The organism is Nocardia sp. MH4 (assembly GCF_019266065.1).
GTDB lineage: Bacteria > Actinomycetota > Actinomycetes > Mycobacteriales > Mycobacteriaceae > Nocardia > Nocardia canadensis.
The window spans coordinates 1-56,603 of record NZ_LPNR01000111.1; the positions used below are offsets into that span (position 1 = coordinate 1).

The 56,603-nt window shown below is 69.1% G+C and carries 55 protein-coding genes (1 of these 55 running past the window's edge); 24 read left to right on the forward strand and 31 right to left on the reverse strand.

Annotation, left to right across the window (positions count from 1 at the left end):
* A partial coding sequence (locus ATM97_RS21390) for a DUF6542 domain-containing protein (protein ID WP_374104888.1) occupies positions 1–545 on the reverse strand: 545 nt, incomplete at its 3' end.
* 51 nt (positions 546–596) lie between these two features.
* Positions 597–1,745 carry a DNA recombination protein RmuC gene (locus ATM97_RS21395; protein WP_218719827.1) on the reverse strand — a complete coding sequence of 383 codons (1,149 nt, stop codon included), beginning with the start codon at positions 1,743–1,745 and terminating at the stop codon, positions 597–599.
* Between the two features lie 134 nt (positions 1,746–1,879).
* Here ATM97_RS21395 and ATM97_RS21400 point away from each other — a divergent pair, with 134 nt between their 5' ends.
* Both ATM97_RS21400 and ATM97_RS21405 read left to right on the forward strand, forming a co-directional pair.
* Positions 1,880–3,076, forward strand: coding sequence for an exonuclease SbcCD subunit D (locus tag ATM97_RS21400; RefSeq protein WP_218719828.1), 1,197 nt, complete (start codon positions 1,880–1,882; stop codon positions 3,074–3,076).
* A gap of 34 nt (positions 3,077–3,110) precedes the next feature.
* Entirely contained in the window at positions 3,111–6,926 is a 3,816-nt protein-coding gene (locus tag ATM97_RS21405; protein ID WP_218719829.1) for an AAA family ATPase, read from the forward strand.
* Between the two features lie 68 nt (positions 6,927–6,994).
* Here the strand turns inward: ATM97_RS21405 and ATM97_RS21410 are convergent, their stop codons facing one another.
* The 7 genes from ATM97_RS21410 to ATM97_RS21440 form a co-directional block, all read right to left on the reverse strand.
* Positions 6,995–7,636: a YitT family protein gene (locus tag ATM97_RS21410; RefSeq protein WP_218719830.1), complete on the reverse strand. Its 642-nt coding sequence runs from the start codon at positions 7,634–7,636 to the stop codon at positions 6,995–6,997.
* Positions 7,637–7,787: 151 nt separating this feature from the next.
* Complete coding sequence (locus ATM97_RS21415) at positions 7,788–8,300, reverse strand: methylated-DNA--[protein]-cysteine S-methyltransferase (protein ID WP_218719831.1); 513 nt, start codon at positions 8,298–8,300, stop codon at positions 7,788–7,790.
* The gene (locus ATM97_RS21420) at positions 8,297–9,844 is read right to left on the reverse strand and encodes an Ada metal-binding domain-containing protein (RefSeq protein ID WP_218719832.1); all 1,548 of its coding nucleotides are present in this window, start codon (positions 9,842–9,844) and stop codon (positions 8,297–8,299) included. The genes ATM97_RS21415 and ATM97_RS21420 overlap by 4 nt, the downstream gene beginning before the upstream one ends.
* A gap of 89 nt (positions 9,845–9,933) precedes the next feature.
* A complete protein-coding gene (locus ATM97_RS21425) occupies positions 9,934–10,116 on the reverse strand; it encodes a YbdD/YjiX family protein (RefSeq protein ID WP_308248579.1) in 183 nt (60 codons plus the stop codon).
* A 98-nt stretch (positions 10,117–10,214) separates the two neighbouring features.
* Positions 10,215–12,467 (reverse strand): carbon starvation CstA family protein, encoded by a 2,253-nt coding sequence (locus ATM97_RS21430; RefSeq protein WP_218719834.1) that lies wholly within the window; start codon positions 12,465–12,467, stop codon positions 10,215–10,217.
* Positions 12,468–12,698: 231 nt separating this feature from the next.
* Positions 12,699–13,109: a VOC family protein gene (locus ATM97_RS21435; protein WP_218719835.1), complete on the reverse strand. Its 411-nt coding sequence runs from the start codon at positions 13,107–13,109 to the stop codon at positions 12,699–12,701.
* Positions 13,110–13,113: 4 nt separating this feature from the next.
* Positions 13,114–13,956 carry a helix-turn-helix domain-containing protein gene (locus ATM97_RS21440; RefSeq protein ID WP_218719836.1) on the reverse strand — a complete coding sequence of 281 codons (843 nt, stop codon included), beginning with the start codon at positions 13,954–13,956 and terminating at the stop codon, positions 13,114–13,116.
* Between the two features lie 396 nt (positions 13,957–14,352).
* Here ATM97_RS21440 and ATM97_RS21445 point away from each other — a divergent pair, with 396 nt between their 5' ends.
* The 4 genes from ATM97_RS21445 to ATM97_RS21460 all read left to right on the forward strand — a co-directional run bounded on the left by ATM97_RS21445 (position 14,353) and on the right by ATM97_RS21460 (position 18,677).
* Complete coding sequence (locus ATM97_RS21445; RefSeq protein WP_218719837.1) at positions 14,353–15,264, forward strand: zinc-binding alcohol dehydrogenase family protein; 912 nt, start codon at positions 14,353–14,355, stop codon at positions 15,262–15,264.
* Between the two features lie 80 nt (positions 15,265–15,344).
* Positions 15,345–16,439, forward strand: coding sequence for a redox-regulated ATPase YchF (ychF, locus tag ATM97_RS21450; RefSeq protein ID WP_218719838.1), 1,095 nt, complete (start codon positions 15,345–15,347; stop codon positions 16,437–16,439).
* Between the two features lie 228 nt (positions 16,440–16,667).
* Positions 16,668–17,888 carry a hypothetical protein gene (locus tag ATM97_RS21455; RefSeq protein ID WP_218719839.1) on the forward strand — a complete coding sequence of 407 codons (1,221 nt, stop codon included), beginning with the start codon at positions 16,668–16,670 and terminating at the stop codon, positions 17,886–17,888.
* A 168-nt stretch (positions 17,889–18,056) separates the two neighbouring features.
* Entirely contained in the window at positions 18,057–18,677 is a 621-nt protein-coding gene (locus ATM97_RS21460; protein ID WP_218719840.1) for a hypothetical protein, read from the forward strand.
* A 74-nt stretch (positions 18,678–18,751) separates the two neighbouring features.
* Here the strand turns inward: ATM97_RS21460 and ATM97_RS21465 are convergent, their stop codons facing one another.
* The gene (locus tag ATM97_RS21465) at positions 18,752–18,934 is read right to left on the reverse strand and encodes a hypothetical protein (RefSeq protein WP_218719841.1); all 183 of its coding nucleotides are present in this window, start codon (positions 18,932–18,934) and stop codon (positions 18,752–18,754) included.
* A 625-nt stretch (positions 18,935–19,559) separates the two neighbouring features.
* Here ATM97_RS21465 and ATM97_RS21470 point away from each other — a divergent pair.
* Complete coding sequence (locus ATM97_RS21470) at positions 19,560–21,464, forward strand: hypothetical protein (protein ID WP_218719842.1); 1,905 nt, start codon at positions 19,560–19,562, stop codon at positions 21,462–21,464.
* A 398-nt stretch (positions 21,465–21,862) separates the two neighbouring features.
* Here the strand turns inward: ATM97_RS21470 and ATM97_RS21475 are convergent, their stop codons facing one another.
* From ATM97_RS21475 to ATM97_RS35070, 5 genes are all read right to left on the reverse strand, one after another.
* A complete protein-coding gene (locus ATM97_RS21475; protein ID WP_218719843.1) occupies positions 21,863–23,200 on the reverse strand; it encodes a recombinase family protein in 1,338 nt (445 codons plus the stop codon).
* A 284-nt stretch (positions 23,201–23,484) separates the two neighbouring features.
* The gene (locus ATM97_RS21480; protein ID WP_218719844.1) at positions 23,485–24,084 is read right to left on the reverse strand and encodes a hypothetical protein; all 600 of its coding nucleotides are present in this window, start codon (positions 24,082–24,084) and stop codon (positions 23,485–23,487) included.
* The gene (locus ATM97_RS21485; protein WP_218719845.1) at positions 24,077–25,060 is read right to left on the reverse strand and encodes a type IV toxin-antitoxin system AbiEi family antitoxin; all 984 of its coding nucleotides are present in this window, start codon (positions 25,058–25,060) and stop codon (positions 24,077–24,079) included. The genes ATM97_RS21480 and ATM97_RS21485 overlap by 8 nt, the downstream gene beginning before the upstream one ends.
* Before the next feature lie 80 nt (positions 25,061–25,140).
* Positions 25,141–25,470: a hypothetical protein gene (locus ATM97_RS21490; RefSeq protein WP_218719846.1), complete on the reverse strand. Its 330-nt coding sequence runs from the start codon at positions 25,468–25,470 to the stop codon at positions 25,141–25,143.
* A gap of 96 nt (positions 25,471–25,566) precedes the next feature.
* Complete coding sequence (locus tag ATM97_RS35070; protein WP_218719847.1) at positions 25,567–25,722, reverse strand: hypothetical protein; 156 nt, start codon at positions 25,720–25,722, stop codon at positions 25,567–25,569.
* Positions 25,723–25,879: 157 nt separating this feature from the next.
* Here ATM97_RS35070 and ATM97_RS21500 point away from each other — a divergent pair, with 157 nt between their 5' ends.
* Positions 25,880–26,827 carry an alpha/beta fold hydrolase gene (locus ATM97_RS21500; protein WP_218719848.1) on the forward strand — a complete coding sequence of 316 codons (948 nt, stop codon included), beginning with the start codon at positions 25,880–25,882 and terminating at the stop codon, positions 26,825–26,827.
* A gap of 13 nt (positions 26,828–26,840) precedes the next feature.
* Here the strand turns inward: ATM97_RS21500 and ATM97_RS21505 are convergent, their stop codons facing one another.
* Both ATM97_RS21505 and ATM97_RS21510 read right to left on the reverse strand, forming a co-directional pair.
* Entirely contained in the window at positions 26,841–27,974 is a 1,134-nt protein-coding gene (locus ATM97_RS21505) for a zinc-binding dehydrogenase (protein ID WP_218719849.1), read from the reverse strand.
* Positions 27,974–28,399, reverse strand: coding sequence for a tautomerase family protein (locus ATM97_RS21510; RefSeq protein WP_218719850.1), 426 nt, complete (start codon positions 28,397–28,399; stop codon positions 27,974–27,976). Before ATM97_RS21510 ends, ATM97_RS21505 begins: the two co-directional genes overlap by 1 nt.
* Positions 28,400–28,478: 79 nt before the next feature.
* Between ATM97_RS21510 and ATM97_RS21515 the strand changes: the two genes are divergently transcribed.
* Positions 28,479–29,063: a TetR/AcrR family transcriptional regulator gene (locus tag ATM97_RS21515; RefSeq protein WP_218719851.1), complete on the forward strand. Its 585-nt coding sequence runs from the start codon at positions 28,479–28,481 to the stop codon at positions 29,061–29,063.
* Positions 29,064–29,085: 22 nt separating this feature from the next.
* Here ATM97_RS21515 and ATM97_RS21520 read toward each other — a convergent pair whose 3' ends face one another.
* Entirely contained in the window at positions 29,086–29,631 is a 546-nt protein-coding gene (locus tag ATM97_RS21520; protein ID WP_218719852.1) for a MarR family winged helix-turn-helix transcriptional regulator, read from the reverse strand.
* Positions 29,632–29,878: 247 nt separating this feature from the next.
* Between ATM97_RS21520 and ATM97_RS21525 the strand changes: the two genes are divergently transcribed.
* A complete protein-coding gene (locus ATM97_RS21525; protein WP_218719853.1) occupies positions 29,879–30,805 on the forward strand; it encodes an AraC family transcriptional regulator in 927 nt (308 codons plus the stop codon).
* Here the strand turns inward: ATM97_RS21525 and ATM97_RS21530 are convergent.
* Positions 30,788–31,399: a class I SAM-dependent methyltransferase gene (locus ATM97_RS21530; protein ID WP_218719854.1), complete on the reverse strand. Its 612-nt coding sequence runs from the start codon at positions 31,397–31,399 to the stop codon at positions 30,788–30,790. The genes ATM97_RS21525 and ATM97_RS21530 overlap by 18 nt on opposite strands.
* Before the next feature lie 121 nt (positions 31,400–31,520).
* On the opposite strand from ATM97_RS21530, the gene ATM97_RS34800 reads away from it, so the two are divergent.
* Entirely contained in the window at positions 31,521–32,450 is a 930-nt protein-coding gene (locus ATM97_RS34800; protein ID WP_218719855.1) for a DoxX family protein, read from the forward strand.
* 213 nt (positions 32,451–32,663) lie between these two features.
* Positions 32,664–32,951 carry a hypothetical protein gene (locus tag ATM97_RS21540; RefSeq protein WP_218719856.1) on the forward strand — a complete coding sequence of 96 codons (288 nt, stop codon included), beginning with the start codon at positions 32,664–32,666 and terminating at the stop codon, positions 32,949–32,951.
* Between the two features lie 5 nt (positions 32,952–32,956).
* On the opposite strand, the gene ATM97_RS21545 is transcribed toward ATM97_RS21540, so the two are convergent.
* Together ATM97_RS21545 and ATM97_RS21550 are read right to left on the reverse strand one after the other, a co-directional pair.
* Positions 32,957–33,280, reverse strand: coding sequence for a hypothetical protein (locus ATM97_RS21545; protein ID WP_218719857.1), 324 nt, complete (start codon positions 33,278–33,280; stop codon positions 32,957–32,959).
* A gap of 19 nt (positions 33,281–33,299) precedes the next feature.
* Positions 33,300–33,785 (reverse strand): MarR family winged helix-turn-helix transcriptional regulator, encoded by a 486-nt coding sequence (locus ATM97_RS21550; RefSeq protein ID WP_218719858.1) that lies wholly within the window; start codon positions 33,783–33,785, stop codon positions 33,300–33,302.
* Between the two features lie 52 nt (positions 33,786–33,837).
* On the opposite strand from ATM97_RS21550, the gene ATM97_RS21555 reads away from it, so the two are divergent.
* Positions 33,838–35,283 (forward strand): MFS transporter, encoded by a 1,446-nt coding sequence (locus tag ATM97_RS21555; protein WP_374104889.1) that lies wholly within the window; start codon positions 33,838–33,840, stop codon positions 35,281–35,283.
* A gap of 4 nt (positions 35,284–35,287) precedes the next feature.
* Here ATM97_RS21555 and ATM97_RS21560 read toward each other — a convergent pair whose 3' ends face one another.
* On the reverse strand, positions 35,288–36,019 hold the full coding sequence (locus ATM97_RS21560) for a helix-turn-helix domain-containing protein (RefSeq protein ID WP_218719859.1): 732 nt from the start codon (positions 36,017–36,019) through the stop codon (positions 35,288–35,290).
* Between the two features lie 17 nt (positions 36,020–36,036).
* Positions 36,037–36,810: a helix-turn-helix domain-containing protein gene (locus ATM97_RS21565; protein WP_255588179.1), complete on the reverse strand. Its 774-nt coding sequence runs from the start codon at positions 36,808–36,810 to the stop codon at positions 36,037–36,039.
* Positions 36,811–37,198: 388 nt separating this feature from the next.
* On the opposite strand from ATM97_RS21565, the gene ATM97_RS21570 reads away from it, so the two are divergent.
* The 3 genes from ATM97_RS21570 (at position 37,199) to ATM97_RS21580 (ending at position 40,001) form a co-directional block, all read left to right on the forward strand.
* On the forward strand, positions 37,199–37,783 hold the full coding sequence (locus ATM97_RS21570) for a CHAP domain-containing protein (protein ID WP_218719860.1): 585 nt from the start codon (positions 37,199–37,201) through the stop codon (positions 37,781–37,783).
* A gap of 188 nt (positions 37,784–37,971) precedes the next feature.
* A complete protein-coding gene (locus tag ATM97_RS21575; protein ID WP_255588180.1) occupies positions 37,972–39,120 on the forward strand; it encodes a hypothetical protein in 1,149 nt (382 codons plus the stop codon).
* Between the two features lie 161 nt (positions 39,121–39,281).
* Complete coding sequence (locus ATM97_RS21580; RefSeq protein ID WP_218719861.1) at positions 39,282–40,001, forward strand: DUF1906 domain-containing protein; 720 nt, start codon at positions 39,282–39,284, stop codon at positions 39,999–40,001.
* Between the two features lies 1 nt (position 40,002).
* Here the strand turns inward: ATM97_RS21580 and ATM97_RS21585 are convergent, their stop codons facing one another.
* Complete coding sequence (locus tag ATM97_RS21585; protein ID WP_218719862.1) at positions 40,003–40,362, reverse strand: hypothetical protein; 360 nt, start codon at positions 40,360–40,362, stop codon at positions 40,003–40,005.
* A gap of 102 nt (positions 40,363–40,464) precedes the next feature.
* On the reverse strand, positions 40,465–41,184 hold the full coding sequence (locus ATM97_RS21590; protein ID WP_255588181.1) for a hypothetical protein: 720 nt from the start codon (positions 41,182–41,184) through the stop codon (positions 40,465–40,467).
* A 359-nt stretch (positions 41,185–41,543) separates the two neighbouring features.
* On the opposite strand from ATM97_RS21590, the gene ATM97_RS21595 reads away from it, so the two are divergent.
* Positions 41,544–42,767 (forward strand): mannosyltransferase, encoded by a 1,224-nt coding sequence (locus ATM97_RS21595; RefSeq protein WP_374104890.1) that lies wholly within the window; start codon positions 41,544–41,546, stop codon positions 42,765–42,767.
* Positions 42,768–42,771: 4 nt separating this feature from the next.
* Here the strand turns inward: ATM97_RS21595 and ATM97_RS21600 are convergent, their stop codons facing one another.
* On the reverse strand, positions 42,772–43,071 hold the full coding sequence (locus ATM97_RS21600) for a 4a-hydroxytetrahydrobiopterin dehydratase (protein WP_218719864.1): 300 nt from the start codon (positions 43,069–43,071) through the stop codon (positions 42,772–42,774).
* 54 nt (positions 43,072–43,125) lie between these two features.
* Complete coding sequence (locus tag ATM97_RS21605) at positions 43,126–43,302, reverse strand: hypothetical protein (protein WP_167456179.1); 177 nt, start codon at positions 43,300–43,302, stop codon at positions 43,126–43,128.
* Positions 43,303–43,426: 124 nt separating this feature from the next.
* On the opposite strand from ATM97_RS21605, the gene typA reads away from it, so the two are divergent.
* The 5 genes from typA to ATM97_RS21630 all read left to right on the forward strand — a co-directional run bounded on the left by typA (position 43,427) and on the right by ATM97_RS21630 (position 50,062).
* A complete protein-coding gene (gene typA, locus ATM97_RS21610) occupies positions 43,427–45,331 on the forward strand; it encodes a translational GTPase TypA (protein ID WP_218719865.1) in 1,905 nt (634 codons plus the stop codon).
* Between the two features lie 149 nt (positions 45,332–45,480).
* Positions 45,481–47,202 carry an ABC transporter family substrate-binding protein gene (locus ATM97_RS21615; protein ID WP_374104891.1) on the forward strand — a complete coding sequence of 574 codons (1,722 nt, stop codon included), beginning with the start codon at positions 45,481–45,483 and terminating at the stop codon, positions 47,200–47,202.
* Entirely contained in the window at positions 47,184–48,092 is a 909-nt protein-coding gene (gene mshB, locus ATM97_RS21620; protein ID WP_218719866.1) for an N-acetyl-1-D-myo-inositol-2-amino-2-deoxy-alpha-D-glucopyranoside deacetylase, read from the forward strand. Before ATM97_RS21615 ends, mshB begins: the two co-directional genes overlap by 19 nt.
* 97 nt (positions 48,093–48,189) lie before the next feature.
* Positions 48,190–49,611, forward strand: coding sequence for an amino acid permease (locus tag ATM97_RS21625; RefSeq protein WP_218719867.1), 1,422 nt, complete (start codon positions 48,190–48,192; stop codon positions 49,609–49,611).
* Between the two features lie 10 nt (positions 49,612–49,621).
* On the forward strand, positions 49,622–50,062 hold the full coding sequence (locus ATM97_RS21630; protein ID WP_218719868.1) for a hypothetical protein: 441 nt from the start codon (positions 49,622–49,624) through the stop codon (positions 50,060–50,062).
* A 4-nt stretch (positions 50,063–50,066) separates the two neighbouring features.
* Here the strand turns inward: ATM97_RS21630 and ATM97_RS21635 are convergent, their stop codons facing one another.
* On the reverse strand, positions 50,067–50,810 hold the full coding sequence (locus ATM97_RS21635; RefSeq protein WP_218719869.1) for a TetR/AcrR family transcriptional regulator: 744 nt from the start codon (positions 50,808–50,810) through the stop codon (positions 50,067–50,069).
* 175 nt (positions 50,811–50,985) lie between these two features.
* On the opposite strand from ATM97_RS21635, the gene ATM97_RS21640 reads away from it, so the two are divergent.
* Positions 50,986–52,509 carry an MFS transporter gene (locus ATM97_RS21640; RefSeq protein WP_218719870.1) on the forward strand — a complete coding sequence of 508 codons (1,524 nt, stop codon included), beginning with the start codon at positions 50,986–50,988 and terminating at the stop codon, positions 52,507–52,509.
* Here the strand turns inward: ATM97_RS21640 and ATM97_RS21645 are convergent.
* The 3 genes from ATM97_RS21645 to ATM97_RS21655 form a co-directional block, all read right to left on the reverse strand.
* Positions 52,506–52,883 carry a DUF1622 domain-containing protein gene (locus ATM97_RS21645; protein WP_218719871.1) on the reverse strand — a complete coding sequence of 126 codons (378 nt, stop codon included), beginning with the start codon at positions 52,881–52,883 and terminating at the stop codon, positions 52,506–52,508. The genes ATM97_RS21640 and ATM97_RS21645 overlap by 4 nt on opposite strands.
* A gap of 113 nt (positions 52,884–52,996) precedes the next feature.
* Positions 52,997–54,577, reverse strand: coding sequence for a PH domain-containing protein (locus ATM97_RS21650; protein ID WP_218719960.1), 1,581 nt, complete (start codon positions 54,575–54,577; stop codon positions 52,997–52,999).
* Positions 54,578–54,624: 47 nt separating this feature from the next.
* Entirely contained in the window at positions 54,625–55,125 is a 501-nt protein-coding gene (locus ATM97_RS21655) for a PH domain-containing protein (protein WP_218719872.1), read from the reverse strand.
* Positions 55,126–55,273: 148 nt separating this feature from the next.
* Here ATM97_RS21655 and ATM97_RS21660 point away from each other — a divergent pair, with 148 nt between their 5' ends.
* Positions 55,274–56,603 carry the 5' portion of a bifunctional FO biosynthesis protein CofGH gene (locus tag ATM97_RS21660; protein WP_218719873.1) on the forward strand. Its footprint extends 1,271 nt past the window's final position, so only the first 1,330 of its 2,601 coding nucleotides appear in the window; the start codon lies at positions 55,274–55,276; the stop codon falls past the right edge of the window.

Consider the following 56,603-nt stretch of genomic DNA (forward strand, 5'->3'; position numbering starts at 1 on the left):
TGGCGGCCGGTGTCGCCCGCGGTCTCGGGGCGGCGGCGCTTGGCCGGCTTGCGCTCGGCCTTGCGTTCGGTCCGGCGCTCGGCGGACAGTGGCTGGGCGGTGGCGGGGGTGCGCTTGGCGATCGCGATCCGCGCGCCGCCGACGGCCAGCACCAGCACGGTGGCCAGCATCATCGTCGGGAACCGCTCCACCAGCGGGATGATCAGGTTCATCAGCACGTCTTTGATGGAGGTGGTGGCGCGCCCACCCAGCAGCTGACAGGCCACCGGCACCGCGACGAACAGCAGCAGCGGCGGCATGACCATGGTGGAGAACAGCCCGCGGAACCGCACGGCGCACACCGCCAGCACACAGCCGAGCACATACAGCGCCGAGAAGGTGCCCGTCGGGTAGGTCTCGCCGCCGATCGCGTCGATCACGAACCCGAACATCGTCATGCCCGCGGCAAGCAGAATCGCGGCCCAGGCGGGGATGCCGGGCACCGAGGGCAGGATCGAACGTTGCGGCGCGGGCACCCGGGGTCGCGCACGTTGGGAAGCAGCCACACTATGACACTAACCGCACAACGCGCCGTCAGGCGCTGCGGCACGGGGATCTCAGCGGCGATCCTCGGCGTCGGCGAACGCCACGGCCCGCGGTCTGGCCTCGGTCAACCGGATTGCCGGGAGCTCCTGATCGCCGATGCCGAGATCGTGCATCCGGCGTGCGGTGACCAGCACCCGCGACTCGACCGAGCCGACGGTGGCGTTGAAAGCCGCTACTGCCTTACCGAGATTCACCCCGAGATTGTCCAGGTGATCGGCCACCTTGCCGACCCGGGTGTAGAGCTCCTTGCCCAATTGCTGCACCGTTGCCATATCGCGCGACAGCGCTTCCTGCCGCCAACTGAACGCGACCGTCCGCAGCAGCGCGATGAGTGTAGTGGGGGTTGCCAGGATCACGTTCCGCCCGAACGCGTACTCCAGCAGCCCCGCGTCGGTGGTGAGCGCGGCGTCGAGGAAGGGATCGCCCGGCACGAACAGCACGACGAACTCCGGCGCCGGATCGAACGCCGCCCAGTACGCCTTGTCGGCCAGCTGGTCGACGTGGGCGCGCAGGTGCTTGGCGTGCCGGGCCAGCAGCTGGTCGCGGGCCGTGGGGTCGTCGGTGGTCGCCGCGTCGAGGTAGGCGGCGAACGGGACCTTCGCGTCGACGACGATGTGCCTGCCGCCCGCCAGCCGCACCACCAGGTCCGGCCGCACCCCGCCGCGGTCGTCGGCGCCCGCTCGGTGCACCTGGGTGTCGAAATCGCAGTGCCTGGTCATGCCCGCGAGCTCGACGACCCGCTCCAGCTGGATCTCCCCCCAGCGGCCGCGGATCTGCGGCGCGCGCAGCGCCGCGACCAGCTGCCCGGTCTGGTCGGAGAGCCGGTGCGAGGTGCGCTGCATCCCGGCGACCTGCTCGCGCAGTCCCGAGTACGCGTCGATCCGGTGGTGCTCGACCTGGCGGATCTGCTGTTCGAGCGCGTCGACGGCATCCCGCAGCGGATCGACCATCGCGCCGATCGCGGCCGAATGCCTGCGCGCCGCATCCTCGTTCGCCGCGTGCAGCGATTGCTGCAGCAACCGTTGATTGTCCCCGGCCGCGGCTAGCCTGGCCTCCGCCGCGGCGGCACGCTGCCCGCCCCGGGCGGAATGCCCCAACCAGCCGAGACCGAATCCGGCGGCGAATACCAAGACGAGCGCGACGAGCATCGAGGCGGTCATAGCGGCGATAGTGCCGCAAGCCACCGACAAACTCGCAATCACCGAGCAACCCGGGCGTGGTGACGCGCCGGTGCGCGACGCCCGTGGGGTGCGTCGATTGAATTCTGTCGGGGGTGTGGCCTAAGTTTCGCGGCATGCGGATCCTGCACACCTCCGACTGGCACATCGGGCGCACCTTCCACGGTGTCGACCTGCTAGCCGACCAGGCGGCGGTGCTGGCATCGATCGCGGAGCTGGTCGCGGCGGAGTCGGTCGACGTGGTCGTCGTGCCGGGTGACGTCTACGACCGGTCCATCCCCAACGCCGACGCGATCGCGGTCTGCAACCGGGGGTTCGAGGCGATCCGGGCCGCGGGCGCGGTGATCGTCGCGACTTCGGGCAACCACGATTCGCCCGCCCGGCTCGGCGCGGGCGCCAGTTTCGCGGCGGCGGGCGGGCTGCATCTGTGCACCCGGGTCGCCGATGCCGATCGGCCGGTGCTGCTGGCCGACGACGACGGCGAGGTGGCGTTCTACGGGATCCCGTATCTGGAGCCCGAGATCACCCGCGTCGAACTCGGTGTGCCGCAGGCCCGCTCGCACGCGGAGATCCTCGACGCCGCGATGGGCCGCATCCGCGCCGATCTCGCCGGCCGTCCCGGCACGCGCACCGTCGTGCTCGCGCACGCCTTCGTCGTCGGCGGGGAGGCGACCGGTTCGGAGCGGTCGATCTCGGTCGGTGGGGTGGAGACGGTGTCGATGTCGGCGTTCGACGGTATCGACTATGTGGCGCTGGGCCACCTGCATTCGCCGCAGACCCTCTCGGAATCGGTGCGCTACAGCGGTTCTCCGCTGCCGTACTCCTTCGCCGAGAACTCCCATCGCAAGGCGGTCTGGATCGTCGACCTCGACGCCGACGGCCTGGCCGCGGTGCACCGCCACGACCTGCCGCTGGTGCGCGGGCTCAGCAAGCTCACCGGCACCCTCGACGAGCTGCTCACCGAGCCCGGATTCGCCGACGCCGAAGCGCATTACGTCTCCGCCACACTCACCGACAGCGCTCGCCCGGTCGACCCGATGCGTAAGCTGCGCGAGCGGTTTCCGCACGCGGTCCACGTGGAATGGGTACGCCCCGAGGGCAATCCGGAACTGCACTACCGCGAGCGGGTGCACGGCCGCCGCGATGTCGAAGTCGCGGCGAGTTTTCTGACCGATGTGCGTGGGGAGCCGACGGGAGGCGAGATGAGGTGGGTGGAGCGCGCGCTGGCCGCCGCCGTGCGCGAACCCGATGCCGGACGGGCTGAGACCCGGCGCGTCGCGGACGAATTCGACGCCATGGACGTGACCGCGTGAGTTCGGTGCCCGGCGGCGTGCTCGGCGGTGCCGCGTGAGACTGCATCGCCTGGAGATGGTCGCGTTCGGCCCCTTCGCCGAGTCCACCGTCGCCGATTTCGATGTGCTCGGCGCGGACGGCCTGTTCCTGCTGCACGGTCACACCGGCGCGGGCAAGACCAGCATCCTCGACGCGATCGCCTTCGCGCTGTACGGGCGGGTGCCCGGCGCGCGGGGGGAGGGCAAGCGGCTGCATTCCGATCACGCCGACCCGCAGACGCCGCCGAAGGTGATCCTCGACGCGACCCTGGGCGGTCGCCGCCTGCGCTTGACCCGCAGCCCGGCGTTCGAGCGGCCGAGCAGCCGCGACAGCACCCGGTTCACGGAGGTGCAGGCCAAGGGCACCCTGGAATGGCTCGACGGGTCGGGCGAGAATCTGTCCCGGCTCACCGATATCGGCGACGAGGTCGTGCGCCTGCTCGGCATGAGCGCCGACCAGTTCTTCCAGGTCGTGCTGCTGCCCCAGGGCGATTTCGCCAAGTTCCTGCGCGCCGAGAACGAGGACCGGGAGAAGCTGCTCGAAAAGCTCTTCGACACGCAGCGATTCGGCACCGCGGAGACCTGGCTGGCGGACCGGCGCCGGGCCGCGGAGGCCGACCTCACCGCGCGCACGCAGGGCATCGATCGGCTGATCACCAAGGTCGGCATGGCGGCGGGCTACGGCGGCGCGGAATCGGTCGGGCTGCCCGACGCGGTGGCGTGGTCCCAGGACCTGCTGGCCACCGCGCGCACCGAGCTGGCCGAGGCGAACGCGAATGCCGAACTCCGCCAGAAGGACTCGACCGAAGCGCGCGCCGAGGCCGAAGAGCAGCGTCGCGTGGCCGGGCTGCACGCCCGGATGGCGGCGGCCCGCGCGGAACTGGCCGACTACGCCGCCGACGCCGCGCGCCGGGCCGAACTGGAACGCGAACTCGAACAGGCGCGCCGGGCCGAGCCGGTGGTGCACGCCATCGACGAGGCGCGCTCGGCGGTGCGCGCGCTGCGTCGGGCGGAGGCGTCGACCCGGGCCGTCGCCGGTGAGCTCGCCGTTCAGCTGGGTGCCGAGGCGGCCGCGGATATCGCCGGACTCGACTTGCTGACGGTGGTCTTCGACGACGCCGATGACGCACCTGCCGTGGAGTCCGGTGCGAGGTCGGATTCCGCTGATGGCGTCGCGGATACGCGACCGGACGACGTTGCCGGCGCCGACAGTCGATCGTTGGAGAGCACCCGGCGACGTGGTGTGCGGCGTGCCGATCTCGGCCGTGTGCGCGATGTCGAGGGTGACCTCGACGGTGCGGTCAGTCAGTGGAACGCCCTGCTCGGTGTGCTCGGCGAAGTCCGAACCGACGCCGAGATCGCTCGTCAGCTCGCCGCCGATCTCACCGAACACGAGACCGAAGCCGCGCGGCTGACCCAGCGCGCGGGCGAATTCGCCCGGCGCCGTGCCGATCTGCCCGCCGTGATCGCCGGGGCGGGGGAGCAGTTGCGCGAGGCCACCGATGCCGCCGCCGCGCTGCCCGGGCTGCGGACCGAGCTCGGCAAGTGGCAGGAGTCCGCGGCGGCCGCCGTCGAATTGGCCGAGCAGCGACCGGCGTTGGACCGGGCACAGACCGAGTTCGACGCGGCGCGCCGGACCCATCTCGACGCCAGGGAGCGCGTGCTCGATCTGCGCACGCGCCGCTTGGCGGGCATGGCCGCCGAACTCGCTGGTGCGCTGTCGGCAGGCGCGCCGTGCGCGGTGTGCGGCTCCGCCGAGCACCCCGACCCCGCGCGCCCCACCGACGACGCGGTGTCCAAGGACGCCGAGGACGCCGCCACCGCCGCCGAGCAGGCGGCCGAGGCGGCGCGCGACCGGATCGCCGAGCGCATCGGCGTCATCGAACGCGAGATCGAGGCGCTGATCGCCCGTGGCGGCGACGCCGACCCGGTCACCCTGGCCGATGCCGTCCGCACCGCCACCCACCGCTTCGACGACGCCGCCGACAGCGCCGCCCGCGTCACCGCCCTCACCGCGCGCCTCGACACCCTGCGTGCCGAGGAAGCCGCCCTGCACGAGCAGTCCCGCGACCTCGACGCCCGCCTCGGCACCGTCACCGCGACGATCGCGGCCACCCGCACCCGCCTCGACGAACTCACCCTCCGCCTGCGCACCGCCGCGGGCGCCGACGATTCGGTCGACGCCCGCACCACCCGCCTCGAATCCCTCATTGCGGCCGCCACCGCCCTGCGCGCCGCCCGCGCCGAGGAGACCACCGCCCGCGACGCCGTCCGCCATATCGCCACCCGCGTCGAAAACCTCGCCCAGGCAGCTGGTTTCGTGCCCGAGGGCGACGAACGTACGGGCACTGGGCCGGCCACCGTGCCGCACGACGCGACGGCCGATGGCGCGGCCACCGCTGTAGTCGGTGACGGTAGTGCCACGGCTGTGACCGCCGACGGCAGCGTCACACCTGCGACTGCTGACGGCGCCGCCACCGCGGGGACTGTTGACAGCAGCGCCACAGCTGCGACTGCTGGTGGCGCCGGCACGGCCGCGACCGGCGACGGCGGCACCACAGCCGCGAGTGCCCCGGCTGCCGACGGTTCCGGTGCGAGTTCGACGGCCGTCGACACTGTGGGGCCGGCGACGAAGTCGTCGACCGCCGATGATGCTCGAGAGTTGGCATCCGACGACGGTGTGGTGGCTCCGGCACCCGCGAACGGTGCGGTCGACGGCGGTGGATCTTCGCCGGCCGACAGTGGAGGCGGGGCGGGGGAGTCGTCGGGCGACGTCGACGTGCGGGCCGATGACGAATCCGCCGACAGCGCGGACAAACCGCGATCTCGTCCCGAACGAGCCGCGCGCCCGGTGCGCGTCGAGCCCGAGATGCCCACCCTGTTCGACCTTTTCGACGACGACCCGATCGACGACGAACCCGAACCGGCGCCCGAGCCCGCACCGCAGCGCGACGACATCGCCCTGCTCACGGCGTACGCCCAGCTCGTCACCGCCCTCGCCCGCACCGCGGCGCAGCAGTCGGCGATCGAGGCCGAACTCACCGCGGCCGACCGGGCCCGCGCTCACGCCGAGGCCGTCCTCGCCGAACCGCAGATCCGGGCGGTGGCCGAGCAGGTCCCGGCCGACCTGGCCGCGTTGGAGCAGCGCTTCGCCGACGCCCAGTCCGCGCTCACCGCGGCGGTGGCGGCCCAGTCGGCGGCCGCCGAGCGGGTCGCGCAGCTCGAACAGCTGGGGACTCAGCTCTGGGGCGAGGTCGAGCGGATCGCGCCCAAGCAGCGCGATTTCGACGAGCTGGCCACACTGGCCGACGTGGTCGCGGGGCGGGGCGAGAACAATCGCCGGATGTCGTTGCGCTCCTATGTGCTCGCCGCGCGGCTCGAGGAGGTCGCGGTCGCGGGGTCGCTGCGGTTGCGCCGGATGTCGGGCGGCCGGTACGAATTCGTGCACTCCGACAAGGCGGGCCCGCGTGGCCGGCGCGGTGGTCTCGGCCTCGACGTCCGCGACGACTACACCGGCGCGGTCCGCTCCGCGAAAACGCTCTCCGGTGGTGAGACCTTCATGGCCTCACTGGCGTTGGCGCTGGGTCTGGCGGATGTCGTCGCCGCCGAGGCGGGCGGCCTGGTCCTGGACACCCTGTTCATCGACGAGGGCTTCGGCAGTCTCGACGCCGACACCCTCGACGCGGTAATGGGTGTCCTGGACGAACTGCGGGCAGGCGGTCGCGTGGTCGGCGTGGTCAGCCATGTCGACGAGATGCGCCAGCGCATTCCCAGCCGACTGCACGTCGTGCGCGGCCGGACCGGCTCGCACCTCCAAGCAACTGTTGCCTGACGCCCGGAGCGCGGCTCACCCTGGGTAGCTGCTGATCCGGCGGTGGCTCCGCCCCGGACCCGCGCCGATCAGACGGTCGGTTCGGGCACCGGATCGGCCCGGACCTGGCCACCGGCCTTCGGTGCGAACCCCGGCAACCACCCGTCGACATACGGGATCATCAGCTGGATCAGCGGCCCGATGCCGAAGGCGTAGACCAGCGTGCCGATCCCGACGCTGCCGCCGAGCAGCCACCCGGTGGTCAAGACCGTCGCCTCGATGCCGGTGCGGACCGACCAGACCGGCCACCCGGTCCGGGCGACCAGTCCAGTCATCAGTCCATCGCGGGGACCTGGACCCATTCCCGCGCCGATGTAGAGCACGGTCGCCGCGGCGTTCACGATCACGGCGAGCACCATCGCCGCCACCCGTGTCCACAGGGCGTCGGCCTCGGGGATCAGCCACAGTCCGGCGTCGACCGACACCCCGATCACGATCACGTTGCTGACCGTGCCGAGGCCGGGTCGCTGCCGGAGCGGAATCCACGCGAGCAGCACGACGACGCCCGTCACCGCGGTGACGGCACCGAAACTGAGTGGCACGTGCGCGGCGACACCCTGGTGGAAGACGTCCCACGGATCGAGCCCGAGCCCGGCCCGGATCATCACCGCCATCGACGTCCCGTACAACCACAGACCGGTGTAGAGCGCGATCAGGCGACGAGTGAGCATGGGTATCAGCATCCAGGCCAACTGGACCGCCCAAAAGAGCCAATTGCGAGGTACTGGCCTTATTCATCACCAGCCCGGCAATCCAGCGGCCTACTCGGTGTGCGCGCCCACTGTCCGTCCGGCCGCGCGCTCGGCCCGGTGCGCCCCCGCCTCAGGATTCGTGCGCGAGCAACCACCGCTTGACGTCCAGTCCCCAGCGGAACCCGCCCAGCGCGCCACCGATCCGCAGCACCCGATGGCACGGCACGAACAGCGCCGCCGCATTGCGCGCGCAGGCGTTCGCGGCCGCCCTGGTCGCGTCCGGTCGACCGGACAGCCCGGCGTACTCGGTGTAGGTGATCGGCTCGCCAGCGGGCACCTTGCGCAGGACATCCCACGCATGGGTGAGGAACTCGCCCGAGCGCTGCCGGACGGGGATCGCATCGATCGCGGTGAGCTCACCCGCGTGATAGTCGGTCACCGCCCGGGTGACCGCGCCGAGCGAATCCCGCTGTCGCAGCTCGGTGGGACGCAACGTGGGGTGGATGACGCGGGTCAGCTCGGCCGGATCAGCGGTCCAGCCCGAGGCGAGCACCGCGCCGTCGGCATCGACGACGGCGGTGAACGGGCCGATGCGGGTGGCGACGGTCGCGACGTCGGCGCGTCGAATGCTGTTGTCGGTCATGATGCTTCGCTTCCGTTGACGGGTGGGGTACGGCGGGGCGCGGCGATCACACCGCGATGTTCGAGCGCCGTCTTCCACAGGTGCATGGACAGGTAGGAGCGCCAGGGCGCCCAGCGGGTGGTGTGATCGAGATCGAGGCCGGCCAGGGTCGCGCCCTGGCGCACGACCAGGTCGGTGCCGAGCAGGATGTCGGGATCGGCGAGCAGGCGCATGGTGACGTAGTCGGCCGTCCACGGCCCGACGCCGGCCAGCGCGAGCAGGTCGCGGCGAAGCTCGGCCGCCGTGCGGCCCGCGTGCAGGGCCAGGTCGCCGTCGGCGATCGCCCGCGCGGCGGCCACGATGGCCGCCACCCGGCGGGCGGGTCCGGTCAGCACGTCCGCGCCGCGCTCGGCGACCGCCTCGGGGGTGGGGAACAGCCGGGGGGCCGGGCCGTCGATCCGTTCGCCGAGCGCGGCGACCAGTCGCGCGGTGTGCGTCGCCGCGGCTTGGACCGAGATCTGCTGACCGATCATGGTGCGCAGCAACAATTCCGGGCCGTCGAGGCAACCGGGCACGCGAATGCCGGGACCGAACCGATCGCCGGGCACCGCCGTCGCGACATCGCGCAGTCCGGTGTTCGCGGGCGGGACGGCGATGCCGAGACCCTCGTCGATGCCCTCCGGATCGGCGTCCAGGTCGAGCAGGTGTCGCACCCGCGCCACTGTCGGCGCCAGATCGCGCATGTCCCGCAGGGCCAGTTCGGCGCGCACGTGCCCGGACTGGAACGACAACCGAATGGTGGCGTGCCCGTGCGGAGTTCGCAGGCCGCGCGTGTAGACGCCGTCTTCCCACAGTTCCATGCCGGGCACGGTGTGCGCCGACAGGAACCACGACAGCCACCCGGTGTCGATCGGCTCCCGGTACGGCAGTCGCAGCGTGAGCAAACCGGGCGCGGCGGGCGCGACCACATCCGAACGCGGTGAGCGCCGCGACTCGGCGCGCATGGCCGTCGGGCTGACCGCGAACACCTCGCGGACGGTGTCGTTGAACTGGCGGATGCTGGCGAACCCCGCCGCGAAGGCGATGTCGGACATCGGCATCTCGGTGGTCTGGATCAACAGCCGGGCGGTGTGCGCGCGATGCGCCCTGGCCAGGGCCAGCGGGCCGGCGCCGAGCTCGGTGGTGAGCACCCGGGTGAGCTGTCGCTGGGAGTAGCCGAGGGTCGAGGCGAGTGCCGGAACGCCGCCGCGCTCGATCACCCCGTCCCCGATCAGCCGCATCGCCCGCGCGGCCAGATCGGCCCGGACATTCCACAGCGGCGAGCCCGGCGCCGCGTCGGGTAGACACCGGCGGCAGGCGCGATACCCGGCCTGCTGCGCCGCCGCGGCGGTGGGGAGGAACGAGACATTGGCCCGCTTGGGCGTGATCGCGGGGCAGGAGGGTCTGCAGTAGATGCCGGTCGTGCGCACCGCGGTGAAGAACTGCCCGTCGAAGCGGGAATCCCGGGTCGAGACCGCCCGGTAGCAGCGCTCGAAGTCCAAAGCCGTGATCGTCACGGATTCCACAATGCCCGCAGACCGGACGGGCTGCTAGCGGAAATCGGCCACTTATCCCGGGCCTCGGCGGTCGGAAATTCTCGCGCCGCGCGGCGGCCTCAACAGCAGCGGGTGGTGGGGTTTCGCTCGGCCTCGGCATAGCGGTCGCGCCAGTACTGGCGCTCGCTGGGGACCGGGCAGCCGGGATGGTCGCGTCGCAGGTGATCGACGTAGCGCTGGTAGTCCTGACCGCCGTTGATCGCGCTGTACCACCGGGCGACCCCGCGCGCGCCCGCCCACACCCGCGACAACAGCACTCGCACGGTCGGGCGCGGCGCCGTGGCCGCAGGGCGGGGGGCGGCCGATCCGGTGAACCGGCCGTCCCCGTCCCGCGACACACTCACGACACGTGCGCCGATCCGGGTGCGGCCACCTTGCCCTCGGCGATCAGCGCGTCCCACTCCTTCTGCACGTCCTTCTCCGCGGCGGTCGAGACGAAACCGCTGGGCGCGAAGATCTTCGACGGCTGCTCCTCGGACTCGGTGCTCGACACCGTGCCCGAGCGAACGGCCCTGGCACACACGATCGCGCCGACCACGGTGACGATCAGCACCAGCACCGCGAACACGATCGAGAGCGTGCCCTGGATGAAGGTGTTGCGGATGGCGATGTCGACCTGCTCGGGCGTCTTCGCCGTCAGGCAGCCCGTGCCCGCCTCCTTGGCGGCCTGGCACAGGCTGTGCTGCTTCCAGTAGCCGAGCTTGGGGTCGGCGGAGAAGATCTTCTGCCAGGACGCGGTCATCGTGACGAGCAGATCCCAGACCAGCGGAACGCCGGGAATCCAGGCCCATTTCAGCAGTCCGCGCTTGATGATGATGGTCAGCACCACCGTCAGGGCGATCGCGGCGAGCAGCTGGTTGGCGATGCCGAACAGCGGGTAGAGCGCGTTGATGCCGCCGAACGGATCGTTGACGCCCATCAGCAGCACGCTGCCCCAGCCCGCGACGACCAGCAGCGAGCACAGCCACGCGCCGACCCGCCACGACGGATCACGGAACTTCCTGAACCCGCCGCCGAAGTTGCCGAGCGCGTCCGAGACCAGGAACCGCGCGACCCGGGTGCCCGCGTCGATCGTGGTGAGGATGAACAGCGCCTCGAACATGATCGCGAAGTGGTACCAGAAGGCCTTCATCGATTCGCCGCCGAGGAACTTGTGGAAGACCTCGGAGATGCCGACCGCCAGCGTCGGCGCGCCACCGGTGCGCGAGATGATCGACTTCTCACCCACGTCGGCGGCCGCGTCGGCGAACAGCTCCGGCGTCGCCGGCGGGCCGGACAGGCCGAGCGTATTCGTGTACGCCGCGGCCTTTTCCGGGGTGCCGCCGGTGAGACCGAGCGGCGCGTTCATGCCGAAGTACAGGTGCTGATCGATGATCGAGGCCGTGATGATCGCCATCACCGCGACGAACGACTCCATCAGCATGCCGCCGTAGCCGATCATCCTGGCGTTGGATTCCTTGGCCAGCAGCTTGGGCGTGGTGCCCGAGGAGACCAAGGCGTGGAAGCCCGACAGCGCGCCACAGGCGATGGTGATGAACAGGAACGGGAACAGGCTGCCTGCGAACGCCGGACCCGTTCCGCTGTGCGCGAATTCGGAGACCGCGGGCGCCTTCAGCACCGGCATCGTGATCAGGATGCCCGCCGCCAGCAGCACGATGGTGCCGACCTTCATGAACGTCGACAGATAGTCGCGCGGGGCCAGCAGCAGCCACACCGGCAGCACCGAGGCGAAGAAGCCGTAGGCGATCAGGCACCAGGCGATGGTGGTGCGCGACAGCGTGAACCAGTCGGCGCCCCACTCGGTCTCCGACACCCAGCCGCCGCCGACGATCGCCGCCAGCAGCAGCACGATGCCGATCGCGGAGACCTCTCCGACCTTGCCCGGCCGCAGATACCGCAGGTACACACCCATGAACAGGGCGATCGGGATGGTCATCGCGATGGAGAACACGCCCCACGGGCTCTCCCCGAGCGCGTTGACGACGACCAGCGCCAGCACCGCGAGCAGGATCGTCATGATGGCCAGGATCGCCACGATCGCGGCGACACCACCGACCGCGCCCAGCTCGTCGCGCGCCATCTGCCCGAGGCTGCGCCCGCGCCTGCGCGTCGAGGCCCACAGCACCAGGTAGTCCTGCACCGCGCCGGCGAACACCACGCCGACGACGATCCAGATCGTGCCGGGCAGGTAACCCATCTGCGCGGCGAGCACCGGGCCGACCAGCGGCCCGGCGCCCGCGATGGCGGCGAAATGGTGACCGTAGAGCACCCGCCGGTCCATCGGCATGAAGTCTTTGCCGTTGTCGTAGAGCTCGGCGGGCGTGGCGACATCGTCGCGCGGCTTGGTGATCTTCCATTCGATGAACCGCGCGTAGAACCGGTACGCGATGATGTAGGTACAGACCGCCGCGATGACGATCCACACCGCGTTGACCGACTCGCCGCGTACGAACGCGACAATCGCCCACGCGATCGCGCCGAGCACGGCGATCCCCGCGAACACGGCCTTCTTGGCGGTCGTGATCGGCGTGCGATCGACGACACCGACCGGAGGCAAGTCCGGGTCGGTCCGCAGATATTCGATGGTCGCCATGTGCCAACTCTCCTGGTATAACGCGCAGAGCCTAGGGTGAAACATCGACAACGTAGCCGATCGGCCCAGCGCGCCGGACAGGATCACCCACCGTCGCGGCCAAGATGAAATTTTGTTCAGAGTTGGATGGAGCGCTGGCGCGCTCGAGGTCGCGGCCCCTGGACGGCCGCGACCCGCCGCTGCGCGGCGGGCCCCTCCTCGAGGTCGGGGCGTGCGTGGCTGGGAGCGCGGTTACTCGCCCCGGTAGGTGCCGAAGCTCCAGAGGTTGCCCTCCGGGTCGGCGACGCTGAAACCGCGGGAGCCGTAGTCCTCGTCGCGCAGGTCGCGGATGAGGCGCGCGCCGGCCGCGGTGGCCCGCGCGTGCAGTGCGTCGGGTTCGTCGGTGACCAGGTAGAGCGAGGCGACGCCGGCCGGGCGGGTGCCGAAGGGGCTGTCGTCGCGGCCGGTGGAGCCGAACATGATGCCGCCGCCGCCCGGCCAGCGCAGTTCGCCGTGTTCGACGACCGAGGCGTCGTCGTCCCTGGCGTAGACGGCGACCTCTTCGAAACCGAAGGCGGTGGTGAGGAATTCGATCATGGCGCGAGCGTCGTCGAAGGCGAGGCAGGGCCAGACCGTGGTCTGGGTATTGGTTGAAGTGTCCATGTGTTCAGCCTCCCGCCGCGGGGGCGTTCGGGTCTTGGACGGATGGAATCTCCTCGGCCAGCCAGGTCGTCGGGGCGCAGCCGGCCAGCTCGGCGAAGTCGCGGTTCAGGTGCGCCTGGTCGTAGTAGCCGCAGGCGGCGGCGACCTGGGCGATGGAGACATACGACGGCGTGCTCGCCAGCATCCGGCGCGCCCGCTCGAACCGGATGATCCGCGCGGCCAGCTTCGGGCTCGCGCCGAACTCGGCGGTGAACCTGCGGGTCAGATGCTGACGGCTCCAGCCGATCCGCTCGGCCAGCGGAGTGATCTCGCAGGTGCCGCCGGTGCCGACGAGAGTGCGCCATGCCCAGGACAATTCGGGACCGGCGAGGGTGTCGGTGCGGGCGGCGGCGGTGAGCGCGCGATCGCAGGCGATGAAGCGGCTCGGCCAATCCGCGTGCGATTGCACGGCATCGGCGAGCTGATCGCCCAACGGGCCACCGGCGTCGGCGCATTCGATCGAGATGTCCCACAGTTCACTGGCCGGCATCCCGAACAGGACCCGGCTGCCCAGCGGGGTCAGTTCGATCGCGATGCCCTCCTGGAAACCGGTGTGCGCGATGGTCGCCGGGCTCGCTTGCAGGCCGCTCAGGACACAGCGGTAGCTGCCCGGCGCCTGGTGCGGGTCGGTGTGCTCGACCACGTCGATCGTCGGGCCGATGGCGACGATGAAGGTCATGTGCCGTGACGGCAGGCCCCGGTGCAGGCCGGGTTCGAATCCCGCGAGCCGGTAGCCGATATAGCGGTCGATGAATGCCGCCAATATCGGCGCGGGGGTCGCGGTCACCACCTCCGTGGTCGCCTCCATACGGTCACGCTACGCCGGGGGCGGTGCCGGCGACCAGGGCTGTGGGGCGGCGCGCTGATCGCCACGGCAGGGAGCGCACGGGCTTGGTGGCGCGCAGTGGGTCCGAGGAGCGGGGGCGCGAGGGTGCGGACTCGTGTGGCGCAGTGGGCCCGAGGTACGGCGGGCGGATGGCGATCGCGAGAGTGCGTGCTCGGCGCAAGAGCTCGGGCGGCGGGCGATCCGGCCGGTGTGGCGTGACGCACGCGTCTGCTGCGCCGTCGCGGGGTAATCGTGCTGTGAAGGTGCTCTCCGTGCCGTGCGCACGGCGGTGAGATTTAGCACTCACAGGTCCGTGAGCTGTGGTTACGCGCACTCAGCCGGTTACCGTTGCGCCTTCGCCCAATCTCAGGAGGTGTCATGCGGCGAGTTCGGTACGAGCGCAGCGGTGGTCCGGAGGTGCTCGAGGTCGTCGCGGCCGAGGTGCCGGTGGCCGGTCCCGGTGAGCTGCTGGTCAAGGTCGAGGCCATCGGGGTCACCCTCTCGGCCATCCGGCGCATCAACGGTCCGCAGGAGTTGCGGGCCGAGGTGGCCGGTGAGGTCGTCGCGGTCGGTGACGGAGTGGACGACTACGCGGAGGGGTACCGCGTCGTCGGTCTGTGCGCCGACGCCTACGCCGAGTACGTCGTGCTGCCCGCCGACCAGGCCTCGGCCATTCCCGACGGCGCGTCCGCGGTCGACGCCGTCGCGCTGATGCGCAGCGGTCTGGTCGCGCTCGGCGCGCTCGACACCGCGGCGCCGCGGGAGGGCGAGACCGCCCTGATCACCGCCGCCGCCGGTGGTGTCGGCCACCTCGCCGTGCAGCTGGCCCGCGTCCGTGGCGCGGGCTGGGTCGTCGCGGCGGTGTCCGACGAGGCCAAGGCCGAATTCGTGGCCGGGCTCGGCGCGGACGAGGTCGTCACCTACGACCGGCTGCAGGCCGCCAAGCAGGCCGACTTCGGCCTCGACGGCGTCGGCGGCACCGGTCTGGGCGCCGCGATCGGCGCGCTCGCCGAGGGCGGCCGGGTCGTCACCTACGGCACCGGCGGCGGACTCATCGACACCGAGGACCTGCTGGCCGGCGGCAAGACGCTGTCCGGTTTCCGGATCGGCCGCCTCGCCCAGCGCGACCCCGCCCGCTACGAGGACCTGCGCCAGCAGGTCTGGCAGTTCTACGCCTCCGGCCTGCTGCACCCGGTCGTGCACGCCGAGTTCGCCCTCGACGACGCCGCCGCCGCGCACGCCGTCATCGAGCAGCGCGCCAACCTGGGCAAGGTCGTCCTGGTCCCGTGATCGCTGTCGGCCCGCCCCGCCCGTGCGGGGCGGGTTCCGGTGGTTCGCCGACAGGTGGCACCGCGTAGACTCTGCTCCTCGTGAGCCTCACCCTCGGAATCGTCGGCCTGCCCAACGTCGGAAAGTCGACGCTGTTCAACGCGCTGACCAAGAACGACGTGCTGGCCGCGAACTACCCGTTCGCGACCATCGAGCCCAACGTCGGCGTGGTCCCGCTGCCGGACCCGCGCCTGGACAAGCTGGCCGAGATCTTCGGTTCCGAGAAGACCGTGCCCGCCGTGGTGTCCTTCGTCGACATCGCCGGCATCGTGAAGGGTGCCTCCGAGGGCGCGGGCCTGGGCAACAAGTTCCTGGCCAACATCCGTGAGGCCGACGCCATCTGCCAGGTGGTGCGCGTGTTCGCCGACGACGACGTGGTGCACGTCGACGGTCGCGTCGATCCCACCGCCGACATCGAGGTCATCGAGACCGAGCTGATCCTGGCCGACCTGCAGACCCTCGAGAAGGCCATCCCGCGCCTCGAGAAGGAAGCCAAGGTCAAGAAGGACCGCAAGCCGCTGCTCGACGCCGCCAAGGTCGCCCAGGAGTTCCTCAACGAGGGCACCACCCTGTTCGCCGCGGGCAAGAAGGTCGACGGCGAGCTGCTGCGCGAACTGTCGCTGCTCACCATCAAGCCCTTCCTCTACGTCTTCAACGCCGACGAATCGGTGCTCACCGACGAGGCCAAGGTCGCCGAACTCAAGGCCGCCGTGGCCCCCGCCGACGCCGTCTTCCTCGACGCCAAGGTCGAAGCCGAACTCCTCGAACTCGACGACGAGTCCGCCCTCGAACTGCTCGAGTCCATCGGCCAGACCGAACCCGGCCTGCACGCCCTGGCCCGCGCCGGCTTCCACACCCTCGGCCTGCAGACCTACCTCACCGCAGGCCCCAAGGAAGCCCGGGCCTGGACCATCCACCAGGGCGACACGGCCCCCAAGGCCGCCGGCGTCATCCACACCGACTTCGAACGCGGCTTCATCAAGGCCGAACTCGTCGCCTTCACCGACCTGGTCGAGGCGGGCTCCATGGCGGCCGCCAAGGCCGCGGGCAAGGTCCGCATGGAAGGCAAGGACTACGTCATGGCCGACGGCGACGTGGTCGAGTTCCGCAGCGGATTAACCCCTTCGAAGAAGTAGCCTGCCGGGGCTGACCGGTAGATAGTCGGCGCACTCCGGGGGGGCAGGTAACGCATCGGGCTACGTGTGTTCGAAGTATGATCAACAGATCGATGCCAGCACTGATGGGGAGCGTTGTACTTGAGAGATAGGTCATCGAACAGTGCAAAATCTGCCGATCGCCCCCGCGAAGCGGCATTGTGGGGACTATACATCCAATTCGGTAATTTTCGAGACACTTTGGATGGGTTGATTGATTTATCTGGGCTTGTCCCAGGCGATCGACTTGATATCGACTCGCCAAAGATGGCGTTCCGCAAAACGGTAAGAATTTGGAACCAGTCGGACTCAGATGAAGTAATCGAAAAGATATTCAGGAGTACGTTCAGAGATCTCGCCGAGTATCTCAATGACCTTCCAGAGGATGAATCACCTCAGGTGGTCTCAACTGGACTGCGGTCGGTGCAGAAGCATGCTCGTGAACTCAGCGCGGTTGGACCGTCGGTCAATTGGTCGATTGCTTTCGAGAGGACGATCCGGCGTAATTCGCGAACGCATGCGCTGTACTCCTCGCTGCTTGTCTCGGCAACTAGCGCGTTTGAGGTTTTGGTTGCGGCGGTGCTGAGGTGCCAGTACCAAGCGGTTCCGAAGACGCTGTCGAGGTCCGAGAAGCGCTATTCGTTCGCCGATGTTGTTGAATTTTCTTCAATTGAGGAGTTTGGAGAGGCGTGTATCGATGATGCCATTGAGAATGTCATGCGAGGCGACGTTCAGAGCTGGTTCGAGCCGATAAGACGTTGGTATGATATTGGACTCTCGGACATCTCCGACGAATCAGATCAGATTGTCGAAGCCTACCTTCGACGCAATCTAATTGTGCACAACGGCGGAATCAAAAATAGAATCTACCTGTCGAAATCTAAAGACCCCGATGCTGCTGGTGACATGCAGGTCAACATAGACCGGGGCTATGTTATGGAGGTCATCGATCGATTGCAGATCGCTGGTCTCATTCTTGTTGCACGTGTGTTTGATAAGCTGGGTGCAGGTGAAGACTGGGCCAAGGCGGTAAAGCATGATTTGGTTTCGGAATCTTCGTATGACCTCCTGGTGAACGGTAGAAATCGTGCCGTAGTCGAGTTGGGCAATCTGATCAAAATTACCAATTGTGACGGCTCGGCTGACTTGGTTGTCAAGGTGAATCGATGGATTGCGATGAAGTGTCACGCTGGTCTTGAAGCCATCCGGGCAGAGGTAGACCTTTGGGATGTCTCCATACTCAGCATGAGGTACAGGCTTGCGAAGTATGCCCTGCTGGATGATTTTGAGCGAGCGGCAAGATTGGTTCCCGCCGTAGTTGGTACACCAGAGTTGACGCAGGCAGAATTCAACGCTTGGCCTTTGCTTAAGGGGGTTCGTGAATACCTCTCAAATCAGAAGCGTCTTGAAGAGCTAGAAGCGAGCGACTAAGCGCGTCCTAGCCGTAAATTCGCGTGTGCGATTGGCTTGATTTAGTCTTTCTGTCTAACTATTACCACATGCGCATATCGGCGCCGTATTCCCGCCTTTGGGAGCGGTTAAATTATTCGGTTGGGGATATTGGCTTCAAGATATCTGCGGTGTGGGCATACTAGTGTGATGACTGCCTTCATGCTGTCCCCGGATCGTCGCGACCAACTGGCCACGCTCCTCGCGGATGAGGTGAGGTTGCAGACCGAGTATCCGAAGGTCGCCGAGTACCTGGATACGGCCGCCGGGTTGCCCGGTGGGCCGGACCCGGAGCAGGATCGGCTGCTTGACCTGCGGATGCTGCACTTCCTATCTGGTGGTGAGAGCTCGAATCCGTACTGGGACATCGTGGAGCCGCTGCTGGGCGAGGGTGCAGATGGCCGTCAGATCCCTGGAGGCGGTGCGGGAACGGCCCGGATGGGATACACGCAGACCGTTCTGCAGGAGACGTACGCATACGCGATCCCCTCGCCGGGCACGCTCGACTGGATGGTCGAGGCCGCCGGCGGCCGCGGGATCTGCGAGGTCGGCGCCGGGCGCGGTTACTGGGCGGCGATGTTGGCCGACCGGCTGCTTCGTCATGGCGACCGGTTCGAAATTGTGGGCACCCCCATCGAAGGTCACCCGCTGACCGGGACTGTGTTGTCCGAAGCCGATCGTTCCCGCTCGCAGAACCCCCTCTTTCACACGCGTGAGGATGGCTCCACCGGACGTGCCACCACCTATCGGTTGGCGGGTACGAGCCGGTGACGGCTTGGCGCTGTTGAAACCAAAGTTTCACGATGGAGAAGTGTCACGTGCGCGCCCGAACCGCTACACCGAGGTCATGCTCCGCGCCGGGCGGTGACGGACGCCAGGCGATTCCACTGATCGTGGCGGCGGAGTGTGCCGTCGTAGGGGACGGCACACTCCGGCCGGGTGATGTGCAGGGTCTCGGCGTCGGCGTCGGCGTCGTGCACGGCCAGCCAGCCTGGCGACGGAATGGCGGTGCAGTCAGTGCCGACCAACGGCCGGGCACCGTGAGTGCACATTTCGGTGTCGAGCTCGTCGTCGGTGACCAGCTGGCCGTCCGGAGCGACCTGGGGTGAGCGAGTAGCGCGGTAACAGCACGAGCACGGGCTCGCCGTCCAGGATCATCGCGATGATGTCGGCGTCGCTGAGTGAGGCGGGCGACTCCTCGCCGGGGCTAATTGCGAAGTCAGGCAACTGTATAGACCCGAGAGCATGCGTGCTGCCGCAGCTGATCGAGTTGTCGAACAGGTGTTCGCGCGCCGCGGAGGTGGTGTCCCGTGGCTAGGGTCTGCGTCGAGGGGGCGTGTCTCAACCGCATGTCCTCGGCCTGCGTCGTTGGACAGTTACGAAACGGGTCGCCACGTTCCTGGTAGGGCGCGTTTGCCTGTTCGGTGCCCAAAGGCGTCGCCGAAAACAAGGCCTCAGGCGCCCTCGGGCGGCCTGAGGCCTTCTCTCTTCGAGGGTCCGCCCGACGCTGGCTCGCCGCTGGCGGGCGGTTGCGGAAGGCCGTCCGGTGCTCAGCGCACCGCTGCTGATGACTTGAGCGAATGGAATCGGGCCAGAGTTGGAGCGTCCGACAAGTGATGTGGGGGAAGGCTTTCGGTGGCAGGCTGTTATCCCGTGACTGGGATCGAGGCCGCGGCCGTACGCGCTGCGGCGGGGATGAGCGTGCCCGTGGCGAGAGGGCTGTATCGGCGGTGGCGGCCGAAGTCGGACTGGGCTTCGTTGGCCGGGCTTGCCGACGGCCTCGCCGCCGCGATCGACCAGGCTGAACAACAGGTCCAGCGGGAGCTGCGCGCAGGGCCAAGCGGATTCATGCCTGTCCGATTCACCGCTGCAGCGCATCAGCAGGTGGAAGAAGGGATCGACTCGGCCGAGGTCGATGAGATCGCCACCTACTTCGATCTGCTCGATCAGCCACGGCGGTTGGCCATATTGGGCGAGCCGGGCGCCGGTAAGACGGTGGCCGCGACATACCTCGTGCGGAGCCTGATCCAACGGCGCAGCGAACTGGTCGCCGCGCCCCGGCGCGCTGCGGAACCGGTGCCGGTCCGGGTCAATACGGCCGGATGGGACGGCGGGCAAGATTTCTCTTCGTGGCTGGCTACCCGGCTGGAAGTGGACTACGAACTGCCGTCCAAAATCGCCGCGAAGATGATCAGAGCCGGGATGATCCTGCCCGTGCTCGACGGCCTAGACGAAATGGACGACGACACCACCAATGGAGATCGCGCCCGAGCACTACTGGACCGGCTCAACGAACACGACTGGGCACACCGCCCCGCCGTCGTGCTGTGCCGCCGCAGCGAATTCCACCACCTGGCTCAGGTCGGCGGCGACAACGGTTTGCACGGTGCGGCCACGGTAACCGTCGACCCGCTCGCCGCAGACCAGCCCGCCGACTACCTCACCCGCTACCAATACCGGATCGGTGCCAAACACCGTGCCTGGGACCAGATCACCACCCACCTGCGCGAGAACACCGAGACCCCGCTCGCAGTGACTCTGCGTAATCCGTGGATGCTCGGCCTGACCGCCACCACCCTGCACCACGCCCCGCAGACCGCCGCTGCCTTGCTCAGCTACCCCACGCCCGACACTGTCCGCGACGGACTGTTCGCCGCGCAGATCTCCGCCGCGCTAGTCGGCAACGACGACACCGAAAGATTCCGCGACTACACCCCGGATAACGTCGAGAGATGGCTCCAGACCCTGGCGCGACACTTGGAGCACCGCCGCGACACCGGCCGTAACGGCACTGCCATTCGCCTCGACGAAATCTGGGAAATCGCCGGCACCACCCAAACTCGCCTCCTACACATCCTGACTGCCGCACTCCTGAGTGGCCTCGTGCCTGGGCTCGCAGTCGGGCTGGAGGCAGGGTTCTTAGTTGCGCTCAATTTTGGCGTCACGTTCGGGGTCGTCCTTTGGTTCCTGAAGCTTCCTGGCGCGAGTCACATCGCCTGGAAAGTGCCCAGCCGCAGGCGGTGGCCGACAGGACTCTTATCTGGGGTCTTCTCTGGCGGCGTGTTCGGGCTCTTGGTCGCGACTGTGGCCGGGCCCGGGGTCGGACTCGGGGCCGGGGTTGGGGTCGCGGTCATCTTCGGCATTGCATCCGGGCTCACCGCAACTGCCAGGGACCAGCTCGCGATGGGAACCGACGCGCGGTGGCTGATTCGGAACGACATACGGGCGGCTCTCTTCTCAGGTGCGTTGTTCGGGCTCGGGATCGGACTCGCTTTTGGACTCGCATCATCCACGCTTCTGATGGGCCTGATGTTCGGGTTGTCGTCGGGGGTAGTTTTCGCGCTGATGTTCGGCCTCGTGAGTGGCCGGTTCTTTCTGTCCGCACTCCTGTTCAAGATCACCGGAGTCTTCCCAGGTCGGCCCGCCGCCTTCCTCGATTGGGCACGCGGCAGTGGTTTGCTCCGTGTCAACGCCACCGCCTACCAGTTTCGGCACCAGACCTACCAGCAATGGCTCCTGCACGATCCAGGCGTCAAGGGCGACTTCCGGCCCATCTAGTGCCGCACCCCGAGATGTACTCGCCGGATCGCTCGAACCAGAGCCACGGTGCTCAAGCTCCCCTGCGCCGACCGATTGAGATCAAGTTCGTTTGCCGAACACTCCGCTGATGGCCGAGTGCCGACGGCGGACTTGCAGGAGTTGATGTTCGGAAACTCGTTCGGAAATCGGTTGTCTCATCTGGGGGTGTCGAACACGTTTCCAGAACGGGCGGAGGCATGCCGCTGGTGGTTTGGTTCGGGATCAGCTTGGCCGTCGTGCGCGGCCAGGCCTCCGCGCTGGCTTCCTGGCTGGCTCCGTTTGGTGCCAGAGACGCCGCGAATAGGCCGCCAAAAACCGGGGCCTCTAACTAGGTAAAAGCAATGTTCAGCGTATGAATCTGACTGCGCTGTACACGGCTAGCGTGGTGTGATTATCACCGTCTGGGGATCGAACGCCTTCCGTCCGCGAGGGTGGGGGAGTAGTCGCACCGTGCACAGCAGATCGATGATCGCCCGCTGTGCGGCAAGATCGGCGTCATCGAAGGCGTCAACCGGGGACGGCGCCAGCAGGATTGCTGCCGCTGACGGCCCCGCAGCGAGATTTGCTTGTTTCGTATCGAGTTCGGCTAGTATGGCGTTTGCTTCGTCGCGGATTTCCGCATATAGAGCGCCGTCGATCAGCTCGGCTTTGTAATCGGCCCTGGCGCGGTTGATTCGATCGCGCAGCTCTTGCTGTTGTTGAGCCAAGCGAGCGGCACTCTCGTTGTTCTCGGGTACGAGCAGGTCGGACGGGTCAGATTGCCGTAGCCGACGATGTACGAATCCCTCGACAAACTTGTCGATCTGCTGGCGTGACCTCATTACGTGGCCTGCGCACCGGTACCGCGTGCCGTGTGCGCGAACGGGCCTGTCGCAGCCTTCCACGCCACAGAGGTAAAGGCCGGAGCCGAGGTGGCGGCGTTCAGTTCCTTTTCGGTTCGACGCGCGTTCGGGATCGTCGAGGCGCTGCTGGACCGCGAGCCAAAGCCCGTCGGGCACAATCGCCGGCCACTCGCCCCGAACCGGTGCGCCCGCGGCGTCGCGGACGATTTCGCCCTCGAACATGCTCCACCCGGCGTAACGCGGATTGCGAAGGATGCCGAGCACCGAGGTGGGGTTCCAAGGCCGACCGGATCGTGTTGGGAGCGCTGGCACAGAGGGCGGGAGGATCTGCAGGTGAGTCCGGTCTCCCGCCTCGCGCACGACCTGTTGGGCGCCTGAAAGAGCGGCCGCGAGGGCCTTCAGTGACGTGCCTGTCGCGAAGGCTTCGTAGACCTCGCGAACTGCAGTGGCCTCATGCTCGATCACCTCGCCGTCCAGGGTGTACCCCGTGGCGCGGATCCCGCGTGGTGGCCGGCCTTTGCTTGCGCGCTGCTGCTGTGCACGACTTTGCCGGGCACCCTTTCGTTCCATTTCTGCGCGGGCGACAGCTGCCTTGATCCGGGCATACATCCGACCGCCATCGGTCTGCAGATCGGCCTCGCCGTTGGCGGTCACCATCCGCAGCCCGCGGCTCTCCGCCGCATCAATCCAGTCCTCGAGCTGGCGCGGCTGCCGGGTAAGGCGGTCGAGGTCCCAAGTAATCAGCGCGTCGAAGTGGCCGGACTTGAAGTCCTCCACCATCCGGTCGTAGGCGGGGCGCTTCTTGACCTTGCTGAACGCGGATACGCTGTAAGTCGTTGCGCCTGGGGTGAATTGAAGGATCCCCAGGCGCATTGGTTGTTGCGAACGTGGCGCCGGGCGTTGCGGCCAGGTGGTCCGCTGATCGGTCCCGCGGATTCACGATGACAGGAACGCCGTAAGTCCCTCGATCGCTCGATGCGCCGCCGCGTGGTCAGGGCGCGTTCTCGACCGCTGACGCGCGAAGTACTCCACGAGTAGTTCTGGATTGCTCTGCCGCCAGGCTGCGGACAGCTCTTCCACTCGGCTGCTTCCGAGAACATCGGACACCTCCTCGCCGAGGAGGAGCAACGTCGCGACATCGAGGTCGAGATCAGCCCTCAGAAGGAGATCGGTACGCTGTGCGTACAGCGATGCATGGACTTCGCCGTCCTCCTGATACCAGCCACAGGCAATCGCGATATCGCCGGCGTCTTTGTATTCGCCGTGGCTGGATCGGTCACACCAAGCTTCAACTTGAGCGCGGTGTATCCGGCGGGTGTGGGAATCCGAACGCGGTTCCCGCTCGGCAGGAGAACTTCCTGCGAGCACCCGAAAACCTCTCGAAAGCCGAAGACGTCGAGAGAATCCCGTCGGCTGGACAGGACGGTGGTTCCGGCCGGGTCTTCGATGTCACCGAACGGCACCACGTCGACCGAAACACCCGCGATCGTGTGGCGGATTTCGGTAGTGCCCGACCGGGGGAAGGACGAAACTATCTGTCGATACCGGGCATCGCCATCGACGGCGATACCGATATCGACGTCACTGGTTGCACGGAGTAGATCGGCGCGTCCGAACGATGCGTGCAGCAAGTCGCGACAGTGTGCGCCGATGACCATGATCGATGCGTCGTCCGCACCCGAGTTCGTCACCAATGCGTCGACCACCCTGCTGACCAGGTCCAGCGACTGCGTGGTGATGCGCTGGAGGTCAAACACGCCGGTCCCTCCTCAGGGCGCTCGCTACTTCGGACAGCCGTGGTTCTCTCGAGGCCAGGAGGTCTGCGTACACCATCAGTGGTGGGGCTGACGATTCGGTGAAGGTGCCGTACCGGTCGGGTGCGGTGGACCACGGGGGCTCGGTCCAGAACTTTCGTCGGATCTCGATGGTGGGATTGTCGGATTTCCGCCATCCGTTCTGGATGGCAACGATCGGGTCGAAGTTCTTGACATAGACGGTCAGCGTCTCTGGCTGCCGGATCGATTCGATCGCGGATTCGCCACTGACGAGATGGCCCGGCGGCGGCGTCCAGTGCGCGATATCCCCGGTAAAGGAGGCCTCGCGGATCTTCGGCATCAAGGTGCCTCGATACGCCGCAGACCAGAGATCGATGAGCTCATCGCGCCGATGGAGCGATCTCCCGATGACATAGTCGGACTCCTTCATGATCTCCAGCGTCGATTGCGTGATCCCGACGGATGTCCCGGCGGTGTCGGCGATCATGCGCACCGGTTTGCTCGCCAGGTCTGGCCATGTCAGCAACGCGAACAGGACCTGCATCCTCCGGACGCTGAACAGGTTGGCTGCCGGGAGTGACCGACGCTTCTCGGAAGTGGTGCCGCGGCGTCCGCGGATGTCGATCAGGACCGGGCCGAAGGTCAGATGAGCGTTCCCCGCGTCGTCGATGTAGTCGATGCGCGCGTCGCGGAGTGCCTCCGCTGTTCTGCTGCTGATCAGTGGTCCTGCGACCAGGAGCCGGTGCGATTCGTCGTGCTGCTCGAGCTTCGAGAGTTCTGACAGAGTGGCGTGTGGTAGCCATGCCATCCGGTACTGGGTGTCGAAGCCGTTGCGGCTAACCGCGACGATCGCTGTGTTCTCCGATGTCCAGTGCTGCAGCTCGAACTCGATCGAGACCGCCGACATCGCCTGGGTCACCAGGTGCTCGATGTCGCGTTCACTCGTTCGGTCTTCCATAGTGTTCACTTTAGTTGAACATGTTGAAATATTGAACAAGGGTGAGAGTAAGGCAGGACCGGAAGGAGGTGTGCGTGTTGCTACCACGTCGCGAAGATCCAGACGAACGTCGCTGTGGTCAGCAGGGAACTCGTCGCTGCCGCGATCAGGGCTGGCCTGATCGTCGGGCGGGTGAACCAGAGGGTGGCTACGAGGCCGGAGGTCACCGCGAGGGGGACGAACCAGATGTCGAGCAGCCAGTGGAGTTCCCACTCGGCGGCGATCAGGAGGTTCAGGGTGCCGAGCAGGGTTGCCCAGTTGATCAGATAGCCGGCGCCGATGCCGAGGACTACTTGCGTTATGCCCGTGGCGATTCGGAAGGTTCGTGATCGCTGTCGTAGTGCGGTCGCGGCTGTCCGGTCGTTTGTCATGTGCCCCCCTGGCTCCTGGTGATTCCGAGGGTAGCGGCGGTCAGGTGCCAGAGGCGGTCGGTTGCCAGGTGCTGGCCGGTGGGGTGTCGTGCGGAGTCACTGGGCGATGCCGTGGCGTAGGCCGCCGATGACGTAGGCGCCCGCGCTGTCGGGGTCGAGGGCGGCACGGGTGATCAGGCTGGGGGCCAGCGGGTCGGCGTAGTGATCGGCGATGAAGAGGTGGGTGCGTTCAGGTGGCCAAGTCGACGGCATGCGTCCGAAGCGGCGGGCCGCGCCGCGGTAGCCCCGGTGCACCAAGGTGGGGTTCTGTGCACCCTCGGGGGTTCGGCGCCAGCACTCGGGGACCTGATGACGGGGACGGATTCGGCGCAGAGTTGAACCTGTCACCGTCAGCGATCCGGAGGTTCCGATGTCGAGCAGCATCACCGCCCACTCGGAGCGTCGGGTCACGGTCACGACCGGTGACGGAGTCGAGCTCGCGGTTCGCGAATACGGCAGCCGCTACGCCGAGCTCACCGTGGTCCTCATCCACGGGCACTGCCTGCGCACCGAGTCGTGGACCGATGTGCGCGACACCCTGCTGCGCGATCATCCCGGCGCGCGGGTCGTCTGCTACGACCATCGCGGCCACGGCGACTCGGCGACGGCGCCGCGCCAGACCTACACCCTCGAACAGCTCGGCCGCGACTTGCACGAGGTGCTCGACGCCGTCGCGCCGACCGGGCCGGTCGTGCTGGTCGGCCATTCGATGGGCGGCATGACCGTGTTGACCTACGCCGACCTGTACCGCGCGGAGATCGGCACCCGCATCGTCGGCGTCGGGCTGGTCGCGACCGCCGCGAACGGGCTCGCTGACGCGGGCTTCGGGCGGCTGCTGCGCAACCCGATCATCGCCGTCTTCCAGGCCGCCGTCCGGCGCGCGCCGCGGCTGATGCAGCAGGTGAAGGTACTGGCATGCAAGGTTTTCGCGCCGGTCGTGCGGGCCGCCGAGTTCGGTGATCGCACGGTCAGCGCGCGGGTGCTGGCGCTGGCCGAGGCGATGCACAACGCGACGTCGATCGTCACGATGGCGACCTTCCTGAGCGCCTTCAAGGCGTTCGACCGCACCGACGCGCTGCCCGTGCTGTCGCAGATCCCCACCCTGGTGCTGTGCGGCTCGGCCGACCTGATGACCCCGCCGTCGCATTCGGTCGCCATGGCCGCCGCCGTCGACTTCGCGGATTTCGTCCTGATCGACGGCGCCGGCCACTCGGTGATCCTCGAGCAGCCCGCGCGGGTCGCCGAGGCCGTCGCGCGGCTGGTCGCCCGGGCGAGCGCCGACCGCCTCGATGTCGAGAGCCTGGCTCTGGCGGCCTGACCTCCGCGCCCGGCTACGCGGCCGGCCCCAGCGGCGGCCGGTGCAGGACGAGCTTGGTGGTGTGGGCTCGGTAGGCCTCGGGCGCGTCGTCCCAGTCTGCCAGCAGGGTCGTGACGGTCTCGGCGGGGAACTCGGTACCGGCGATGAAGTCGAGCAGGTCAGGCAGATGCGGACGGACATGGGACACACCGATTTTCAGCGTCGCGTCGTTGGCGTACATGTGCATCAGCGGCACCTTCGTGCCCGGTGCGAGGTAGTAGCCGACCGGGGTGCAGATTCCGCCCGGCCGGAGGGTGCGCAGGGCCGCGTCCACGCCGGCGGCGGTGGAGGTGGCCTCGACGGCGATGTCGTAGTGCCGGGCGGGAAGGTCGGTGCGGCGGAGCTTGCCCGTGGCGATCGGATGCGCGCGGGCGCCGAGCTTTTCGGCGATCGCCAGGCGTTCCGGGCGGTGATCGACGTAGTCGACGACCTCGGCGCCGTGCGCGACCGCCAGCCCGGCCGCGTAGAGGCCGATGCTCTGCGCGGCGCCGGCCAGAACGAGCACGGAACCGCCGGGGCGCTCGGCGAGCGGGCCGACGACACAGCGCCAAGCATCGGTGAGATTGTCACTGGCGGCGGCGACGCGCAGTGGGTCGACCCCGCCGGGCACGCGCACGAGCATGTGGTCGGCGAACGGGACGCGCAGCAGATCGGCGACCATGCCGCCCCACGGTCCGCTGGCCGGTCCGAAACCGAACGCGGCCAGCGTGCCGGTGCGGGTCGTCGCGCACTTGGCGGTCAGCCCGCGCGCGCATTCCGGGCATGCCCCGCACGACACCGCCCACGGCACGACCACGACGTCGCCGGGGGCCAGGCCGGTGACCTCGGGGCCCACCTCGACGACTTCCGCGACGCACTCGTGGCCGATGCCGAACGGACCACGGAACGGCACGTCACCGCAAATGCTCGCCACCACCGGGTCGATGAATCCGGCACGCAGGCCGAGCTGCATGGCCCGGGAGACGTGCCGGTGGATCGGCATGGTGTCGCCGTCGCACCTGGCGGCGACGAACGGACGGACGAGCGCGTCGCGTGGCCCCCGCAGGACCGGGTCGGGTCGTTCGCGCCAGGCGAGGTGATGAGCACGGACCAGGTGCAGTTCGCGCATCAGCCGCGAGCCTGGGCCGCGAGCGCTTTCAGCTCGGCGAAGCGGATGATGTTGCCCGCCGCGCCCCAGGTGCCCTCGGGCTGTTCGTGGATGAGGACCCAGACTCGGAGCGCGTCGGCCTCGGTGAGAGCGGCGGCGGCGAGGACATCGGCGGTCACCTGCTCGACCAGACCGGCTTTGCGGCGGTCCGACAGCGCGCCCTCCGGGACGGTGGCGTCGACCCGGAAGCGGGGCAACTCGTCTTCGGCGGTGCCGAAGGCGCCGGCAGGGACCTCGGTGATCAGGCACCAGGCCTGGGCCCGGAAGAACGCCGTGTCGGGAGCGCCCTCCCAGGTGAGCAGGGTGGCGGCGAGCGTCTTCTGCAACCGCTGCCGGGCCTCACCGGTCAGGACGCCCGCGGGCAGCGTGAGCTGGATCATCGGCATGGGAACACCTCCGTTATAACGACTGTTATAAGTCATGGACGGTACGCTATGACGGTCGTTATGGGCAAGGAGGTGTGGGATGGCGCAGTCGGACGCGCGCGATCGACTGGTGGCCGGTGCCGCCGACATGCTGCGGCGGCGCGGGTTGAACGCGACGAGCGTGCGCGAGCTGGCCAAGCATTCCGGTGCGCCGCTGGGCTCGACCTATCACTATTTCCCCGGCGGGAAATCGCAACTGGCCGCCGAGGCGGTGCGCCTGGCCGACGCGCTGACCGTGCGCAAACTGACCGCCGAGTTGTCGGCCGGTCCGGTGTCCGGTCTGCGCGCGTTTGTCGCCATGTGGCGAAAGATCTTGGTGGACAGTGATTTCCAGGCGGGCTGCCCGGTGCTGGCGGTGTCGGTGGAGGATCAGCCCGACGAGGACGACGAGCCACGCCGCGCCGCCGCCGAGGCGTTCGGGCACTGGACGGTCCTGCTCGCCGAATCGCTGCGCGCGCACGGGGCGGCCGAAGACGCCGCCGAGCGGACCGCCACCTTGATCGTCGCCGCGCTCGAGGGCACTGTCGCCCTGTGCCGGGCGCAGCGCGATATCCGGCCGCTCGACCGGACCGCCGAGGCGCTGGAAAGCGTCGTGCGCGGCGTCATCGGCGCTGCCGCGCACTAACGGAACTCGGCCGACTTTCTATTCAATTATTCGATTCAGTGGGTTCCGGGCGGGCCTTTTCGGAGCTCTTTCCGGTCCCTGACGACAATTCCTTCGTATTTCGGACGATACGTCCGAAGGCGTCGGCGACGGTATCGAGCGCGGTGTCGGTGACGGGTTCGACGAAGTGGTCGCGGACTATTTTCTCGTGGCCGGGCAGGGCGGCGGCCACGGTGCGGGTGCCCGCGGGGGTGAGGTGGGCGACGACGCCACGGCGGTCGTGCGGGTCGGGCCGCCGCAGCACCAGGTCGCGGGACTCCAGCGCGCGGACCAGGTGGGTGAGCTGGCCACGGGAGACGTGGACGCGGTCGGCGAGCACGCTCATGCGCAGGGCGCGATGGGGTGCGCGGTGCAGGGCGAGCAGAATCCGGAATTCGGGAAAGCTCAGGTTGTAGCCCTGTTCCAATTGGCGGTTGACGACCTCGTCGAGATCGGACTTTCCGGCGAGGTAGATACGCCAAGCCAGTCGCTCCCGTGGCGTCAGTTCGTTGTCGCTCTCGTTCGCCGAGCGGGAACGCTCGTCCGCCATGGCGCGGATATTACCGGGTTGATGTCGATCACATCGGGTGCGCCGAGGCTATTTGTCCGCACCGCGAACAGTGATGTCGGGGGGCTATTCGTTGAAGATTTTACTATCCCCGGAGAAGGCATTCCGGCCGCTCGGTTGGTGTGCGTCACCTTCGTCTGAAAACCTTTGGCGCAGAGGTGATCTCGAGGAATAAATCTTCGAAAATCCGTTCAGGACGCGAAATGTGTCGGGTCAGGGGGAATCTGAGATGGGCGCTGATGAGGACTGGGTGCGCCGGGTATCGCAGGCTCTCGCCCCGGTTCGGGTGGAATACGGCACGGAGCCGCGCACGCCGGGGCGGATCGAATCACATCGATTCACCGGCTTCGAGCTGACGATCCTGCGGGCGGGACGCCAGACGCTGCGGCGGCGCGAGTCGGCCGCGCGGGGCGACGAGCTGCTGGTGAGCATTCAGCTCGACGGGACCGGGGAGATCCAGCAATCCGGGCGCAGGATCGCGTTCGGCCCCGGCGATCTCGTCGTCTACCGGGCGAGCGAGTCGTTCCGGTGGGCGATGCACGGCGACTGGGCCCAGGTCGTGCTGCGGCTGCCGGTCGAGGTGTTCGCCGCCAGTCCGGCGTTCTGGGCGGCGCTGCCGCTGCACGTCCCGGCCGCGGGCGCGGGCGAGGTGATCGCCCGGTTCTTCGCGGGTGTCGCGGCGCTGCCGCGGCCCGATCAGGCCGGGCCGCTGGCGGCGGGCGGTCTGGACCTGGTGCGTTCGATCGTCGCCGCCTCGGCGCGCCGGACGGTCGTCACACAGGCGCGGGCGCTCTCGCGTGGACAGCTGCTGGTGTTCCTGCGCAGGCACTTCACCGATCCGCGGCTGACCGTCGACGGCATCGCGCGCGGGTGCCTGGTCTCCCGGCGCACCCTGCACCGCGCCTTCGAGACCCTGCTGGGCACCAGTCCGGCCGCCATGCTGCGCCGGATGCGGGTCCGCCATGCCCGTCAGCTGCTGTTGCGCGACCGGGCGCGGTCGGTGGCCAGGATCGCCGAGGCCAGCGGGTTCTCCTCGACGCGGCAGTTCTACCGGGTCTTCCAGCACGAGACCGGCATGACACCGGGGCAGTTCCGCGTGGTGCGGGCGACCTCGGTGCGACTGCCCGCCCCACCCGAACTACCGATGAGCGCGTGAGCAGGCGAGGGCGGCCACCGGGCGGATGTCACCCTCGGCCGGACGCTGCCGCCGTTCGAGTTCGGTGAAGCCGGCCGCGCGAAGCACCTCGGCCAGCTCGTCGACCGGCCAGCGATAGGCCGCGGTCACCTTGTGCGGGAACATCTCGACCTGTTCGGCGCTGTCGAAGAAGCCGAGCACCAGCCGGCCGCCGGGCCTCAACACCCGGGCGAATTCCGCCAGGACGGCGGGCAACTCGGCCGGCGTGAAGTGGATCAGGGAGAACCATGCGAGGATGCCGCCGACCGAGGCGGTGGGCACGTCGATCGCGCGCAAGGAGCCGACGCGGAACGCCACGTCGGGGTAGTGCGAGCGGGCGTGGGCGATGAATTCGGGGACCAGGTCGACGCCGGTGACGGTGACGCCGGCGGCGTGCAAGAGCTGGGTGAAGTGGCCGGGGCCGCACCCGAGGTCGAGGACCGGACCTGGCACGTCGCCGAGGTGGCGCAGGACCAGGTCGGCGTCGTCGGGATGCAGGTCGTCGGGGCTGCCGACCAGGTCGATGTAGAGCTCGTGGATCGCGGCGTAGGCCGTGCGGACGGTGGTGTCGGACACGGCGTCGACGGTAGCGGGCGGGTGTGACCGGATCGTTGTGTGGATCGTTTGTGGTGTGGGGTCCCGGGTAGTCGAATGGGGAGGAGCCGTTCTCCCCAGTCGTAGACGAAGGGATCAGACGATGCCGATGAAGCCAGTCCGCCGTGTTGCCCGCACTCTGTTGGCGACCACATTCGTCGCCGGTGGTGTCAACGCGTTGATGCACCCGAAACCGCGTGCCGCCGCGGCGACCGCACTCGCCGACCAGAGCAGGGCGACGCTGCCCGATTCGCTGGCTGCGCGGATACCCGACGACCCGGGCCGCCTGGTCAAGGTCAACGCCGTGGCCCAGATCGCGGGTGGTGTGCTGCTGGCCAGCGGCCGCGCGCCGCGACCGGCCGCCCTGGTGCTGGCCGCGACCGTGGTCCCCGGCACCGTCACCGAACAGGACTTCTGGGCCGAGCCTGACCCGGATCGCCGCGCGGCCAAGCTGGCGGGGTTCCTCAAGGATCTGGGGCTGCTCGGTGGATTGCTGATCGCCGCGTCCGATACCGCGGGCAAGCCGTCACTGGGCTGGCGGGCCAGGCAGGCGCTGTCGCGCCGGGAATCGCGGGTGGCGGCGGAGAGCGCGGCCCTCGTCGGCGCGGCCAAGGTGCGCGGCGCGCACCTCGCCGAGGTCGCCAACGAGCAGGGCGCGCAGCTGGCCGAGATCGCCCGCGATCGGGGCCCGCAGATCGCGGAGGCGGCGCGCGAGCGCGGCGTGCAGCTCGCCGAGGTCGCCAAGGAACGCGGCCCGGTGCTGGCCGAGGTCGCCAAGGAGCGCGGCGCGCAGCTGGCCGAGGTCGCCAAGGACCGGGGGCCGGTGCTGGCCGAAGCCGCGAAGGAACGGGGAACGCAGCTGGCCGAGGTGGCCAGGGAGCGGGGGCCGGTGCTGGCCGAAGCCGCCAAGGAGCGCGGCGCGCACCTGCTCGATGTCGCCCTGACCCGGGGTGCGCACGCGGCCGACGTCGTGCGTGAGCGGGCGGAGCGATTCGAGGAGGCGGCGCGGGAACGCCGGGCCGCGACCCACTGACGGCCGGACCACGGTGCCGGGGCTGCCCCGAGATCCGTGGTCTGTCACCGGTGCCCGACCCGGCGGAGAATGAACACGGGTCGGGCCGTATCGCCGAAAAATGCACGCCGAGAACCGCGCGAAGTGGGCAATCCACGCGAATCGGGTTTGGCGGGCGCATTCGGCGTGAATACTGCATGTTCGCAGTGCTTTTCGGAGAGTGGGATTCAGCTGATGGTGTCCGGTCGTGAAACGTCCAAGTACGCAGTGCGCGCCGCGGTGGTCGGCGTCGCGATGACGATCGGGCTGCTCGGTCCCGCCGCGCCCGCGTCGGCGCTGCCGGGCTCGGGCTCGGCGACCGGATCGGCCACCGGGTCAGCGGATCTGGCCTCGGGCTCGGCCTCCGGGTCCTCGAGCGCGGGTGCCGCGGGCGCCGCCGGCGCCTACCTGACCTGGCAGTCGGCGCAGTTCATCCAGAAGGCGATCCAGATGCTGCTCGCCGTCCCGCGTAATCAGCTGTAGGGCGGTTACTTCCAGGCCCGTTCCCAGCGTTCCGCCGCCCAGTCCCGCACGTCGGGGCTGAGCGCGATCGCGGGTAGCAGCAGCGCGAAGCCGATGACGAGCACGGCGAGCCGGACCCAGACGCTGAGTTCGGCGACGGCGCGCAGCAGCGCGGGCAGCACGCAGATCGCGGCGAGGACGACCAGGACGACGGCCGCGAGATTGCGGCCGGGGCCGGCGATCAGCGCGGCGCAGGTGCCGAAGCACAGGCCGAGGACCAAGCCGCCGACGCCGACGAAGTAGTTGTCCCAGGCGAGCCAGCTCGGGCGGGCAGACCGTTGAGTGACCACGCGGCGGAGCTTAGCGCGCTCAGTCGTGCGCGCGCGGAGGTCTGGGCCACGGGTTTTCCTCGATCCGTTCGACCGAGTGGTTGAACTTCTGCATGAGCCTGCTCAATTCGGCCACGTCGTCGGGATCCCAGTCGGCGACGACGACGCCGATGCCCGCGGCCCGGTGCTTCTGATCGGCGGCCAGCGCGGCCTTGCCCTCGGCGGTCGCGCGCACCTTCCTGGCGACGCCGCCGTCCGGATCGGGCACCCGCTCCACCAGGTTCTGCTTCAGCATCGCGCCGACCTGGCGGTTGATGGTGGAGATGTCCAGCTGGAACGCTTCCGACAGTTCGCGCAGGCTCAGCGGTTCGCCCAGGTCCAGGCGGGTGAGGATGAGGAACGCGGAGCGGTCCAGCGCGAACCCGGGCCTGCGCCGCGTCGTGGTGGGGAAGTGGCGCGAGATCAGGTTCAGCTCGAACACCAGGCGGGTGAACGGGGTGTCGTCGGCGGGGCCGGAATCGGACATATGCCAACTATGTCGCGTGGATCACCGCGAATCAAAATTGTGTACTATACACATGCTGTGTACGGTGCATAATGTGTCTGTTACCGCGGCCGACGTCACGCCGGCCTCTCCCGAAACCCGCGGCGTCACGCCGGCCGTGCTCATCGCTGTGCTCAGTACTGTCGGCGTCGTCGTCTCGCTCATGCAGACGCTCGTCATCCCGATCATCCCGTCGCTGCCCGGCCTGCTGAACACCTCGGCGTCCAACGCCTCCTGGGTGGTCACCGCCACGCTGCTGGCCGGCGCGGTCTCCACGCCCATCTCGGGCAAGCTCGGCGACATGTTCGGCAAGCGGCTGGTGCTCGTCGTCAATCTCGGCTTCATGATCGTCGGCTCGGTGATCTGCGCGAGCTTCTCCTCGCTGCTGCCCGAGATCGTCGGCCGCTCGCTGCAGGGCGCCGCGGTGGGCGCGATCCCGCTGGGGATCAGCATCATGCGCGACGAACTGCCCGCCGAGAAGGTCGGCGGCGCGATGGCCGTGATGAGCGCAACCCTCGGCGTCGGCGGCGCGATCGGCCTGCCGTTCGCGGCCGTGATCGCGCAGAACGCGAACTGGCACGTGCTGTTCTGGACCGCCGCCGGACTCGGCGCGGTGTGCGCGGTGCTGGTGTTCGTCTTCGTGCCGGAATCGCCGGTGCGCACGCCGTCGCGGTTCGACTTCGGCGGTGCGGTGGGCCTGTCGATCGCGCTGCTGACGCTGCTGATCGGCATCACCAAGGGCGCCGACTGGGGCTGGGCCAGCGCCTCCATCCTGATCCTGTTCGCCGTCTCGCTGGCGAGCTTCCTGCTCTGGGGTGTCTACGAACTGCGTCAGTCCGCGCCGCTGGTCGACCTGCGGGTCTCGGCGCGACCGCGGGTGCTGTTCACCAACCTGGCCTCGATCGCGGTCGGTTTCGCGCTCTACGGCATGTCGCTGACCTTCCCGCAGTTGCTGATGGCGCCCGAGGCGACCGGCTACGGCTTCGGCCTGTCGATGGTGGTCGCCGGTCTGGCGATGGCGCCGACCGGTCTGGTCATGATGCTGCTCTCGCCGGTCTCGGCGCGGCTGTCGGCGAAGAAGGGCCCCAAGCTGACGCTGGCCCTCGGCTCGGCGGTGATCGGTATCGGCTACCTGTGCGCGGTGGTGATGATGGACAGCGTCTGGCAGATCGTGCTGTCGGCGGTGATCGTCGCCGGTGGTGTCGGCCTGGCCTACGCCGCCATGCCCGCGCTGATCATGGGCGCGGTGCCGATCAGCGAGACCGCCGCGGCCAACGGCCTGAACTCGCTCATGCGCTCGATCGGCACCTCCACCTCCGCGGCCGTGATGAGCGTGGTGCTCGCGCACATGACCATGCAGCTCGGCCCGCACGTGCTGCCCTCGCGCGAGGGTTTCCACACCGCCTTCTTCATCGCGATGGCGGGCGCGGCGGTCGCGATCGTGCTGACCGCGCTCATCCCGATCCGCAAGGCCGACTGAGGGCTCAGTCCGCCGGGATCGGCGCGTAGACCACCAGCGACCAGTCCCGGCGCGGCACCAGCGACGAGCCGAGCGAATGCACGGTCATCGCGATCGTCGCGCCGGTCGCCGGATCGCGCAGATACATGCGCGGCCCGTCGAGGCTGTGCGCCCCGGCCGGGTCGCTGGTCCAGAACTTCGTCCACTCGGGCGCCTGCGCGCAGGTCTCGACGATCTCATCGATCCGCTGCTGCGGGGCCAGGCCCGGCCCCATCAGCCGGAACCCGTACACGCACAGGTGCGTCTGGGTGTCCCAGTCGACGAGCGCGGTCCTGGCGCGCGGGTCGAGCAGCATCCACTCCAGCATCGAGGCGCCCGCCTCCAGGCCGGGGAACCACTGCCGCCACGCGGCGTTGGTGGCCACCACGTCGAACGTCGGGTGCATCTGCAGGCTGGCCGGATGGGTGATCCCGTCGAGCAGGACCAGGTCGGTCGGTCGAACCAGCGGCAGCGGCACGGATTCGTAGCGCGCGGCGATCGCCAGCGAGATCAGGTGATCGCGCATCACGTCCGGGACGGTGAGCGCGTCGAACAGCGCGGTCAGCGCCTCGAGCGTCGGCGGCCGGGTGCCCTGTTCGATCTTCTGGATGAGCGCGGGCGAGATGCCGGCGACGGCGCTGAGCGCCGCCCGGGTCAGTCCCGCCGATTCGCGGCGTTCGCGCAGGTACCGAGCGATCGGCGGATGCGGGTTCTCCACGTCGGGTGCTCTTTCGGCTAGTCGGTCGCCTTCGGCGTGAACGTGATCATCGACCAGTTCCGCCGGGGCAGCGCGAAATCGAGATTGTGCATGGCCAGGGTGGTCGGCTCGCCGGTCTCGGCGTGCACCACCGTCACTTCCGGGTCGTCGAGGGCGTGCGGCCCCGGCGGCTCGGTGGTCCAGAAATACTCCCATTCCGGCGCCGCGGACAGGATCGCGATCAATTCGTCGATTCGCGCCTGCGGCATCGAGCTGGGGCCCATCAGCCGGAAGGCGTAGACGCTCAGGTGGATGTGGCGCTCCCAGTCGTGGATCACCGCGCGCGACGTCGGGTGCAGCAGCATCCACTCGAGCACGGTGATGCCCGGCAGCAGGCCGGGGAACTGCTTGCGCCACGCCTCGTTCACGGCCAGCACGTCGAACGCCGGATACTCCTGCAGGCTGGCCGGATAGGGCAGGCTGTCGATCAGCAGCCGGTCCGCCGCCGGGACCGCCGGGGCGGTGGCGGGCAGCGGGCTGTCGAAGCGATGCGACAGCGACATCATGATGATGTGGCTGCGGAACAGCTCGGGGACGTCGAGCGCGTCGAACAGCGCCGCGAGGGCCTCCAGGGTCGGCGTGCGGGTGCCCTGTTCGATCTTCTGGATCAGGGCGGGGGAGATGCCCGCGGCCTGGCTCAATGCCGCCCTGGTCAGGCCCGACGATTCGCGACGTTCGCGGAGATATCGGGCGATCGAGACGTGGGCGTCCTCCACCTGGGCGATCCCGCCTTTCTGGCCGTACTGGGACAAACTGGGACAGTCGTCTAGCTTGACCGACAGTAAAGCGTTCGCAAAAATTCTCACAGCCGGACGGGACAGCGCCCGGCTGTCAGTCCATCGCGGCACGGTGATCCAGGCCGGAGTACGCGCTGGTCAAGACTGTGTGTTCCGGAGCGGTACGTGTTCGAAACCACGTCCGCGCCCCGCGCGTGGACGTCGCCGGAGGGGACGGCACGCACGCTGGATGCGCGCCGAGAGCGCGGTAGCGAGCCGATACCCGGGTGGCGCAGGGGTCCACCCGGTGATCGTCTCCCACCCGGCCCGCTCCGGAGCACGCAATATTCGCGGCCCGTTTCGGGAACCGCGGCCGTCTCCGGTTCGTCTTAGAGATCAGAAGACAGATCGAAAGCGGGGGGCGATGACGCTAGTGCAAGCCGAACGTACCGGTCGCCGGGGGCGCTGGGCGCTCGGCATCTCGGGATTGCTCGCGGTGACGGCCGTGGTCGTCGTCGGATGGGTGTGGTGGCAGCACGACTGGGGCGAGCAGTTCCCCGCGCTCGACAGCGAACACCTCGACGAACAGCAGATCGCCCTGGTCGACGTGCTGCGTCGCGAATACGACCGCCCCGGCGCCGGAACGAAGTACGCCGAGGGCGTCGAGGAGGCCTGGTGCGCCGATTTCGTCAGCTGGACGATGCGCGCGGCGGGCAGACCGCTGGCCAATCCGAATTCCGGCTCCTGGCGTATCCCCGGCGTCTACACCCTGACCGAGTACTACCAGCAGGTCGGTCGGTTCACCCCCGGTGACGTCGGCTACCGGCCCCGCACGGGCGACGTGGTGCTCTACGGCCCGGCCAGCCCGCTCGGCCAGCACACCAACATCGTGCTGAAAGCCGAGGGCGACACGATCACCACGATCGGCGGCAACGAGCTGGGCGGGGTACGGGTGCGCACCATCCGACCGGCCGAAACCGCTGATCTGGTCGGTTATGGACGTTTCTGAAATCGATTGTCGCTCAAGACAACTGCCATGAAGCTGGACGGCGGTACCACGCGGGTACCCGTACGATGGAAGCGGTGGCGCCCGGCAGCGCCCCGGCCGACCCCTCCGTCCTGCTTCCCCCTCATCGGCAGGACGGGGGTGTTGTGCCATCAACCGGGGGTTTCCCTGCGTCACGTACGGTGTCCGATGTGCGCGCGAAGGTGACCGAGCAGGCTCGACGAGACCCGAAGTGGATCGAGTACGCCGATTTCGGCGAGCGCTTCGTCACCTACGCGGTGACCGAGGAGCGCATCGCCGCCGCGGTGGCGGGCATGACCGGCCGCGGCGTGACGATCGGCCCGTTCTCCCTCGGCCCCGCCGGACTCGCCGGCTTCGTCGCCGAGGGCACCCTCGGGACACCCGTGGTCACCCGCAATCCCGGTGACGCGCTGGCCTTCGGTGTCCGGATACCGCTGACGCTGGCGGTGAACCTGGTGCTCGGCGGACGCAAGCTACGCCTGGCCGCCGTCGTCGAGATCGGGCTGACGCTGCACGCGCGCACCGCGCAACCGCTGCTGGTGGTGATCGACGTGGCCCCCGTGACCGCCAAGGACGTGAGCTTCACGCTGCGCGCTGAGGCCATCGACACCGCCTGGGAGATGCTGCTCGACCCGATCGCGGGCCTGGTGCAGCGCGAGGTCGCGAACCGGGTGAACGCCATCGTCGGCGACCCGAAGGTCCGCTCCGAGCGGGTCTTCGACATCGAGGCCATCCTCGACGGCTACCGCTCGCCGCATCGCAACGACACCGTCTTCGAGTGGATCGACTTCCGCGAGTTCGGCCTGCGCTTCTTCACCCACATCGTCACCAGGGAACGCGTGCACGACGTGGTCGCGCAGATGGCGGGCAGCGAGATCGTGGTCGGCCCGCTCTCGGAGGGTCCGCGCGGCGCGGCCACGGTGACCGTGCGCGGCGCGATCGAGCAGGCGCGCGTGATCGACCGCGGGATGGGCGCCCCGGGCGATCCCCGGGTGTTCGACATGACGCTGCCCGTCGGCCTCGACATCACCGTCGACGTGCTCAAGGCCAATCACTACCGCGCCGACCTGGAGATTCCGCTGGTCCTCACGGCCAGGGCCGCCGAGCCGCTGCAGATCGTCATCGACGTGCCGCCGCCCGCGCTCGAGGACATCTCGATGGAATTCACCGCCAAGGGGCTGCGCGCGGCCACCCTGGCCCGGCTGGCCGGGATCAAGAAGCAGGTGATGGCACAGGTCGTCGCCGTGGTCAGCACCGAGCTGGCCGATCCGTCGGGCCGCACCATCGACGTGGGCGCGGCCATCGACAGCGCCACCTGACCTGTGTGACAGCTGGGACGAAAGTGACCTTTGGTTCTGGCGGTTCCCCTGTGGTTGTGGTGAAATGAGTGCACGTTCGAGGCTCCCGGCGCGCGGGATTCGGGGAAGGCGCGCCGGGCACGCTGCCGGTTGAAGGTCGGGTTGCGCGAAGGAGCTCTGCGATGCGTTCTGTTCCGGTGACCCGGCGGGAGTTCTTCGGCTTCGCCGCCGCCGCGACCACGGTCGGGCTCGGCTTGGCCGCCACCTCCGCCGCACCCGCGGCCGCCCAATCCTTCGGCACCCTGGTCGATTACGCCGCGGGCGTGCCCTCGGCCGAGGCGATCAGGGACGCGGGGCACATCGGCGTGATCCGCTACGTCTCCGACCGCAGGCCCGGCGCGGAGTGGATGGCGGGCAAGCCGCTGCTGGCGGCCGAGGTCGAGCAATTGTGGGCGGCCGGGTTGTCGATCGTGTCGAACTATCAGTTCGGCAAGGGCCCGACGGCCGACTGGCGCGGCGGCCTGGAAGCGGGCAAGCAGCACGCCGAGCGCGGCTGGGAATTGCACACCGCCGCCGGTGGTCCCGACACCGCGCCGATCTACGCCTCGATCGACGACAACCCCTCCGAGGAGGAGTTCGACGAGATGATCGCGCCCTACATCGAAGGGTGGCAGTCGGTGCTCGGCGCCGATCTCGTCGGCATCTACGCCAACACCCCCACCATCGACCGCGCGCTCGACGCCGGGCTGGGTTCCTGGTTCTGGCAGCACAATTGGGGCACGCCGAAGGGCTATGTGCACCCGGCCGCCCAGCTGCACCAGTTCGAGATCGACAAGCGCGATATCGACGGCATCGGCGTCGATCTGAACCGGGTGCTGGCCACCGACTACGGCCAGTGGTGAGCTAGGTCTGGCAGTGGCAGGTCGGCGCGAGCCGGAGATCCGGCTCGTCGTCGGGGATGACCCGCAGCGCGGCCCGGCCTTCGGGTTCGGCGAGCACGCCGCGCCACGACAGTAACGACCAGCGCGACAGACCCGACAGCGCCGAACCCAGGCTCGCGAACGAGCCCGAGGAGATCGCCGACCCGAACGAGCCGACCGAGCCGATCGAGAGCACCGAGCCGACGCTGCCGATCGACAGGATCGAATAGGCCGAGCCGATCGACAGGATCGAACCCTCGGATCGGTAGGACAGGATGGAACGGCTGGACCGCCTGCTGCGGATCGACCGAGCGGCGCGGGATGAACCTTGCGTGGTCGCCATGGTTCTCGGTCTACCACATCGCGATGCTCGCGGGAACCCGCCGACAACGACAGAGCCCGGCCGGTTCCCGAGGGAACGGACCGGGCTCGGTGCGTCGCGGACCTAGACGGTGAAGAAGCCCAGGGTCGGCATGAAGGTGCAGGTGCGCGGGGCGGCGCCCTCGGCCTGCGTGGTCAGCGAGCCGGAGACGACGGCGACGACGCGACCGTGGCCGGTGCTGGCGATGGCCGAGAGGGTGGCCGGGCCGCCGGGGTTGATCTTGGCCTCGTCGGTCAGCGTCTGGATCGCGGACTGGCGGGTGTCGAGGTTGAGCCACTGCACCGTCATCGGCGGGTTCTGCTCGGCGGTCGGCGCCTTGGTGCCGAGCGCGGTGAACACGAAACCGGCCTGACCGGCGGCGACGCCGGGCGGGGGCAGCTGGGCCGGGCCCGCGACCGCGAGCGCGGTGCCGACCGAGTCGGCGCCGTCGCCGATGCAGCCCTTGCCGATCGTCGGGTACAGGAACTGCGCGATGACCGGGCCGTCCTGCGGGATCTCCGGGCCACCGCCGCCGCTGCCGTCGAGGAAGGTGATGATCCGCTCGAGCGTGGACTTGATGGCCGGCGGCAGGTTCAGGGTGGCCAGCAGGGCGCGCGCCTGATCGAGCAGCGCGGTCTGCGGGCTGGCGACGTCGGCGGGGCCGGCGATCAGGCCCGCGACGGCGGGGGCGAAGGCGGCCAGCGCGTCGACCGGGACGCCCTCGGGCACCATCGGAACGCTGATCGGCGCGGCCTGCGGAGCAGGTGCCGGAGCGGCGATGGTCGACGCCGGCGCGGCGAGCATGGCGCTTGCCGCAATGGCGAATGCGGTCGATGCGATCCGCGATCCTCGGCTACGAAGCACTTGTCCAGCCGTCCTTACCTCGGTGTTGCGATGGGGCGAGGGGTATCGAGCCCTTCGATGTCGGGGTCACTCTAAGGACATCGCTGCCGTGTTGTACAGCCGCCCGGCCGCTGGCGGCGAACCGGCGGCCGTGTTCATCGACGCTAACCCCCGTTGGTGTTACAGCTGGGGATGTTGATGCAAATGTTACCGATGGTGTCGCGCGCCCTCGCGCGAACCCGTGCGCGCGGCTGTCCGTGGTCGCCCGGTTAAGGTGAGGAAAGCACCGCGACGCCGCCCACTCGACCGAAAGCCTGGCATTGAACCGACACCTCCGATGGGCTCTCGCGCTGCTCGGATTGTCCGTGCTCGCCAGGCTGGGCTGGATGCTGTTCGCGAAGAACGGCCTCAATGTCGTCGATCTGCACGTGTATGTGGACGGCTCGGCCGCGCTGCTCACCGATCGCCTCTACGACTTCACCTACGCGGAGAAGACGCCGGACTTCCCGCTGCCGTTCACCTATCCGCCGTTCGCCGCGCTGGTCTTCTTCCCGCTGCACTATCTGCCGTTCGCGGCGGTCGCCGTCGGCTGGATGCTGGCCACCGTCGCCGCGCTCTACGGCGTGATCCGGATCAGCTTCGAACTGCTGCTCGGCCCGGAGCGGGCCAAGCGGACGCGGTGGATCACGGCCGCGGTCGGCTGGACGGCGCTGGGCGTCTGGCTGGAGCCGGTGCGCACGACCATCGACTACGGCCAGGTCAATGTGTTCCTGGTGTTCGGCGCGATGCTGGCGGTGCGCAGTGCGCGGTGGTGGATCTCGGGCACGCTGGTCGGCGTGATCGCCGGCATCAAGCTGACGCCCGCGATCACCGGGCTGTATTTCGTGGCCCGCCGCCGCTGGGCGACGGTGCTGTGGTCGGCGGCGGCCTTCGGGCTGACCGTCGCTGTGAGCTTTCTCATCAACGCGCACGAGGCGAAGCGGTACTTCGGCACGCTGCTCGGGGACGCGGACCGGATCGGGCCGGTGGGGTCGGTGTGGAATCAGTCGCTGCGTGGCGCGCTGAGCCGGATCCTCGGCTACGACGTGCAGTCCGGGCCGTGGTGGCTCGCCGCGGTCCTGGTCACGGGGGTGCTGGCGGTCCTCGCCTGGCGCACGCTGGGCCCCGACGACCGGCTCGGCACCCTGGTGCTGGTGCAGCTGTTCGGCCTGATGATCTCGCCGATCTCCTGGTCGCACCACTGGGTCTGGCTGATCCCGACGGTGCTGTGGCTGCTCTACGGCCCGCTGCGGGAGCAGCGCGTCGCGCGGATCATCGCCGGATTCTGGGTGCTGACGATGCTGATCGGCGTGCCCTGGGTGCTGTCGTTCGCGCAGCCGACCATCTGGACGATCCCCCGGCCGTGGCCGCTGGCCTGGCTCGGCGCGGTCGACGTGATCGGGGTGTTCGTGCTGCTCGGCTGGCTGATCTGGCACGGCCGCGACACCCTGCGCGCGCAGGCGCGTGGGCTGGGTCGCCGGGCCGAAGTGCCCGCCGCGAGCTGAGGATTCAGCCGCCGACGAGGTCGTCGATGGTGTGCGCCATGGTCGTGTCGTTGGCGGTGAGGCCGCCGGCCGAGTGTGTACTCAGGGTGAATCGCAGTGTGCGCCATCGGATATCGATGTCGGGATGATGATCGGCCGCCTCGGCCGCCGTGGCGACCTTGCGGACCAGTTCGATGCCGGCCGGAAACGACTCCGCCTGCACCGTGCGGGTGATCGCGTCGCCGTCGCGTGACCACTCCGGGAGGGTGGCCAGGGCGATGGTGATCTCGGGATCGGAGAGCAACGCCGGTTTCGGAGTACCCATACCTGCAGTTCTACGCCTGCTTCGGGCGGCACGCATCGCCCGTGGTCATCCGCCTCAGGCCGCACGCGCGTGTTTGAGCGCCTTTTTGAGATCTTTACCGCACACTCCGGCGGCCTCGGCCTTCTTCATGCGCATGATGACGACGGGGCATTTGAAGCAGCGCGTCTTCTTTCTGCAGCACTTTTTCTTCGGCTTCAGGCTCGACACCTTCTTCGCCTTCACCTTGCCCATGAGGGTTAGCGTACCCTAAGTACAAAGCCTGACACGTGCGTGCCACTCCGGTACCGGTAGGGTGTAACAGGCCGCGATGCCAGATGAATGCGCGCCAATACACCAACAGCAGGAGGATTGAGGCGTGTCGTCTACACGCGATTTTCGCAACGTCGCCATCGTGGCCCACGTCGACCACGGCAAGACGACGCTGGTCGACGCCATGCTTCGTCAGTCGGGCGCGTTCGCTGAGCGAGCCGAACTGGTCGACCGGGTCATGGACTCCGGAGATCTGGAGCGCGAGAAGGGCATCACCATTCTCGCCAAGAACACGGCGGTCCACCGCCATCACCCCGACGGCTCCGTCACCGTCATCAACGTGATCGACACCCCCGGCCACGCCGACTTCGGCGGTGAGGTCGAGCGCGGCCTGTCCATGGTCGACGGTGTCGTGCTGCTCGTCGACGCGTCCGAGGGCCCGCTGCCGCAGACCCGGTTCGTGCTGCGCAAGGCGCTCGCGGCCAAGCTGCCGGTGATCCTGGTCGTCAACAAGACCGACCGCCCCGACGCTCGGATCGAGGAGGTCGTCGAGGAGTCGCACGACCTGCTGCTCGACCTGGCCTCCGACCTCGACGACGAGGCCGCCGAAGCCGCCGAGCTGGCGCTGGACCTGCCGGTCCTGTACGCCTCCGGCCGCGAGGGCAAGGCCTCCAAGGAGCGTCCCGAGAACGGCTCGGCGCCCGACGCCGAGAACCTCGACGCCCTGTTCGACGTGCTCATGGAGAACATCCCGGCGCCCAAGGGCAACCCGGAGGCGCCGCTGCAGGCCCACGTCACCAACCTCGACGCCTCGGCCTTCCTCGGCCGTCTCGCCCTGGTTCGCGTGCACAACGGTGAGCTGCGCAAGGGTCAGAACGTCACCTGGATCAACGCCGAGGGCGCCAAGCAGGTCAAGATCACCGAGCTGCTGCAGACCATCGGTGTCGAGCGTCAGCCGGGCGAGGTCGCCGTCGCCGGTGACATCGTCGCGATCGCCGGTATCCCGGACATCATGATCGGCGACACCCTCGCCGACACCGAGAACCCGGTCGCGCTGCCGCGTATCTCCGTCGACGAGCCCGCCATCTCGGTGGTCATCGGCACCAACACCTCGCCGCTGGTCGGCCGGGTGCAGGGCCACAAGCTGACCGCCCGCATGGTGAAGTCGCGCCTGGACCAGGAACTGATCGGCAACGTGTCGCTGCGCGTGCTCGACATCGGCCGTCCCGACGCCTGGGAGGTGCAGGGCCGTGGTGAGCTGGCGCTGGCCATCCTGGTCGAGCAGATGCGCCGCGAGGGCTTCGAGCTGACCGTCGGCAAGCCGCAGGTGGTCACCAAGACCGTCGACGGCAAGGTGCACGAGCCGTTCGAAGAGCTGACCATCGACTGCCCCGACGAGTACCTGGGCGCCATCACCCAGCTGCTGGCCGCCCGCAAGGGCAAGATGGTGCAGATGAGCAACCACGCCGCCGGCTGGGTGCGCATGGAGTTCATCGTCCCGTCGCGTGGCCTCATCGGCTTCCGGACCGTGTTCCTCACCGAGACCCGCGGCACCGGCATCGCCAACGCCGTCTCCCACGGCTACGCGCCGTGGGCAGGTGAGATCCGCGCCCGCCACACCGGTTCGCTGGTGTCGGACCGCGCGGGCACCGTCACCCCGTTCGCGATGATCCAGCTGGCCGACCGTGGTCAGTTCTTCGTCGAGCCGGGCTCGGACACCTACGAGGGCATGGTCGTCGGCATCAACCCGCGTGCCGAGGATCTCGACATCAACGTCACCCGCGAGAAGAAGCTGACCAACATGCGCAGCGCGACCGCGGACACGTTCGAGACCATGGCCAAGCCGTTGCAGCTCGACCTGGAGCTGGCGATGGAGTTCTGCGCCGGCGACGAGTGCGTGGAGGTCACCCCCGAGGTCGTCCGCGTGCGCAAGGTGGTGCTCGGCGCCAACGAGCGTGCGCGCGACCTGTCGCGCCGCAAGGCCCGCGACCGCGCGGTGAGCAACTCCTGATCAGGTTCTGACAGTGGGACGGTACTTCGGTACCGTCCCACTGTCGTTTCCGCAGAGACCGGTGCCGTGATCCGGACAGATGGGCGAGGTAGGGTGCCAGAGTGAGTTCGGGGGTCAGACGCGCGAGGTGGCGCGTGGCGGTGATGGTGATGACGGCCTCGACGGCGGTCCTCGCCGGTTGCACCGCGAATCCACCGCCGCCGATCGAGAGCACCGATTCGCCCAAGACCACCCAGGCCAAGCCGGGAAAGAACACGGTCGTGGTCGCGATCGACGACATCGGGATCGGGTTCAATCCGCATCTGCGCTCGGATCAGTCGCCCGCCACCAACGCGGTGAGTTCGATGGTGCTGCCGAGCCCGTTCCGGCCGGTGGCGGCGCAGGCGCATCCGGCCGTGGTCGACTGGGTGCCCGACGCCTCGCTCATCGAGTCGGCCGATGTCACCGCGCAGGAGCCGTTCACGATCACCTACACGCTGCGCAACCAGGCCAACTGGTCCGACGGCGCCCCGATCGCGGCCGAGGACTTCCGGTTCCTGTGGCAGCAGATGACGACCCAGCCCGGCGTGGTCGACCCGGCCGGCTACCGGCTGATCTCGGACGTGGCGTCCTCCGGGGGCGGCAAGACGGTCACCGTGACGTTGACCCAGCCGTATCCGGCCTGGCGCGAACTGTTCTCGAACCTGCTGCCCTCGCACCTGGTGAAGGACTCGCCGGGCGGGTTCACCAGCGGCCTGGTCGACCGGATTCCGGTCTCGGGCGGCAATTTCACGATCAAGTCGGTCGACCGCGGGCGCGACGAGATACTGCTCGAGCGCAACGACCGCTTCTGGGGCACCCCGGCCGCGCCGGACCAGATCCTGTTCCGCCGCGGCGGTACGCCTTCACAGCTGGCCGAGTCGCTGCGCACCGGCGACGCGCAGATGGCGCTGGTGCACGGCGGCGTCGCGACCCAGGCCCAGCTCGCCGCGATCCCGTCGGTGCGGACCACGATCATGCCGCAGGCCCGCGAGCTGCAACTGGCGCTCAACGGCCGCTCGGGTGACCTCACCGACGTGCGCGTGCGCAAGGCGGTGCTCGCGCTGCTCGATCCCGCGCTGCTGGCCACCGTCGGCGCGCAGACCGGCGGCTGGGTGGAACCCGCACGCGCCCAGGTGCTCCCGCCGTCGAGTCCCGGCTACGTCCCGACCGCGCCGCCCCGGCTGAGCACCGAGGAAGCGTTCGCGCTGCTGGCCGAGGCCGGTTTCGGCCGCGCGCCGGAGACGCCGCAGACCGGCTCGCCGACCTCGCCCGCGCCGCGCCCGCGCTCGGTGGCGCGCAACGGCAAGGGTCTGTCGGTGCGGATCGGCGCCGTCAACGAGGACGCGGCCGCGCTGGCCGTGGCCAATACCGCCGCCGACCAATTGCGCAGCGCGGGCATCGATGCCACCGTGCGCGGCGTGCCCGCTGACGAGCTGTACGGCAAGGACCTCACCGAATCCGCGATCGACGCCATCGTCGGCTGGGAGCTGGCCGGGGACGACCCCGCGACGGTGCTGGCCTCGCGCTACGGTTGCGCCCCGCCGGAGCTTCCCGGCGCCGACAGCAAGGCGCTGGCGGCGGCCGAGGCCTACCGCAAGGCGCCCAGCAACATCGGCGGCGTGTGCGACCCGACCCTGCAACCCTCGATCGACGAGGCGTTGCGCGGGGTCGAGGTGCCGCGCGTGCTGGCCGAGGCAGAGCCCAAGCTGTGGGAACTGTCGACGGTGCTGCCGATCGTGCAGGACAACGTCGTCGCCGCGGCGGGCCCGCGGGTGGACGGCGTCTCGCTGGCCGGTGCGATCCAGGTCGGCATCTTCGCAGACACGGCGCAATGGCGGAGGATCCCGTGACGCATTCGACCCGCGAGACCGGCGGCCTGCTGCTGGTGCACGCCCACCCCGACGACGAAACCCTCACCACCGGTGGCACGATCGCGCACTATCGCAAGCGCGGCCGTCCGGTGACGGTGGTGACCTGCACCCTCGGCGAGGAGGGCGAGGTCATCGGTGCGCGCTGGGCGGGCCTGATCGCCGCCGAGGCCGACCAGCTCGGCGGCTACCGCATCGCCGAACTCACCGCGGCGCTGGACGCGCTGGACGCGGGCGCGCCGTGGTTCCTCGGCGGCGCGGGCCGCTGGCGCGATTCCGGCATGGCGGGCACGCCGTCGGCCGCGCATCCACGGGCCTTCGTGAACTCCGGCGACGCCGCGGTCGAGGCGCTCGTCGAGGTGCTGCTGGAGCTGAAGCCGAAGGTCGTGGTGACCTACGATCCGCGCGGCGGCTACGGCCACCCCGACCACATCCGCGCGCACGAGATCACCACCGCGGCCGTCGCGGCGGCGGCCGAGCGGGGCTGGGACGTGCCCAAGTTCTACTGGACCGTCACCGACGGCGACCTGCTGCGCCAGCACACCGCCGCGCTGGCCCGCCGCACCGTCGACGAGTTGCCCGGCGCGCTGCCCGCCGGTTGGCGGTTGCCGGTGGAGGCCGAGCTGGCCGCCATGTCGACGACGGGCGTGACCACCGTGGTCGACGTCTCCGACGCCGTCTCGGCCAAGCGCGCCGCGATGCGCGCGCACGCCACCCAGGTGACCGTCGCGCCCAGTGGCCGGGAGTTCGCCCTGTCCAACAACATCGCGTTGCCGGTGCTGCCGGAGGAACACTTCACGCTCGTGCGCGGTACGCGCGGCCAGGTGGGCGCCGACGGCTTCGAGCACGACCTGTTCGCCGGCCTCGACTGAGTCGCTAGCCACGGGGTTGCCGTGCCTGCCGGGTGGGACGACCGGTAGGTTTCCGATGTCCGCGTATCCGGGTGTTCTCAGCACAAGGGGTGGCGTCATGACCACAGTGGGTGATCGGCCGGAACTCGAAGACGAGGACGCGGGTTACCACAAGTCCCTGGGCAAACGGCAGCTGATGATGATCGCCATCGGCGGCGCGATCGGGACCGGGTTGTTCCTGAGTTCCGGTGGCAGGCTGGCCAGTGCGGGGCCGTCGCTGTGGATCGTCTACGCCGTCTGCGGTGTGTTCGTGTTCTTCATCCTGCGGGCGCTGGGCGAATTGGTGCTGCACCGGCCGACCTCGGGCTCCTTCGTCTCCTATGCCCGCGAATTCCTCGGGGAGAAGGCGGCTTTCGTGGCCGGCTGGATGTACTTCCTGAACTGGTCGATGACCGGCATCGCCGACTCCACCGCGATCGCGTTGTACTTCCACTACTGGTCGCCGCTGACGGTGGTGCCGCAGTGGCTGCTGGCGCTGATCGCGCTGGTGATCGTGCTCATCGTGAACCTGGTGAGCGTCAAGGCCTTCGGGGAGATGGAGTTCTGGGCGGCGCTGGTGAAGGTGACGGCGTTGTGCGCGTTCCTGGTCGTCGGCACGGTGTTCCTGCTCGGCCGGTTCACCGTCCGCGGCGAGCCGACCGGGCCGCCGATGATCGCCGAGTACGGCGGGCTGTTCCCGACCGGCATCCTGCCGCTGGTCACCGTCACCTCGGGGGTCGTGTTCGCCTACGCGGCCGTCGAGCTGGTCGGCACGGCGGCGGGAGAGACCAAGGACGCCGAGAAGCTGATGCCGCGGGCGATCAATTCGGTGATCCTGCGGATCGCGGTGTTCTACGTGGGGTCGCTGCTGCTGCTCGGACTCCTGTTGCCCTACACCGCCTATCACGCGGGCGAGAGCCCGTTCGTCACCTTCTTCGCCGCGCTCGGCGTGCCGGGAATCGGTTCGCTGATGAACATCGTGGTGCTTACCGCCGCCTTCTCCAGCCTCAACGCCGGGCTGTACTCGACCGGCCGAATCCTGCGCTCGATGTCGGTGCGCGGCAGCGCGCCCCGGTTCACGGCCGTGATGAGCAGCCACGGCGTGCCCTACGGCGGCATCCTGCTCACCTTCGGCATCGCCCTGCTCGGCGTGGTGCTCAACGGCGTCGTCCCCGATCAGGCGTTCGAGATCGTGCTGAACCTGGCCTCGCTGGGCATCCTGGCCTCCTGGGGCACCATCGTGCTGTGTCAGTTGCAGATGTGGCGGCTGTGGCGACAGGGCCGGATCGAGCGCCCCGCGTTCCGGATGATGGGCGCGCCCTACACCGGCCTGCTGACGTTGGCGTTCCTGTTCACCGTGCTGGTCCTGATGGCGATCGACCGGCCGGTGGGCACCTGGACGGTGGCGAGCCTGGTGCTCATCGTGCCCGCGTTGCTGATCGGCTGGCGCATCGCCGGGCCACGCGTGCGGGCGGCCCGGTCGACCGGTTCGGCCGAATAGACTCGCCCCCATGGTGACCGACTCCGCTCAGCCCGCAGGCACGCCGACCGCCGTGCTGCGGTCGGTGCGTCTGCCCGCCCGGTTCGACCCGGTGATCTCGGGGTTGATCGTGGTGCTGCTGCTCGTCGACGCGCTGATCACGCTGGCCGTCGAGGTGCTGTTCCTGCCGCTCTACGTCGGTGCCGTCGCGCTGCCGGTGGCGGCGCTGCTGGCCGCCCCGATCAATGTGGCGCTGGTCTACGGGATGGAATCGGTGACCTCCCGGCTCGGTTTCGCCTTCGCGCCGATCGTGGTGTGGGTCTTCGGATTCCTGGTGGCGGCCTCGCGGGGTCCCGGCGGCGACGTGCTGCTCGGCAGCGACGGTCGCACCCTGCTGTTGCTCGCCTGCGGGGTGCTCGCGCCGGCCGCCTACCTCTACTACCGCTCCAACGTGGGCCTGTTCCGGAGCTGAGACGTCAGCGGCGCCGGGTCTCGGCGCCGTCCAGGATCAGATCGATCGCCTCGGAGAACTGACTCACCTTCCCGCCCGCCGCCTCGGCGACGACCTGCTCGCGCTGGGCGACATAGCGCCGGTGCAGGCGCGGGTACCGCTGCGACGCGGCGGCGCTGGCCGCCATCACCCGGTCGACCCACTGCTGCGGCGGCAGTCCGCTGCGGGCGATGGTCGTCAGCATCACGGCCTCGTTCGCGCACGAGCCGACGATGAATCGGAAGGCCGTGTTGGTGGTGACGTCGACGACGTCGTCGGGGAAGCCGCCCGCCTCCACGAGCGACAGCATCGAGTCGGTCAGCCGCATCATGTTGGGGCCGAGGTAGGTCAGCGCCGCGTTGCCGAACACGATGGTGACCCACGGGTGGGCCAGCAGGGTCGCGCGCAGGCCGTCGGCCTGTTCGTGCACCGTGGCCCGCCAGTTCGCCGGGTCCGGCTCCGGGAACGGGACCTCTCCGATGACCTGGTCGACGACCAGTTCGAGTAGCTCGTCCTTGTTCGCGACATGGGTGTAGAGCGAGGTCGCGCCCGCGCCGAGCCGGGCGCCCAGCTTGCGCATGCTCAGCGCGTCGAAGCCTTCTTCGTCGAGCAGCGCGATCGCCTCGGCGACGATCTGATCTCGGCTCAGCGCGGGCTGATCTCGGCGTTCGCGGGTCGGCCTGGTCCACACCGATGCGATCTCGGTCGAGTTCGTGCTGCCCGCGGCCATCGCTGCCTCCTGTGCTGGTGATGTGTCGGTCTCCACGTCGCGTGTCCGCACAGCATAGCTCCCTGTGAACACTGTTCGGACATCGAACGCTGTCCCTATTGCGTACGACGTTCAGTTCTCGTACGGTGTTCGACATGACCGCACAGTGTGCGACGATAGTCGAGAGGAGAGCAGGATGGACACGCTCGCAACACCTTCGGCGGACCCGGTGGTCCGCAACCCCCGCCGGTGGCTGATCCTGATCGTGCTGTGCCTGAGCTCGCTGGTGCTGGTGGTGGACAACATGGTCCTCACCGTCGCCATCCCGCAGATCGCCACCGATCTCGACGCGAGCGCCCAGCAGATCCAGTGGATCATCGACGCCTACCTGCTGGTGTTCGCCGGCCTGCTGCTCACCTCGGGCAGCCTGTCGGATCGGTTCGGCCGCAAGCTGGTGATGGTGATCGGCCTGGTCCTCTTCGGCGGCGCGTCACTGCTGGCCGCCTACGCGGGCAGCGCCGAACTGCTGATCGCGGGCCGGGCGCTGATGGGCATCGGTGGTGTGCTGATCATGCCCAGCACGCTGTCGATCCTGATCACCGTCTTCGACGACGACGAACGACCCAAGGCGATCGGCGCGTGGAGCGCGGTGGCCACGGTCGGCATGGTCGGCGGCCCGATCGTCGGCGGCGTGCTGCTCGATCATTTCTGGTGGGGTTCGGTGTTCGTGATGAATGTGCCGATCGCGGCGGTCGCCATCGTGGCCGCGCTGGTGCTGATGCCCGAGTCCAAGGGGCCGTGGCGCAGGCCCGACCTGCCCGGCATGCTGACCTCGATCATCGGCATGACCGCGCTGGTGTGGACCATCATCTCGGTGCCGCACGCGGGCTGGACCGATCGCGACGTGCTGGTCGGCTTCGCCGTCACGGTCCTGGCCCTGGGCGCCTTCGTGATTCGCGAACTGCGCACCGACGAACCGATGGTGCCGCTGCAGCTGTTCGGCAACCGCACCTTCACCGGTTCCAGCTTCTCGCTGGTCCTGGTGACCTTCGCCAACGGCGGTCTGGTCCTGGTACTCACCCAGTACCTGCAGTTCGTGCTCGACTACTCGCCGATGCGGACCGCGCTGGCCTTCACCCCGATGGCGGTCACCCTGCTGGCGGCCAACGGCATCGGCGCGGTGCTGGTCGGGAAGCTGGGCGCGCGGATCGTCACCATCGCGGGTCTGATCGTCGTCGCTGCGGGCTTCGCGGTGCTGGCCACCCTCGACGCCGGGGCGAGCTTCACCCTGCCCGCCGTCGCGATGGCTTTGCTCGGCGCGGGCGGCGGCCTGGCGATGCCCGCCGCGATCGGCGCGCTGATGAGCGCGGTGCCCGAGGACCACGCCGGCGTCGGCTCGGCGCTCAACGACACGATTCAGCAGGCCGGTGCGGCGCTGGGTGTCGCGGTGCTCGGCGCGGTGCTGGCAGGCACCTTCGCCGGCGCCATGCCGGATTCGGTGCCCGCTGTGGCCGAGGAGTCGATCGCGGGTGCGCTCGGCACCGGTGACGGCACCGTCATCGGGCTGGCCCGCGATGCCTTCTGCACCGCCATGCAGGTCACCTTCGGCGTCGGTGCGCTGGCCTCGGTCGCCGCCGCCGTGCTCGCGGTCCTCCTGATGCGGGATGCGAAAGCCGATGCGGGGGAGCCGAAGCCGGAGCTCGAGGCGGCGGCCGTCTAGGTCACCGGGCGCGGAGTCGGCGCGTCCTCGGGTTGCGGTTGCTGCCACGGCCAGCGGCCGGTGAGCTCGAGCTCCAGCGAATAGCTCAGGAACGTCCGGACCAGCACGATCAGCGCCAAGACCCCCACACTGGTGAACGTGGGTGCGATGGCGACGGTTCGGATGATGTCGGCGGCGACCAGGAATTCCAGCCCGAGCAGGATGGCTCGGCCGAGGCCGCGCCGGTAGACCCGGTAGGCGAGGTCGAACTCCGTGTGCCCGGCCAGCGCACGGAGGAACTTGACGGTCCCGACGAGCCCGCCGATGACGATCGCCGCCACGCCGGCGCCGTCGAGCGCCTGACCCGCGGTCTCGATGATCTCGGTGAACTCCACACCAACCACCCTCCGTCCGCACTACGGCTCCAGAGGAAACGCTACGCCGCGCGCGGGCGTGCGCGGGGGCCGACACTCGGTGCCGCCCAGGGTCGGCGGCAGCGCCGCGCCGGTCAGCGGCTGCCCTGCACCCCGGGCGTGACGGCCTCGATGAGGGCGACGGCCTGGTCGAACGGGATGTCGTCCACCAGGTAGGCCTTCTTGCCCGCCGCGGTCGCCGCGACGACGGTCGCCAGCCCGGCCCGCCGCTGCCAGTAGGTCCGGCGGATGGTCCAGCCGATGATGCCCGGTGCCTCCAGACAGTCGCGATTGCGGTCGAGGCTGCCGCGCCGGGTGATCAGCCAGGTCGGTCCGGTGCTGCCGGGCAGCACCCGATGGCCGAGGCTGCGGTAGCGGTCCTCGGCGAGCGCGGCCATGATCGCGGCGAACACCACCGGCAGGCCCCAGAGCCAGCCCGGCAGCGGGCCGAAGCTCAGGGCGATGGCGAGCAGCACGACGACCAGCCCGCCGACCGGCCACGCCGCCTTGGTGTAGCGGCGCCGCCGCGCCGCCGGACCGTGCCGCATCAGCTCGATCGTGCCCAGGGCGGTGCCGGTGATCGGTTGCGGTGCCGCCTGTGTCGTCGACGACGGCGACGCGGCTGACGTGGGCCGGGACGGCTCGGCACCGGAATCCGGTGGTGCCGGGTCGGCGTCGAGCGGCCCGTCGGGCTTGCGGCGGGTGCGCAGCAGTTCGTCGAGGGTGCGTTCGACCGCGGTCCGCGGCGCCTGCGGCAGGATCTTCTGTCGTGGGTTCTCCCCGGTCATGATCATCTCCAGCTGCGCGGCCTTGGCGGCGCGCAGCAGCAGCGGATCGTTGAGCGTCGCGCCGCGGAACCGGGCCAGGTCCAGGGTGATCTGGCGGGTGGTGAACAGGCCGTGGCGCAGGTGCAGGGTGGCGCCGTTGTCGATGACCCTGAGCCCGAACCAGGTCGCGAGGTACTGGGCGCAGGCGGCCAGGCTCACCAGCGCCACCGACAGCAGCGTCAGTCCGGTGATGACGATCGCGACGATGGGCGGGCTGTCGTCGTCGAGGTGCTGCACGGCGGGTGATTCCGACAGGATGTCGATGAGCCCGTACTGCGCGCCGAGGCCCGCGATCGGCGCGACGACGGCCAGCCCGGTCAGCGACAGCGGCGCGTAGCGCACCCACGCGGCCCGCCAGTGCCCGATCTCGACCCCCGATTCGGCGGCGGCGTCGTGCGGTGCGACATGCGGGACGCCCGGTGACTCCGGCTGGTCGGTGGGGAATTGCCCGGTGTGCGAGAGCAATTCGGCCCGCAGCGCGGGGATACGGCTGGTGTCGAGCGCGTCGAGCTTGAACTCCTCGCCCTTGTCGGTCTGCTTGCCGGTGCCGATCGCCAGCACCGCCAGCCCGAGCGCGCGGTGCAGCAGCGGCGCTTCCACGTCCACCGAACGGATCCGCGGGCGCGGCACCGACAGGGTCCGGCGCTGCACGATCCCGCTGCGCAGCTGCACGTGATCGGCGTCGATGCGGTAGGAGGTGGTGAACCAGCGCGCGACGCCGAACCCCGCGACCAGGGTCACCGGGATCAGGCTCCAGAGCGGATTGCCGCTGGTGGTGCCGACGATGATCGAACCGAGCAGCACCGGAATGTATTTCATGATCTCGTTGATCGGATAGACCATGAGCATGCGCGGGTCGAGCCGCTGCCACTCGGCCTGCGGCGCGGGCGGGGTGCTCACGTGGCATCCCCGCGGTGCTGGGCGGCGATGGCGGCCAGCCGGGCCACGGTCTGTTCGGCGACCGGGAGATCCAGCGCGCTGATCTTCACCGCGCCCGCCGAGGACGCCGTGGTCACGGTGACCGTGGCCAGCCCGAGCATCCGCTCCAGCGGCCCGCGCTCGGTGTCGACGGTCTGCACCCGCGAGATCGGCGCGACCCGCGACTCCTGGTCCAGCCACCCGACCCGGGTGTACACGGCCTCGTCGGTGACCTCCCAGCGATGTACCGCGTAGCGCCACAGTGGCACCACGACCACCCCGAGCACCGCGCACGCGACGACGAGCACGGCCGCGACCAGCTGCCACCCGCGCCGGTCGGCGTCGAGCAGCGCCCACCCGACGAGCACCACGCACAGCACCGCGACCGCGATCGCGTTCTCCAGCGCCCACAGCAGCTTGGCCTTGGCACTCGGACGCCAGGCCGGTTCGGCCAGAATGGTGGAACGCGGCAGCGACATGAGGCCATGGTTGCATGCGCGGCCGGTGAGTTCACCCCCTCGGGAATACGCGGGGTCGTGCGGAGGGTTGTCGTGCGACGAGGACGACAAACTCGTGCCCGTCCGGGCTCGTGACCAGCCGACCGCACGTTCGGGAAAGAAGTAGCGCATGATCGACGGGGTGACCGAGCTTCCGAACCCGAGCGTTCCCCTGCCGCCGCCGAGTCCCGCCGCCATGCGCCGGGCGCTGCGCCGGGCACGCGACGGTGTCACCCTCAATGTCGACGAGGCCACCGTCCTGCTGCACGCGACCGGCGACGATCTCGCCGATCTGTGCGCCAGCGCGGCCAGGGTCCGCGACGCCGGCCTGGAGTCGGCGGGCAGGCCGCGCACGATCAGCTATTCGCGCAACGTCTTCATCCCGCTCACCAAGTTGTGCCGGGACAAGTGCCACTACTGCACGTTCGTGACGGTGCCGGGCAAGCTGCGCGCCGAGGGCCACGGCATGTTCCTGGAACCGGACGAGGTGCTCGCGATCGCCCGCGAGGGCGCCGCGCTCGGCTGCAAGGAAGCCCTGTTCACCCTGGGCGACCGGCCCGAGGACCGCTGGCCCGAGGCCGCGCAGTGGCTCGACGAGCGCGGCTACGACTCCACCCTGGACTACCTGCGCGCCGTCTCCATCCTGGTGCTCGAGGAGACCGGCCTGCTGCCGCATCTGAACCCCGGCGTGATGAGCTGGGCCGAGATCGCCCGGCTCAAGCCGGTCGCGCAGTCGATGGGGATGATGCTCGAGACCACTTCGACGCGGCTGTTCACCGAGAAGGGCCAGTGCCACTACGGCAGCCCCGACAAGGACCCGGCCGTGCGGCTGCGCTCGATCACCGACGCGGGCAGGCTCTCGGTGCCCTACACCACCGGCATCCTGGTCGGCATCGGCGAGACGCTCACCGAGCGCGCCGAGTCGATCATGGCGATTCGCAAGCAGCACCGCGAGTTCGGGCACATCCAGGAAGTGATCGTGCAGAACTTCCGGGCCAAGGACGACACCGCCATGCGCGATGTCCCCGACGCCGATGTCGCCGAGTTCCTGGCCACCGTCGCGGTCACGAGACTGCTGCTGGGACCGGATGTTCCGGTACAGGCGCCGCCGAACCTGGTCTCGCACAGCGATTGCCGCGCCCTGATCGACGCGGGCATCGACGACTGGGGCGGGGTGTCGCCGGTGACGGTCGACCACGTGAATCCCGAACGCCCGTGGCCGAACCTGGACACCCTGCGCGAGATCACCGAGGCGGCCGGCTTCACGCTGGTGGAGCGCACCTCCGCGCACCCGAAATACGTGCGCGCCGGGCACCCGTGGATCGATCCGCGCATCGGCGCGCACGTCGCCGCGCTCACCGACCCGGCGACGGGGCTCGCCAGGCCCGACGCGCTGCCGGTCGGCCTGCCGTGGCAGGAGCCGGACGAATCGTGGGACTCGGTCGGGCGCGTCGACCTGA

Coding starts and splice junctions, on each gene's coding strand:
- ATM97_RS21395 (WP_218719827.1), bottom strand. CDS start 1,745: ATGACCGCCTCGATGCTCGTCGCGCTCGTCTTGGTATTCGCCGCCGGA.
- ATM97_RS21400 (WP_218719828.1), top strand. CDS start 1,880: ATGCGGATCCTGCACACCTCCGACTGGCACATCGGGCGCACCTTCCAC.
- ATM97_RS21410 (WP_218719830.1), bottom strand. CDS start 7,636: ATGCTCACTCGTCGCCTGATCGCGCTCTACACCGGTCTGTGGTTGTAC.
- ATM97_RS21415 (WP_218719831.1), bottom strand. CDS start 8,300: ATGACCGACAACAGCATTCGACGCGCCGACGTCGCGACCGTCGCCACC.
- ATM97_RS21430 (WP_218719834.1), bottom strand. CDS start 12,467: ATGGCGACCATCGAATATCTGCGGACCGACCCGGACTTGCCTCCGGTC.
- ATM97_RS21435 (WP_218719835.1), bottom strand. CDS start 13,109: ATGGACACTTCAACCAATACCCAGACCACGGTCTGGCCCTGCCTCGCC.
- ATM97_RS21440 (WP_218719836.1), bottom strand. CDS start 13,956: ATGGAGGCGACCACGGAGGTGGTGACCGCGACCCCCGCGCCGATATTG.
- ATM97_RS21445 (WP_218719837.1), top strand. CDS start 14,353: ATGCGGCGAGTTCGGTACGAGCGCAGCGGTGGTCCGGAGGTGCTCGAG.
- ATM97_RS21460 (WP_218719840.1), top strand. CDS start 18,057: ATGACTGCCTTCATGCTGTCCCCGGATCGTCGCGACCAACTGGCCACG.
- ATM97_RS21475 (WP_218719843.1), bottom strand. CDS start 23,200: ATGCGCCTGGGGATCCTTCAATTCACCCCAGGCGCAACGACTTACAGC.
- ATM97_RS21485 (WP_218719845.1), bottom strand. CDS start 25,060: ATGGAAGACCGAACGAGTGAACGCGACATCGAGCACCTGGTGACCCAG.
- ATM97_RS21490 (WP_218719846.1), bottom strand. CDS start 25,470: ATGACAAACGACCGGACAGCCGCGACCGCACTACGACAGCGATCACGA.
- ATM97_RS35070 (WP_218719847.1), bottom strand. CDS start 25,722: ATGCCGTCGACTTGGCCACCTGAACGCACCCACCTCTTCATCGCCGAT.
- ATM97_RS21500 (WP_218719848.1), top strand. CDS start 25,880: ATGTCGAGCAGCATCACCGCCCACTCGGAGCGTCGGGTCACGGTCACG.
- ATM97_RS21505 (WP_218719849.1), bottom strand. CDS start 27,974: ATGCGCGAACTGCACCTGGTCCGTGCTCATCACCTCGCCTGGCGCGAA.
- ATM97_RS21510 (WP_218719850.1), bottom strand. CDS start 28,399: ATGCCGATGATCCAGCTCACGCTGCCCGCGGGCGTCCTGACCGGTGAG.
- ATM97_RS21515 (WP_218719851.1), top strand. CDS start 28,479: ATGGCGCAGTCGGACGCGCGCGATCGACTGGTGGCCGGTGCCGCCGAC.
- ATM97_RS21520 (WP_218719852.1), bottom strand. CDS start 29,631: ATGGCGGACGAGCGTTCCCGCTCGGCGAACGAGAGCGACAACGAACTG.
- ATM97_RS21525 (WP_218719853.1), top strand. CDS start 29,879: ATGGGCGCTGATGAGGACTGGGTGCGCCGGGTATCGCAGGCTCTCGCC.
- ATM97_RS34800 (WP_218719855.1), top strand. CDS start 31,521: ATGCCGATGAAGCCAGTCCGCCGTGTTGCCCGCACTCTGTTGGCGACC.
- ATM97_RS21540 (WP_218719856.1), top strand. CDS start 32,664: ATGGTGTCCGGTCGTGAAACGTCCAAGTACGCAGTGCGCGCCGCGGTG.
- ATM97_RS21550 (WP_218719858.1), bottom strand. CDS start 33,785: ATGTCCGATTCCGGCCCCGCCGACGACACCCCGTTCACCCGCCTGGTG.
- ATM97_RS21555 (WP_374104889.1), top strand. CDS start 33,838: ATGCTGTGTACGGTGCATAATGTGTCTGTTACCGCGGCCGACGTCACG.
- ATM97_RS21570 (WP_218719860.1), top strand. CDS start 37,199: ATGACGCTAGTGCAAGCCGAACGTACCGGTCGCCGGGGGCGCTGGGCG.
- ATM97_RS21580 (WP_218719861.1), top strand. CDS start 39,282: ATGCGTTCTGTTCCGGTGACCCGGCGGGAGTTCTTCGGCTTCGCCGCC.
- ATM97_RS21585 (WP_218719862.1), bottom strand. CDS start 40,362: ATGGCGACCACGCAAGGTTCATCCCGCGCCGCTCGGTCGATCCGCAGC.
- ATM97_RS21590 (WP_255588181.1), bottom strand. CDS start 41,184: ATGCTCGCCGCGCCGGCGTCGACCATCGCCGCTCCGGCACCTGCTCCG.
- ATM97_RS21600 (WP_218719864.1), bottom strand. CDS start 43,071: ATGGGTACTCCGAAACCGGCGTTGCTCTCCGATCCCGAGATCACCATC.
- ATM97_RS21605 (WP_167456179.1), bottom strand. CDS start 43,302: ATGGGCAAGGTGAAGGCGAAGAAGGTGTCGAGCCTGAAGCCGAAGAAA.
- ATM97_RS21615 (WP_374104891.1), top strand. CDS start 45,481: ATGACGGCCTCGACGGCGGTCCTCGCCGGTTGCACCGCGAATCCACCG.
- mshB (WP_218719866.1), top strand. CDS start 47,184: ATGGCGGAGGATCCCGTGACGCATTCGACCCGCGAGACCGGCGGCCTG.
- ATM97_RS21625 (WP_218719867.1), top strand. CDS start 48,190: ATGACCACAGTGGGTGATCGGCCGGAACTCGAAGACGAGGACGCGGGT.
- ATM97_RS21630 (WP_218719868.1), top strand. CDS start 49,622: ATGGTGACCGACTCCGCTCAGCCCGCAGGCACGCCGACCGCCGTGCTG.
- ATM97_RS21635 (WP_218719869.1), bottom strand. CDS start 50,810: ATGGCCGCGGGCAGCACGAACTCGACCGAGATCGCATCGGTGTGGACC.
- ATM97_RS21640 (WP_218719870.1), top strand. CDS start 50,986: ATGGACACGCTCGCAACACCTTCGGCGGACCCGGTGGTCCGCAACCCC.
- ATM97_RS21650 (WP_218719960.1), bottom strand. CDS start 54,577: ATGCTCATGGTCTATCCGATCAACGAGATCATGAAATACATTCCGGTG.
- ATM97_RS21655 (WP_218719872.1), bottom strand. CDS start 55,125: ATGTCGCTGCCGCGTTCCACCATTCTGGCCGAACCGGCCTGGCGTCCG.